We start from the raw sequence: 57,671 nt of genomic DNA, 5'->3' as shown, positions 1-57,671 counted from the left end.
CGGCGCCGCCGAGAATGCGGGCGCTGCCGCGGTGCTGGCTCTGCACGGCGCGCTGCTGGGAGGGGTGGAGGAAGGTGCGCCACTCGGCGAAGCTGCCCTCTTCCAAGATTTCTTTGAGATCCAGCTCGGAGGGGTCTATCCAGTAGCTGGAGCGCTGCAGCGAGTTGATGATGGTGTCATCACTGTCGGCGGTCTCGTCATCGGCGTCGATGCGCTCGAGTCCGAGGTCCTCAATCACCTCGGCGATGCTCATTCCCGCGAGCAACCCCACGATGGCGTCGTGCTCGAACTCGGGGCGCTCGGCGAGCAGCTCCTCCAAGACGGTGTCGTTCTCGGCGGCTTGGACTGCGGCGATGGTATCGCGGGATAGGCCCAGCTCGGTGCGGAGATCCTCGGTACTGATATTCGCGTCGCGCAGGATGTCGCGCGGCGGTTTCTGCGGCAGCTGGGCGGGGGTGCCCACGCTCGCGTCCGACTGGTCTTTTTGGGCGTCGGCGAGCTGCTGGGCGGCGATTTCCGCAGCGCGCTGCTTGGCCCGGGATTCGATTTCCGCATCCAGTTCCGGAGACGTGGAGGCGCTCGGTGTGCCGCTATTGTCGACGACCACCTCGCCAGTGGTGGAGTTGATCTTCACCGTCACCGTTTGCGCATAGGCGATGGCCTCATCGTGATTATCCACGTGCAGCAGCATGAACAGCCGCCCGTTCGAGCCATCGAGCTCCACCAGCACCGCGCGGTATTTGTCCGTCACTCGTCCGGTGCGCACCCGCGGATCGGCGGTGTTCTTCAGCGGCTTGATCCTTAGTGAAGGATGACTCGGGTCCTTTTGAATCTTCTCAATGAAGACCAGAATCTGTTTTTCCATCCCCGGAACGGAATGGAAATTCTTTCCTATCATCAGGGTGCTGCTCATTCACTTCACTCCATGTGCTGTCGCGATCGCTTATCGACGCCCACTCGCGTCGCAGTGGCGTATCCGTGTGAAGCACAGCTTAGTGAATGCGCCATCGCTGAGGGTTTCTTTCTTATAGCCAGCCCTGATCGCGGGCAACGCGGGCGGCCGCATAGCGAGTGTCGGTCTTATGCTTTCGCGCTGCTGCGGGTATCCGCCCCGCTGAGCGCCAGCGTGGCTACTTCACACCTCACGCGGGGTAAGCGAGTGCGTTTAGCGCGGCTGGGGGAGGACCGCGGCCACTGGCTGCGGCAGCGGCACATACTCCGGAACCACTGCCAGCACCGGATCGCTCACTGGTGGGGCGATATGGCCGAGCTGCTGATCCAGCACTTGGCGCGCTGGGTAGTTTATGAGCGAGAGACCGGCAGAGCCCACGGGGTTGGGCAGGCTCGGCGGGGCGGGAATGTGCTCGCTGGGGCCGAAAGCAGACTGCACATCGTGGGTGAGTTGCGCGGCGGAGCCATTGGTGGCGGCCGCCACGGAGAAGTCACGGCCATAGCTGGCGGAGGCGTGGAAAGAGCGGCGATCATCCGACCAGCCCCACTTGGTGCCGATCACCCCAGGCAGCGTGGAGGTGCCAAAGTTCTGGGCATAGCCATCGGCCGCCACGGGGGAGGCGGTAGCGAGGGCTACGAGTACCGGATCGGTGGGGTTCTCGCGCTTCTTCGCCTCAAGGTATTTCACGCTATCTGCCGTGGAGGTAGTGGAATTACCCCAGTGGGCCGCACCGTGGGTGTCATGCAGGCCATAGGTGCGGGCAGTGGCGTTGATGGACTGCGGATACTTCGCATAGAGCTGGGAGGCGATGCGATCATCCGAGGTGCGCAACATCTGGGTGGCCTGCGCTTTGTCTTCGGCGGTGCCGTGGCTAAAGACGTAGTCGGCGATGTACATCTTCACGATCGACAGCCCGGGGCGGGACTCATGCTCGTTCGCGGTGCCCGCATGGAATCCGGTGGGGGTGTGCTCAAAAGAGATCTGGGTGCGCGCCGGGGCGTCGATGGTGCCATCGGGGTGCGTGTGCGGCACCGGCGCCGCCGCAGCCGAGGTGGCCAGTAGCGGGGCGGCGGCCGAGGCGATCACCGCCGTGGATAGAGCCGACACAACGCGGCGGGATACGAGGGGAAAACGAGAGGGGGCGCGATGACATCCAGACATGGTGTTCAGTATATGCCTCGAGGCTAGGTGCTGGAAGGCAGTGTTATATGCGGCTACCGTGCACGGGCCTCCCCGCCCCAAGGTGGCTAGGGCGGCGCTTCCGCGCTCTCATAGTAGATACGTGCTGCTAGCGCGGGCCTCTGGCTGATGATCACACTCGTAGTCAGCGATCAACCAGGATCGCCTCCATGGGCGCCGGTGATGCCCACCCGTCACCACATTTCGGTGTGGCCTCTACGGAAGCTCAGGCGGTTCCGGCATCTCTCCTTCAAAAGACACGTGATCGCCATTCCAGTAGTAGACAACCTCCTTGGTGAAGGCGTACATGTTCGCTAGTGGTTCTCCTGAAGCTTGAAAGGCTTTGCTGTCCACAAAAGACACGCGAACGCCGTTGGGATCCGCTGTGGCGCCCGCGATTGCTAAGAGATTGTCACCTGCGAATTCCTGGAACGAACCCTTGTGGAAAAGTGCAACCTGTAGGTAAGCGCGCACATCATTATTGTCAAGCAGGATGTACGACATATCACTATCTGGGTCGTACTCCGAGCTATCAGAGACAACCCAACTGCCACTGCCGAACGTTGTTTCTGCCGCGGCTAATGCGAGTGCTTCGGCTTCCGATGTCGAGGCCCCGGCCGGGCTCTCAGGGCTACTACTCTCAGAGCTAGGAGACGGCGGCGTGCTGCTCTCGGTCGATTCATCTGGGGCGATGGTCGTTGTTGAGGTTTCGGTGACGGTGGTGGTCGTAGCCTCACTGCTAGATGGGGCTGCTGTGGTGTCATTGTCATTGCACGCTGTCAGTCCAGCGATGCACAGCCCCGCGGCGAGGGCTAGTGCCGATGCCTTCGTGGCTGTCGAGTAGGTGGTGCGGGTACTCAATGAATTCACCTTCACTAGATAGGCGTGAAAAAGAAGCGAGCTCTCCACCACGTCGGTGACGTGGATGGTCTGATGCGCCCTCCGGTGGTGCCGATGGCGCACTTGTGCACACGCTGCTCGGCCCCTCGGTGGGGCGTCATAGATCTCCAATTTTACTTACTCAACGTCCAGTAAAGGCGGTTTTCCGCCGCCAATATGTGGGTTGTTGGCTCGCTTGTGGAGCAGGGGGTTAGTGAGGGGCTCTGGTTGGCCGAGGACGCCACAGTGTCCACTCGCCACGGTGACGGTGATGGCACGGGAGCTACGTGGGAAAGAAGCTGCCTGGCCTGCAGGTTCCGTCGTTGAGCTGCAAACGTGCGGCGAACATCGACAATTTCTCTGGCATGCAGGCCTGGTGGTGCGAGGTTTTTAGCGCCCATCGCAGCAGCGCCCCAGCCGGCGGAGCTAGTGCGGTGCGGCGGGGGCGCTGAATCGGAGGCGACGAGGGGGTTAGTCGACCAGGCGCTCTCCCGTGGAGGGGGAGAAGAGGTGCTGCTTATCGGGAAGAATGCGCACGTAGATCGTGCCATCGCCCTTGGTCACAGTGCGCGGAGGCACACGCACGATGAGGGTGGAATCGACCGAACCCGACTTCGGTGCCTTCTCGGGGTCGGCGCCGGCCAAGGAGCCATAGACATAGGCGTCGGAGCCCAGCTCCTCCACGAGGTTCACGTGCAGCGGAATGGCGCCGGGGGTATCGGCGGACACCAGCTCGAGAGATTCGGGGCGGAAGCCCACGGTGAGAGTGCCCTGGTCCTCCTCCTTCAGGGCGCTGATGGCGTCGCGGGGCACGGGGATCTCCGCGTCGCCAAGCACCGCGCGCTCACCCTGAATGGTGAAGGTGCCGAAGTTCATCGAGGGCGAGCCAATGAAGCCAGCGACGAATTCATTGGCCGGCTTGTCATACATTTCCTCTGGGGTTCCGACCTGCTGGAGAATGCCGTCTTTGAGCACCGCAATGCGATCGCCCATGGTCAGCGCCTCAGTCTGATCGTGGGTGACGTACACGGTGGTGGTGGCCAAGCGACGCTGCAGATCCGCGATCTGGGTGCGGGTTTGGATGCGGAGCTTGGCGTCCAGGTTGGAGAGCGGCTCGTCCATCAAAAAGACTTGGGGCTGGCGCACAATGGCGCGGCCCATCGCCACGCGCTGGCGCTGGCCGCCGGAGAGGGCCTTGGGTTTGCGGTCGAGGAACTGGGTGAGATCAAGGATGTCCGCGGCCTCTTCCACTCGCCGGTTGATCTCTTCTTTGGCGGCCCCCGCGATCTTCAGGGCGAATCCCATATTGTCCCGCACGCTCATGTGCGGATAGAGGGCGTAGTTCTGGAACACCATCGCGATATCGCGGTTCTTCGGCTGCATCGCGGTCACATCTTTGCCGCCGATCAAGATCCGGCCGGCGTTCACATCCTCCAGGCCTGCGAGCATGCGCAGCGAGGTGGATTTACCGCAGCCGGAGGGGCCGACGAGAACGAGGAACTCGCCGTCCTCAATGTGCAGGTCGAGCGAGTCGACGGAGGGCTTTGTCGCGCCGGGATAGACGCGCGTCGCCTTATCAAATGTCACAGTTGCCATGATCTGGCACACCTTTCTTCACCGGCAGGTACGTGCCGGACGATCCGTTGTGAAGGGGGTATGAGCAGGCCGCGGAGCAGCCAGCTATTTCTGCCGAGCGATTCGTGCCACACGAAGCACTCCCCATCGATTGTGACACAGTTTTTTGGTCCTGAGACGCTGAACCCATAAGGAATCTCTTTGTGGCAGGATTTTTCCTAGTGATAGTTATCTCCCGAGGGGAAGGAGCACAGCAGCATGCATGCTTGGCAACGCCGCGGCATTGCCTACGGCGGCGACTACAACCCGGAGCAGTGGAGCCCCGAGACCGTTGATGAGGACATCGCCCGGATGAAGGACGCGGGAGTCACCATGGTGAGTCTCGGGGTCTTTGCCTGGGCGGCGCTCGAACCGGAGGAGGGACGCTACACCTTCGAGTGGTTCGACCGCGTGGTGGACAAGCTCGAGGCGGCGGGAATCGACATCGACTTGGCCACGGCCACCGCCTCGCCGCCGGTGTGGTTGGGCCAAACCTACCCCGAGACGCTGCCCATGACGCGCGAGGGCGTGGTGTGGGGCCATGGCTCACGGCAGGCATTTTCGCCCGCCTCCACGGTATTCCGCGAGAAGGCCTGCGCCCTCATCACTGAGCTGGCGCGACGCTATGCCCACCGCGAGCATGTGGTGATGTGGCACGTGGGCAATGAATACGCCTGCCACACCTGGGAGTGCTTCCGCCCCGAGAGCCAAGAGGCCTTCCGCACCTGGCTGAAGCAGAAGTATGGCTCTATCGAGGCGCTCAATCATGCCTGGGGCACCGCCTTTTGGTCGCAGACCTACACCGATTTCTCCCAGGTGGCGGCCCCGAATCCCACCCCCACCCTGCACAATCCGGGCCATGTGCTCGATTGGAAGCGCTTTAATGATTGGATCATCCGAGATCTCTATATCGCGGAGCGGGATGCGATCCTCGCCGTGGACCCGGATGCGATGGTGACCACCAACTTCATGGGACTGTTTCCGAAGCTGGATTATTTCGCGTGGGCAGAGGAGGTGGGGGTGGTATCCAATGACTGCTACCCCGACCCTGCCGATCCGCGCGGGATTGAAGAGTTCGCGCTCAACGCCGATCTCTCGCGCTCGTGGGCGAAGGGCAAGCCGTGGATCCTCATGGAGCAGACGGCCGCGATGGTGCAATGGCGGCCGCGTAACTCACCGAAGCGGCCGGGCCAGCTGGCCTTGTGGAGCATGCAGCAGATCGCGCGTGGCGCAGATGCCATCTTGTACTTCCAGTGGCGGGCGTCCACGGCCGGCAGCGAAACCTATCACTCCGGCATGCTGCCGCATGTGGGTCCGCAGAATCGCTCCTGGAAGGAAGTGGTCTCTTTAGGGTCGGATCTGAAAAAGCTCGCCCCCGTGGTGGGCACCCACACCGAGGCCACTGCCGCGGTGCTGCTGGACTGGGATGCGCTCTGGGCGCGGCAATCCTGTGTCGGCCCCACGGAGGATGATCCGCTCTTCGCGGTGCGGCAGTGGTATTCCACGCTCTTCAACCAGGGGCACGTGGTGGACTTCGTCCAGGGGGCAGATATTGCCGATAGCCCCCACTCCTTGATCGTGGTTCCCGCAGAATTTCAGATCACCGAGGAGACGGCAGAGAACCTCCTCGCTGCTTCTCGACGCGGCGCTCAGGTAGTACTAGCCGCACGGACAGGAACTCAAGCCGCCGATGGGCGCGCCGTTGCCGGCTATCTCTCTGGCTTCCAAGAGGCGCTCGGTGCCCGCGTGATGGACATTGCCCCGCTCACCGGCCCCAGTGCTCTGACCTTTGATCCCACCCACGAGCCCACCGGCCCCTTCGATCGTATTTCCGCCGCGGTCGGCACCCCTGGCGCCGCAGAGCAGCTGGATATTAGCCTCGGCGAGGAATTGGCCGAGCAGCTGGATGGGTGCGCTCGCGCCACCGGCGGAATGTGGGCCGAGGAGCTGGCCGTGGATGGCGCAGAGGTGCTGGCCACCTTCGCGGACGGCGATCTCGAGGGCTTCCCTGCGGTGATTCGCTCCGCTGTGGGCGATGGCGCCCTCTGGTACGTGGCGACGGATGCCGAGGGGGCCTTGCGCCACGCCATCCTGCGCGCTGCCGCTGCCGCCGCGAATGCCGCGCCGGCACTCCTCGGGGCGCCGGCGGGCGTGGAAGTGGTGCGACGGGAAGGATTCACCTTCCTGCTCAACCACTCCGATACTGAACAGGAGGTGGGTTCTGTGGAGCCCGGAACCGATCTGCTCAGCGATACACCCACCGGCGAGACCGTGCTGGTGGCGCCCCGCTCGGCGGCCGTGATCCGCCACTAGATACCAGCGGCCAACGTCGCTATGGCTGTCCACGCGCCCCGTACCTCCTCGGTACGGGGCGTTTTTCTGTGCAGTCGCCCCGAGGCACTGGGGCGGCAGACTGCCCCCGCAGCGCCCCCGATATAGGGTGTGTGGTCGCTCTGAGCTGTGGGTGTTTCCTAATTCACTATCGCGAGGTGAACGAAGATTTCCCCAGAAAAGTTGTGCTGAGCAGCGGGGTAAGGGAAGCGAGAATAAAGCTCGTGCCGGAAGTGCGCAGCTGAGAAGAAAGTATGGCGCACCCCCTGCCGGACGTCTGATGTGTTGGTTATCATTGAGGAAGTCAAGGTGTACTGCGCACCACAATGGGTGCGCCTCGCTCCGGTCCGCCCCCGCTTACCCCCAAGCCACATCCCGTGGGCCAGGGAGATCGCACCTTTTGTCCAAGGAAGGATCAGTTTCATGAGTGAACATTCCCGCGGCGCGCGTCGCATGTTTGTGAAGACAGCGTGCGTCCTCGCGTCCAGCAGCCTGGTGCTCACCGCCTGCTCCGGCGGAGATGACGGAAGCTCCACCTCCGCAGCAGAAGGAGGCTCCTCCGAGGGCGGAACCATCGAGTACTGGCACCGCCTGCCCGATAATGCCGGGGCTACGAAGGTCAATGACATCGTGGCCAAGTGGAACGATGAGCACCCCGATATGCAGGTGAAGGCCACCAAGTTCGAGGGCGATGCCGACGACTCCTATAACAAGATCGACGCCGCCATCAAGGCCGGCACGGCCCCCTGCCTGGCCCAGGTGTCCTACTCCGAAATGGCGCAGCAGCTCGTTGCCGGCCATGTGGAAGACATCGCCGAGTACGCCAAGCAGTACGAGGACAACTACCAGCCGGGCGCATGGGGCGGTGTGGTCCTAGGCGAGGGCATCTACGGCATCCCGCAGGACACCGGCCCGCTGGTGTACTTCTATGACAAGGCTGCCTTCGAGGAGCTCGGCATTGACGTGCCCGAGACCTGGGAGGACTTCACCGAGGCCGCCGAGAAGGCCAAGGAAGAAGGCAAGTACATCGGCGTCTTTGAGCCCGATGAGGCCGGTGCCATCATGGCTGGTCTGTCCGCCGCCAACGGCGCCGAGTGGTTCGCCACCGAAGATGATTCCTGGAAGATCGACATCGACGGCGATAAGACACAGCAGGTTGCCGAGCTGTGGCAGGGTCTGCTGGACGATGAGCTCGTGGCGAACTACGAGCGCTGGGGCGATGACTTCAAGGCTGCGTTGAACGGCGGAGAGATCATCGGCACCGTGGGTGCGGGCTGGGAAGTCTCCCTGCTACCCGAGGATCTTCCGGATGGCGCCCAGTGGGGTGTGGCGCAGCTGCCCGTCTTTGATGGTGCAGATCAGATGAGCGGCCCCGATGGCGGTTCGGCTATCTCCGTGCTCAAGGGATGCGAGAACCCCGAGGGTGCCACCGAGTTCGCCAACTGGTTCAACACCCAGATTCCGGAGCTGACCACCCAGGGCTTGCTGCCGGCAGCCAAGGGCGATGTGACTACCCCGGAGGATCTGCAGAAGGTCTATGGCGAGGACAACGTCTATGAGACGATCGCCGAGGCCAATGCGAACATGAACCCCAATTTCGCCTTCTCCCCGACCTGGCCGGTGGTGAAGCAGCAGATCAACACTGACGCCGGCAAGGTGGGCAGCGAGGGCATGACCCTCGACGAGGTGCTCACCAACGCCCAGAAGCAGGGAGTGAGCTCGCTGAAGGACGCAGGCGTCAGCGTCAAGGAGTAGGCACTACTCCTCCTAGCGAGAGCTAGATAGTTCCACGAACTCTCAGGCGAGGAGGGCACAATCTTCCCCGCCTGAGTGTGTTCGTGGCACCGGCTCTCCGCTCGTCCCCATCTCTCTGTGGCTGCCGCGACGCTGTGCACAGTGTGTATCGCCCGGCTGCGGCTCCCACGTGCTTTACGTTCATTGAAGGACATCCTGTGGCACACACTGACACACATGCTGTGGCCAAGCAGAATGCGTCGGTTATTAAGGCGCGGCGGCGACGCTCGGCGATGTATGGGTGGGCTTTTTTGGCCCCGTTCGCCATATTGTTTATCGCGATCTTCTTGGTCCCCATCTTCACCTCTATCTACAGCAGTTTCTTCCTCGAGAAATCCTCCGGCGGCCTCTATGGAACGAAGGAACTGTCCTTCGTCGGCTTCGAGAACTACTCCACTGTGCTGCATGACAGCCGTTTCTGGCACGGCATGGGCCGAGTGATTCTCTTTGGCGCCTTCCAGATCCCCATCATGATCTTCGGCGCCCTGGCGCTGGCGCTGCTCTTGGATTCGCTGGCCGCCCGCTATATCGGCTTCTACCGCCTGGCCTACTTCTTGCCCTATGCCATCCCTGGCGTGGTGGCGGCAATGGTGTGGACCTACCTCTATAACCCCACGCTGAGCCCCATCATGAAGGGGCTGTCGGCCATCGGCATCGATATCAATCTCTTCGACACCAATATCGTGCTCGTCTCTATGGCGAACATGACCACGTGGACCTTCACCGGCTACAACATGCTGATCTTCTTGGCCGCGCTGCAATCGATCCCGCACGATCTCTACGAGGCGGCGCGGATCGACGGCGCGAATGAGTGGACCATCGTGCGCCGTATCAAGATCCCGATGGTGAAGAACGCGGCCCTGCTCGCGGTGCTGCTCTCCATCATCGGCACGGTGCAGCTGTTCAATGAGCCGACCGTGTTGGCCACCGTGCAACCGTCGATGGGCGGCGATTACACCCCGATGATGCTGGCCTATAACACCGCAATGGGCACGCTCAGCCCCTCCGGTTCCGGCCCGGCCTCCGCGATCTCGATTGTGATGGCTTTGCTCTCCGGCATCATGGCCGCGGTATATGCCGTCGTGCAGAGGAAGTTGGATAAATAAATGTCTACTCACACCACGAATACGACGCCGGACTCCGCCACCGCGAAGGGCCCGAAGGACGTGAAGGGCCCGAAGGGCACCCTCCCCGATGGCCGCACCTATCGCAAGAGCAAGTCCAATGTGGCCTTGTCCATGCAGCCCACCGCGACTGCCAAGATGGCCACCCGCATCACACTGGTGATTGTGGCTATCTACTTCCTTTTCCCCGTCTACTGGCTGGTCGTGTCCTCCACCAAGGCCACCGGCGATCTCGTGACCACCAATGGGTTGCTGCCGGCCGAGCCGCATCTCGCCGAGAACTTCAATTCGCTCACGAACTACGGCACCGGCGATTTCTGGCGCTCGATCCTCAACTCCGTGCTCTACTCGGGCGGCTCCGCCATCATCGGCGTGCTCGTCTCGGTGGCGGCCGGGTATGCGATCGCGAAGTTCCGTTTCGCCGGGCGCAATGTGGCACTGGTGGTGATCATGGGCGGCTTGCTCATGCCCGTGGCGCTATTGACCGTGCCGCTCTATCTGCTCTTCAGCCAGATCGGGCTGGTGAATACCCCCTGGGCCATCATCCTGCCGGGTGCCGTGAGCCCCTTCGGTGTGTTCCTGGCACGCATTTATGCGGAGACGGTGCCCGATGAGCTGCTCGAAGCGGCCCGCATCGATGGTGCCGGCGAGTTCCGCATCTTCTTCACCATTGTGCTGCGGCTTTTGGCCCCGGCCATGGTGACCATCTTCCTCTTCATCTTCGTGGCGGCGTGGAATAACTTCCTGCTGCCGCTGATGATGGTGACCGATCCGCACCTCAAACCGGTGACGGTGGTGCTCTACGGAATGATGAGCTACTTCAACGCCGATAAGGGAGCGGTCTTGCTGGGCTCGCTCATGGGCGTGCTGCCGATGATCATTCTCTTCCTCGGCCTGCAGCGCTTCTGGCAGTCGGGCCTCTCCGCTGGAGCCGTCAAGGGCTAAGCCTTCGTCGCGGACCCACCCCATCCCCTCCCTCATCCCTCGCGGATAGGGGAGGGGATAGCTATGGGTACCACACCCTGCGCACGCTTATCGACGCCCACCTCCGGCGCATGCGCCTAATCGCGCAGGCGCTGGACTACCTCCGGCAGGTTCTCCGCATCGCTGAGCTCAGCGATGGTGATACTCAGCCACGGCGCGGCGAGCTCATTGTCGTCGAAGAGCAGCGCCAGTTTCTGCTCTGTGTCTTCGAGCTCCCACACCGCAATGGTGGAGACGCCGTTGATCTCATCGCCGATATTCTCTGGCGCGGCCACCCCGGCGCGTATGAGAACACGCAGCGCGGCCACCGCCTCCTCATCGTCCTCCCACTCCTCGAGTACCTCGGCCCATGCGTCGCTGATCTCGGAGGTGTGAGACGCAGCCGCGGTATCCGCCGCAGCCGGGCTCGCAGCAGCAGCTGCGGGCACTGCCGCCTCCACCGCCGAGAGCTCGCTGTCATCCCGCACATCAATAAGCACGCTGTTATTGCTGAGGAAGCCCAAGTTCGAGATGTGCAAGAAGCGGTTCCAGCTGTCTTTGTCCGAGCCTTCCTGGTCCGGAATGAAGCTGATGCGCACGCCCTTGTCCACGCGGCGCAGATCCACCGCCGGCCCCAGCAGCTGGGGGCCCTGTTCCTGGGCGGCCCAGGAGATGTGGAAGGCCGCAGCCTCGCCGAGCTTATCCCAGCGATGGGTGGGGTGATGCAGGATTTCCAGCAGCTGCGTCATGGGATCGCGCAGCAGCAGCTCGTGGAAGGAATCCTGGAGCCGCAGCTTCTCATTGAGCACCCCACGCAGCTGCCCCACATACCAGCGGGGCGTCTGGGTGGCGCCGGTGGTGGCCGTGGCGCGCCGGGCCTCGAGATCCTTGTAGGTAATGGACCACGGGTACATGCCGCGGCGGGCCAGCTGTGACCGCTTGGCGATATCCCCAGCCACCCGGTTGTGCAGCTGGCTGGCGTGATACTGATAGCCGTCGAGATAGGCGGCCACGGTGCTCACGGTGGCGTTATCGGTTTCAAAGTAGAAGTCGGGTTTGGTTTCTACCAGATCCTTCTGCTCGTGCATGGTCCACTGGTGGGGCGAGTTCGGGAAGCTGATGGTCCAGCGGGCGTAGTTGCCCACTGTTTGCTCCTGCACGCGCGCGCCCTTGGCCTTGAGATCGGCGCGCAGCTGCTCGAGGAACATCACCTCGAGTGCCGAGCGGCTATCCGGCTCCGGGGCTTCCTCGGTGATGTGGCCCTCCCAGAGGTTCTCCTCGCGCAGCGGATCGACGCTGTCACCCGGGTGGAGATCATCCACCAGGATTTTGGTGATCGCCGCCAGCGCTGATTCCCGCGAGGTCTTATCCACATCACTGCCGGCGCTAAAGGGCAGTAGGCACTCGGGGCAGGCTTGGCGCTGATCGTTCTGGCAGGGGCAGTGCTCCAGCTTTTCATAGGCCTTCAGCAACAGGCGGCGAATATCGGCCGAGGAGGTGAATTGCGAGAGATAGCCGGTGCCGCCCGGGATCGTGTCATGCAGCAGCAGCATGGGGCTCACCTTGCCGTGGGTGCTGGCACGGACCGGCGCCACATCGAGGTGATCGGGGTTGCCGCCGAGGGCCAGTTTGAAGCCCATGCGGATCGTGGCGATGAGGCTCGGGGTGGCGTTCTCATCGGCGGCGGCAATGCTGGGCGGCAAGTGCATGAGCACGCCTTGGGTGGTGAGGGTGCGTCCCAGGGCGAAGGCGATGGTGTCCTCCTCGGCGGCATTGCGCAGGGAGCACCAGGGCTTGTGGTCGCGCCAGTGATTCGACCCCGCCTCGGAATCCTTGTGGCCGCACTCGCGGCACACGCGAAACATGGGAGTTTCTACTTCGGCGCCGCACAGGGATTGGCGCATTCCGCCTTGGGCGCGGCCCAGATTCAGCCAGCGCATGTTCACCGAGGGCAAGTAGCGGATACCGAAACCGGTTTCGCGCAAGAACCATCCCTCGCCATAGCCGCCCTCGGGCACCACCATGGACAAAGCGCGCTCGAAGCGCACCGAGGTGCGATCGTCTTTGGCGTCGGTAATCGCGGAGCGCGAATAGTCCACGCTGGCGTAGACGCGCGTCATTTCCACCACGTTGATCACCTGCGCGGCGTCGGCAAAGCGAGCGTCGCCGCAGTGTGGGCAGGGCAGCGTATCAGAGTCGGGGGTTTCTACCCGCGAGTAGGAGCAGCTGGGGCAGAGCCGCCACTGTTGCACAGCGGCGTTATCCGGTCCGAGCTCCACCGAGTCCACCGTGGCGGCAATGCCTTGGGCATAGAAGGTGGCGTCGGGGGCGAGCTCGAAGAGCGCGGAGGAGATACCGCGCGAATAGTCGCGGGCATGCGTTTCGATCTCCCCGGTATCGGCGTCGGTGCGCGAGATCGAAAGGTGAAACTCCACGGTCTCATCCAAGAGCGTGAAGTTCGGCAAAAGGCCCGCGCGCTCCATCACGGCGATCCAATATTCCTCCTCGAACTCGGAGGTCAGCTGGCTGTTGATGAAATTCGCCGCCGCCCGGGTTTGGCGCAGCTGCAACTCAGTTTCCTCATCGGCGCTATTGCTCTCAGCGACGCGGTTGAGTTCATCGAGCGTGGCATGCACCGCCTTTTTGCGCTCGAGGAGCATTGCGCGGTGGGATTGCCAGGTGCTGCGGCTCTCGCGCAGCACGGCCACCGCCTGGGTGGTGGCCCACTCCCGCAGCTCCTCCTTCACGGCCGGGGGCGCAAACTCGCCTAGGCTGTCCAAGAATGCCTCGAGCTCAGCGTCGATCCCCGCCTCGATGCGATCGATCAGCGCGGCCACCACCGTGCCCTCGAAGTCCTGCAGGCCATAGCCGAAGACGGACTTGGCGCGCGTCGCCGACACATTCACCTCGGCGAAGTCCATGGTGTCGATCACATAGGCCAAGAACTGCCGGTGCAGAATCTCTCGCGCAGACAAAAAGGCCGCCGGCGGCTGCACCACACCATTGATGGTGCTCAGCGGCCGTTCCAGCCGGGCCAGCGCCTTCCCGCGCCCGCGGGTCACAGCAATCACCAGCGAGTTGCCGCTCAAACGCCCAGCACGGCCCACGCGCTGCACATAGGAGGCCACAGAATCCGGCAGGGAGGCCAGCATCACCGTGGAGAGATCCCCGATATCGATACCCATCTCGAGGGTAGGGGTAGCTACCAGCACATTCGGCGCATCCGGTTGTTGCTTATCGACGGCCGCCTTGAACTGTTCCTCGATCTCTAAGCGATCCGCGGTCGCGAGCAAGCTCGTGTGCTCGCGGCTGATGACCGTGCGGGAGTCCCGGGAGCTATACAGGCTGCGGTAGTAGTTGTGCGGATTAGCCACTACCTCGAATCGGCCCTCACAGCCGAGCGAGTGGCAGGGGGTGTGGGCCAAGAGTTCGCGGCCGTGGGCGTCCACGCCGAAACGACGGTGGCACACCGAGCATTCGAGGATGCCGGGATCGGGTTCGTGCACCACGCGAATGCGCGAGGACTCGAGATAATACATGGTGGCGCCGGTGTTGGACTCCAGGCTGCCCACGATGCCCTCTGCGGCCAAGAGGCGAAAGAGCGCGGTGACCGCCCAGGCGGCATGGCGGGTATCAATCCCTAAGTGGGTGGCGCTCCAGCGGGCACACCAGCCGCGCTCCTCCGAGAGCGGCAGCACCGAGTTCTTCGATTTCGCGCCAGCGAGTTTTCCGCCCGCACGGGGAAAGTGCGGGGCGCCGCCTTGGGGGAAGCGGGGCACGCCTTGGGCGGCGGCTTCGCGGCGGTAGAGCATGTACTCATTGCCATCGTCTTTAATGAAGGCGCGCAGCAGCTCGGTGTAGATACCGCCGCTGAGGCGGGTGTATTCCAGCAGGCCGCGGGCCCAGGCCAGCTCGCTGCCGGCACCATCGAGTGCGTCGCCGGTGGCGGGGTCATGGGAGATAAACGCCGCCATTTGCGTCTCGCCGAAGGCGCTGCGCAGAGCCTCTTTAGCGATGGGCTCCAGCACCGCATCGTCTACGTCCACGCCCACGGAGACGGTTCCGGTGGAGACCAAAGAGCGGGGCAGATCGGCGCGATCACCAAACTCGAGAGCCACATCCAGCTCCAGCACCTTGGTCAGGCGCTTGGTGGCCTCGCCGCGCTGCCCCGAGGAATAGCTGGGATCCCAGAAGGGCGCGAAGCGTTTATTCTCCGCCACCCAGGGCGGCAGGAGCTCAAAGCGGGAGCGCGCCGGGACCTCATCCGCATCGGCGGAGGCAATGAGCTGCTTGGGCAGGGTGTCCAGGGTGGTCGCTTCGTCGATGGCCGCATTGGTGCGGCCACGGAAGGCGAAGGTGCGGGCGCGGGATTGCATGAACCCGGCGCGGTGCGCGGCATCCTGCACGGAGTCGGTGAATACCAGGGATTTCTTCTCTGCGGCGTCCACATCGTCCATGCCGAAGAGATTGGACACGGCCACGGAGAGCAGCGTGGCCACGGAGGAGCCGAGGAAGCGGATGGAATCGCGCTCCCCGCAGGAGGGGCAGACGTTCTGGCGGGCAAGCTCGTCTACGTCCTCGCCGCCATAGGTGAGAACCCGTACCACGCCGCCGAAGTCCAGGTGTTCCTCATCGGGCTCGCTCACGCTCAGCTGCGCATTGGGCAGATCCAGCCAGGCCAGCATGGAGTGGTCCTCGGCCAGGCGATCGTGGCCCAAGCGCAGCTCACTGGAGGCGTCGATGAGCGGCCGCATCATGGTGCGTTTGCGCACGCTGTGCCCGCGGATGGTTTTGGGGTTGGTTTCGATGCGCTCATCGCCGGGTTGGACGCTGACCATCCACCCCGAGCGCCCGCAGTTACGGCAGTAGCAGGCCGGCAACCAATTGCCCTCGGTGGTGCCGTTATCGGACCAGCGAAACATTGCCGCCCCGGCGGCGTTGAGTTCCACGGCGCGGTCGATGCGCGATACCTCCCGCACCCATAGGTGGGTCTCTACCCCGGGGAATTTCTTGCCGTGCCAGCCATGCAGCGCCCCGAACTCGGCGCGCAGGTGCGCGATCAAGGTCAGGGTGTGGGCAATAAAGGTGGCCGCGTCCGCGCCGAGCTGACGTAGCGTTTCGGCATGGAAGAGCTGGGCATCCAGCGGAGTCTCGTCCTTTTCGAAGGATTCCGTTATCGCCACCGGCCGGCTCGTTGCCTGCAGCAGCTGAAGAACCCACTCATTGCGCGCGGCCATCGCAATCGTGTGCTCCACGGAGGTCTCCGCGTCCAGGCCGAGTAGTTTTTTGCCGAGCACCCGGCGCACGATGCGATCGTGCTCCACATGCTCCTCGGCCTCGGTGGCCTTTTCGATCGCGCGATTCATCTCCTGTATCGCCGCGGCTGTCGGCGCGGGCGTGGGCTCGGCCTCGATCCCGGTGAACTCGGCAATGCTGCGCTGCCACTGTTCGATGGTGAGCACGGTTTCGCGCACCACGGAACTCGGTGGCAGCTGTTCGCCGAAGATAGTGTGCGCGAACTCCAGCATTTCTGTGGGCTCGGAATTCTTATCGCCCAGTGTTGCGGAGGTAGCCACCGGCGTGATCAGCCCCAGCGGGCGGGCCTTGTCTTCCTCGCTTAACTCGTCCTCGGGCTGGAGGGCCTTGATCTTCAACCCCATGCGCCGCAGCAGCAGCGCCACATCGGTGCCTTGGGCGCCGTCGTAGGTGTGGAACTCATCGAGCACCACATACTGCAGGCTTGTGGCCGATTCCTTCCATAGCTGCTGGTCTTCATCGCGCAGCAGGAGCTGATCCAGCATCTTGTAGTTGGTCAGCAGGATCTCCGGCGGCGCCAGCCGCATCGTCTCCCGATCGGTGATCAGCCCTGCCTCGCTCACAGTCCGACGGTGCGAGTCAGCCGTTTCACCGGTATAGATACCGGCACGAATCCCACCCAACCGCGGATCGGTGGTGATCAGCTCCGCCAGACGCGCCGCTTGGTCATTAGCCAGCGCATTCATCGGATAAAGGATGAGCGCCTTAATTCCCCGCCGCCCCGTGGTGCGCAGGCAGTGATCCAGAATCGGATAGAGAAAGGACTCCGTCTTACCCGAGCCCGTTCCCGTGACTACCAGCGTGGGCTCTGGGCGCCGCTCCTCGCCATCGCGTGACGACGCCAACCTGCGGAACGCCTCCGCCTGGTGCCGGTAGGGAAGAAAATGCTCCGGCAGCCAGCCCAGAAGATTCGACCAGTCCGCCGCCGGGGCATAGGGCAAACGGGTGCGCACATAGGGTCCATGGAACATGCCCTCCTCGGAGTTGGTGAGAAACTCCTTCAGCCCCGCCGCCGTTGCCTGCTCCGCCAGGGAGAAGCTGGTGGCCAGGTACTCACTCAAGCCACCAATAATGTGGTTCGAGGCATGCGTGGGGATGATACTGGACATGGTGGGTTATAGCTCCTTGGAAAAAGCCTCATAGGCGGCCCGCAGATCGGCTTCACGATCGAGCGGGGCAAAGGGGTAGTCGAAGGTATAGGACACCTCAGACTGCGGGTGCGTCCAGGTTCGCTCCGCCGCGGACAGCTCCGCGCCGGGCTTCAGCTTCTCCTGAAGCTTCACAATCTCCTTCGGTACTTTACGGCCATGCGCATCATAAAGGTGCTGTTGATCGTAGCGACGCATCACGGGGAATTGGGTGCGATAAATCATGCACAGCTCATCAGCGCTGATACCCAAGGACAAGGCCACAATGGCATCAATCTCATTCTGTGCATGCCAGCGCTCCTTCGCGTTCCGCAGCGGCGTCTCCGGCGTCCACTCCTCACCCGTGATCTGCTCCCACAAGGGCGCATAGGCGCGAGTGAGGCAGTTCAACTCCAGATAGCGGCGAGCCGCGATGGGCCACAGCGCGTTCTCGGTGCCGAGGGGGAGCACTTCGAAAACAGTCGCCATAATATGCCCTGTTCCGGTCGACCGAAGATAGAAATCTACAAGGAACGAGCTGGCTGTGAACGCTGCGGCAAGTGTGCTCTCGTCCCTCATCGGCCCAGCAGAGGTAATGGTGTACAAGTGCGTGGATTCTGGGGGCAGTAGAGCAGGGTAGAGCGTCCGAAAACCGGTAGTCGCAGCCATGTTTCGCCATCCGACGCGGGAAAACGATGATGCGTACTCCTTTTTCCCGTCTACGGTCCACGTGCCAAACAAGCCATTTATTGCAGCTTGATCCAAGGAATCATCGAATGCATATGAGGTCGCAGGAATAAAGTCTTCGGCTACGGCCTCGAGGTCGATCTCGGACCAGTCCTTGTTGCTCTTCATCGTGGGATTGGGCTGCTTGATCATGGGCGTGGATACGCCCAGATGTGGGCCTTGCAGAATCGCCTCGGCCCAGGAATCTGGATGCTGCCACGAGGTGTCGAAGTACCCCTTCTTCTTGTCTGTGGTTTCATTCCAACCGATGGAGAACTGTAGCCCCAGCGAACCAATACGATCTGCGGCAGCGAGCTTTTCCAGAACGGCGGCAGCAGCGGTGTTCACGGTATAGACCATGCGCGTTTCCAGCAGCGGCGTGTCGGGATCCTCGAGAACGGACTTCCACAGCTCGAGGGTGTTCTTATCCACGGTGGCAATGCGATCACGGTGGGGCCGCAGATCCCAGTTATCGTTCTCGTCCCTGAAACCGGGGAGTATGCCGCTTCCATCGTGCTTAAAAGAATCGCTCACGCTCGTGGGGTGGTAGAGAGAGTTCGCAGAAAGGAATCTGGGGTCGTCTACGGCAATGGAATAAACATGAACGCCGTACGTGACGTGATTATCCACATCGAAGAGCTTGAGCTCGTTGATGAACTGCCAGTGGCGGCGCAGGCGCCGATAGGCCCCTATGCGCAGGGCCGCAGCCTTCTTCTCGGTGAAGTGTGATTCGGGGTGGATCAGGGAGATCACACCAGTATCGCTGGCATTGGCCCAGGTGCGCTCTATGAAGCCCCGGTAGAGATCAGGTCGCTGATCTTTGAGATGGGGGTAGCGGGTGATATCGCCAAGCACAGCGGCAACGACTACCGAATCGGAAATACCGCGCGACATCGTTGCAAGAACAGCGTCATTGTCCGCCAAGGATTCGCGCCGTGCTTGCTTTTCCTTTTGGGTCGGTTTGGCGGCAAGTTTGAACCATGGATCGTGCTCAGCGAGGAGCCCGTTCACGTCCACGTCGGGCCGCACCCACGGCGGGTTACCCACTTGGAAGTCGAAGCCGCCCTCGGCCATCACGGCGGCGAAGTCGAGATCCCAGTGGAAGAAGCTCTGCTCGGCACTGACACGCTCCACGATGGCTAGCCACGGGTGCGCCTCCAGCAGCTCCTCGTACTTCAGAGCGCCGGAGGCCTTGAACTCGAGATCCTCGATAAAGTCCAAGTCCTCCCAATCCATGGCGAAGCCGAATCCCTCGGCCTGCTTCTTTCCAGACTTCAGGGCGTCATTGGCCCGGCCCAAGGCGTGGTGAAGCATGCGCAGCCACTCCTCACGGCTGGGGAGCAGCTCCGTTTCCTTCAGCGGCCAGAACCACAGGGCGTTCCAAGCGTTCATGATCAGCCGCAGGCGCTGATAGGAACCATTGAGATTAGCGAAGAGCTCCTGCTCAATCTGTGCACGAGTGACCGCGCCGGCGCTGCGCTGCTCCGGCTGGCCCCATAGGTTAATGGTGCGCCGCGCCTGCTGTTCTGCGATGCGCAGGCGCACCAGAGCAAAGCGCCATAGCACCTCGACTCGCTCGGAGAGCTCCGCGAGCTCGCGGGCGTGTGTCTTGCTAAAGCCCTTCTGCACCGACTTTCGCCACGTCTTCATGGCTGCGATCTGCTCGGGCGCCATGGCTTTGAGGTCTTTGGATTCGCTGGCGGCACCCCAGCCAAGGGCGGGAACGAGGAAGTGATGCACCCGCGAGGAGACCGTCGGATCGGGTCTCTGCGTGATAATGGCTTCCGAGACCGTCTGCACGCTGTGGTGCCGCGGGCGCTCCGAGAGGTACTGCTTGGTGGTGAGAGCGTCTGTGCTCAGTGTGGAACGCGTCGCCCCGATAAGCGAGTTGCCGTGGCGCAGGTGCAGGCCGAACCACGGGGCCTTCAAATCGGCGGTCATGGTGTTTAGCCACAGCGAGATCTCGGCGAGCTCCACGGCGGTGCGGTTGAGGTCTACGCCATAGACCTGGTGCAGGGCGATGGAGGCCTTCACCTTTTGCAGTTCCTCGGTGAGGGACTCCGCCGGAATCTGCTCATCGAGCTCTTCTTGTTTCAGCGTGATGTAGAGCTCTGCCAGCTGGTTCACGGCCTCCACGGCGAAGGCGCCGGAGCCCATCGCCGGCTCGCAGATACTCAGGTTCAGCACATCATCGGCGCAGCTGATACGCCCCGAACTGCGCAGCTCCTCGATGGCCTGGCCCACGGTGAACTCGGTGATCACCGGCGGGGAATAGAAGGAGGCCGAGCGCTCTCGATCCCGGGAGGATTGGCGGTACACAAAGGAGCCGGCCTTGTGGCGACGATTGCGGGTGCGGGTGCCGGAGATGGCGTCGTCAATCCGCTCTTGGACGAAGCTGTCCGGGGGCAGAGTGGCGGCCAGCGACTCGGGCACAACCCATGATCCCTTGGAGGGATCGCCGTGGGGCGCGACCTCCAGCAGCTCTTGGGTGGCGATGAAGCCGGTATAGGACATCAGGCCCTCGTACACCTGGCCAAGCTGGGTGACACCGAGGGTGGCATAGGAGACGAAGCCGCGCTCACGGCCCGAGGTTTCGGGGGTGAGCAGCAGGTTTTGCAGCACTGTGTGGAGGGCGGCATTGGAGAGTTTGACGCGGGAGATATACGCGGTGGCATCCGGTTTGAAGAGATCCGCGGCGAGATTCCGGAAGCGGAGGCCATCGGCGCCGGCGTTGGCGTCGAAAAGCTCGGCGGTGGGGTCCAAGGGATCATGGCCCTGATCCACCAAGGAGAAGAGGAGATCGAGGCTGTCGTAGAGGTAGGTGCCGCGGGCGGCCCGCTCGCTGGGTGGTTCGATGAGGATCTGGTCGCGCAAGTTCGACAGACCATAGCCCTCGTCATATTCGGGCACTCCGGTGGGCAGGATCTGCAGCTCCGGAGAGGCCTCGGCGAAGAGTAGGAAGAGGATGCGATAGAGATAGCGCAGCGATTGTTTGGCCAGCTCATTGCCGTCGAGATCAATCGGCAGGCGCTGCTCGCGGTGGCGATCCAGCACATCATTGCCGATGATTTCGATGGATTCCTTAATGGCCTGGCGGAGGCTTTCACTCACCTTCACGGCGTGCTCGCGGGACTCGGCGAGCGTCTCGAGCCACCAGGTGCTGCCATCGGGGGCGCAGGTGATGTTCTCCCACGCCAGGGCGGCGCACACCTGCTGTAGCTCGCCGCGATTCTTGGTGTTATTGCGCTCGGCGGCAAGGGCCACATCCACGCCGAAATACCGACCGAGGGGCCAGGAATCGCGTTCGGCGAGAATCACCCAGGAGCCGGCGATCAGCACGATGAAGGCCGGCTGTTCCTCGCTGAGGAATAGTTCCGTCACCAGCTTGGTGGCCGACCACTCCAGCTCGGCGCCATCCAGGCTCGGCAGGGTCAGCGGGGTGGCCTCCACCAGCTCTTCAATATTGGTGATGGGAGAAACACGAAGGGTAGCGGTCTTGTGCTGCAGCGAACCGGTGAAGGCGAGGGTGCCGGCGCTGCTCTGCACCTCCTGCGCTGCCGGGTGCGGATAGCCACAGGCGGATTCGATGGCCGCGGCGGCGGCCTCCACCGAGGAAGGAGTGGCGGGGTCAATGGTGGATAGCGCCGTCTGCAGCTCATTGCGCTGGGCAGTGAGCCGACCCCACGGGGAGGTGGAGGACGCGGAATCCTTATCGTCGGCCTTCCACACCTTCACTGCGTCCTCGGCGCGCTTGCCAAAGGACGCGCCCTTGGTGTTCTCATCGTTGGTCAGGTAGTAATCGCTGATCCACTCGTCAACGTTGGCGATGGAATCGAAAGAAGCCATGGGGGAGATCCTTGTTATGCGCTGGGGGTGGTGGCGGGAATGATGACGGCGAGGGGACGGATAAGGGAACGCTGCGGGCGGGTGGCCACGAGCATCTCACGCTGCTTGTCCACCACGGCACGAGAGCGGGGCGCCCGGCCGGAGCTGTGGCCGATGGCGCTTTCCCATTCGGCGGCGCGCTCCGACCACGCCGCGGCGCGGCTTTCGGCCTCGGCGATGCCGGCGCTCTGGATGGCGTCGACATGCGTCTCCGCGACATCAAGCGCCGCGCGGATCAGCCGGTTCGTCTCCGGCGGAACCCTGAGCGAGCCAGTGGAAATAGCCTGCTCATTCAAACCGATCTCACGCAGCATGGCGACGGGATCGGTGACGGTATCCACCGTGGCCGCAGGAATCCCCTCGGGCACATCTAGGCCGAACTGGCCTGGGGTGGCCAGCAGGAAGGAACGGGTGACCACTTGGCCGCGGGAGCTGGTGAGCGTGGCCATGAGCAGCACCGTGAGCTCCTCCACAGCGCCGGTGAATGCGGGAATCTCGGACTTAGCCATCGAGGACAGGGCGCGATCGGCGGCCCAATCCGATACCGGGTGCAGCGGGCCCAGATAGTGCGCCTTCGGCCAGGTCTTGGAATCGTTATCGCGGGCCGCCTGCAGCTGCGACTCGCCGCGGGCGGTGGAGGTGGCCAGCATTAGGCGCTTCTTGACCTGGCGATAGTCCACGTAGTCCTGGGGCAGCAGATCGAAACGGCGCTGCAGATCCGATGGGGGAGTCAGCTCCATCGTGTCATTATCGTGCAGCTCCATCGACACCCCGCCGCGCGCCGGGGACTCCGAGGCCACATCATGAAACGCCTCCGCGAGGGCCTGCACGAGATAGTCCTGCTCGCTGGAGAACAGGCTATGAGTAGCCGAGGAGGTAAGTGGCTGCTCCGGTTCCTCGTCGAGGATCAGGGTGCCGCTGTTGAGCATGGCCCAGAGATCATCCACGGCGCGTTCATCCGCGCTGCTCTCGGCCGAGGGGGCATCCGCGTCCGGAGCGTCCGCGTCGGTGGCGTGGTCTTCGGCGTGGCGGGCGGCGCGGTCGCGGGCGTCACGCACCACCTCTTCTGCGGTGCGGATAGTGGATTCGAGATCACGGCGGCCCCGAAGAATATCGCGGACGCTATCTTCCTCGCTGCGGATGGAATGCTTGCCCATGAGCAAGGAGGCATCGCCGAGGAATTGGTGGGCGGCGTGCTCACGCTCGACGAGCTTTTCTAATACGTGGGTCTCGCCGATGCCCTCCTCGGGATCGAGCAGCAGCGTCGCGATCTGCGGCGGGTTGGTTTGGCCATAGCGATCAATACGGCCATTGCGCTGCTGGATACGGATAAGCGACCACGGGATGTCATAGTGCACCAGGTGGTGGCATTGGCTGTGCAGGTTCACGCCCTCGCTGGCCACATCGCCGGTAATGAGCACCCGGAGCTTGGAATCGGCGCGCTTGAACTCGTCGATCAGCTCCATTTGCTCCACATCGGACATGCCGCCGTGCATGACCTTCACCGCGCCCTTGCCCAGCTTGAGGTCCTTGCTCAGGTTGGTCTCGAGGAAGTGCAAGGTGGCGACACGCTCAGAGAAGATCACCACTCGCTGCGAGGAGCGCTTCTTAATGCCCACCTCATTGCGCAGATAGTCCACGAGCTGGAAGTACTTATTGGAATTATCGGGGGTGATACGCTCGGCCAGCTCGCGCAGCCGGTGCAGGGCCTGCACTTGGGCGGCGCTGCTGGTGGAGGCGGAATCTGCGGCCAGAGTGCGCAGGCGGTTATCGATGGTCTCCAGCAGGGCGGCAGGGGAGGAAAGATAGGCCTTGACCAGGGTCCACGGGAAAAGATCGCCGGCCAGTTTCGTGCTCACCCACGTCTCGCTGAGCTCGCGGGCCACGGCATTTTCCTCCGCCGAGGCCTCGATGAGGATATTGGTGGGCTCCGCGCGAATCGCCCACTTATCGCCCACCACCGAGGCGACCTCCTTGGAGTTGCGGTGGCGGCGGATAATGAGGTCCTTGGCGGCGGCCTCATCAATCACCCCACTCGGGCTCACGGCCAGAGGATCGAGCAGGCGCAGGATCTCCTTAAACGAGTCCGGGTCGCCATTGTGCGGGGTGGCCGAGGCGAGGATCAGCGCATCGGTGCGCGGCGCGAGCGTGCGCACCAAGCGGTTATTGTGCGTGCCGGCATTGGTGGCGTTGTGGATCTCATCCACAATCACGATGTCCCAGTTCACCTTCTCCAGCTGGGCGAGGTACTTAGGGGACTTCAAGGTATCCATGGACACGATTACGCGCGGGAAGTATGTGAAGGGGTTTTTGCTGGCCGGCAGCTTCTGGCGCACCTTTTGAATGCCGATCGAATCGAGACGTACCAGTGGAATGGAAAAGCGCGTCCACAGTTCCTGCTGGAACTGCTCCAGCACATGCTTCGGGGTGACCACCAGAATGCGCTCGCCGCGGCCACGCCGAATCAACTCGGCGGCGATCATGCCGATTTCGAGGGTCTTGCCCAGGCCGACGGCGTCGGCAAGCAACACGCGGGGCTGTACCCGCTCGGGGTCGAGAGCCATGCGCACGGCCGCGAGCTGATAATCGAGCGGGTCCGCGAGCATACGGGTGGCCACGTCGAGCTTCTGTTGTCGCAGCGGCACCGGGGTTTGGCGCATCGTGGACTCCAGCCACAGCTTCGAGTGGCGATAGCGCGGGGAATTATCCGGTACGGGAGTGACCGCGGCGGGGTCGAAGATGCGGACATCGTCCAGGGCGGTGAAGAAAGTGGCGGTGGTATCGCGCACATAATCGCTGAGGCCGCGGACCTTGATGCGGAAGCCATCGGTGGAGCGGGTTACGTGGGTGACCAGCCACGACTCATTGCGCACCTCCACGGTGACGCCGGGCGCGAGCTGATCGAAGTAGCTGGGGTCGCGGGGGCTGGCGGTAGCAGATGAGGCCGCTGCGGAGGGCTGAGTCATAGTTTCATAAGTTTAATTACTCAGCGCTCATGGTGGGCCAATATAGCTACGCCGTGTTGGGGTGGGTGCGGGGCGGGTGATCGCAGGCGATTCGCCCCGCCCAGCGGCCCTATAAACGCAGGCTGCACTGCGTGAGCAGCTTCACCCTACGGAACCGTAGCTTAAGGGGCGGGGAGGACTACACTGGAGTTCATGAGTAAATATGGCAAGAAAAACGTTGGTGAAGAAGACCGCAAGGTTCGTTATGGGGTCGCTGGCGCCCTGGCTCTCGCCGGCCTCGCTGTAAAGGGAAAGGGGGCCAAGGCGGGCCTGCTCGGTGCCGCAGCTGGCATCGGCGCCACGGCCTATGTGGGTAGCTGCCCGCTCTACAGTTTCCTCGGCGTCAACTCCGCCGCCTAGCCCGCGGTAGTGTCGCCGCACACCCTGCGCGGCCCCACCTGCTCTGGACGGGATCCCTACAGATCCATGAGGGAGCGAATCTCCTCGGGGAGTTCTTCCTGGGAGGTGATGGTGGGGCCGTCGTAGTCGCGCAGAATCTCATACACCCGTCCCCGCGCCGCGCTATCGAGCAGCGGCAGCTCCTCGGCCATGAGACGAGTCATGAACCCATCCAGCGGCAGCTGCGTATGCTCCGCCGCGATATAGGTTTCCTTCTTCGGGTCGACGGGCTTCTTCTTTTTAAACAGATCAAATAGCGCCATGCCCCCATCGTAGAGGCTGGCGCCAAACGACCAGCACCGGACGTTAGTCGGCGTCCTCGGTGTCCTCGTCGTCGTCCTTATCTGCTGCGCTTCGTTCCTGCGTGGCTCTGAGTGCCTGCAGCGCCTTGTTGACGGCATCGGTGTCTATCTCGCCATCTTCCACTTTGAATAGCCCAATGAGTTCACGTGCCATGTCAGTGCCTCCTTGTCCCTGAACACGGGGATATCTCCGTAGTGTATGTTCTGGCCTGCGCCCCGACAAGGGTTCATACCCGCGTGCGTGGGTGGCGACTAAGCTAAACGGCTATGACATCTCCCCAACCCCACGACACCCCCGTGCTCACCTACACCCTCGACGACACCCTCGTGGGTCGCCTCGCCCCGGCCGTAGCCACCGCCGTGTCCGTGGCTCTGCCGGAGTATGTGCCCTGTCGCCTCGCCCGCGGTGTGCTCACGACCGCGCTGTTCACCAGCGCTTTCGGGGTGAGCGTCTGGGCCACCACCCAGGACGATAACCCCGATAATGACCCCGAGGTAGCCCTCGCCAAGATCCGCGCCACCCTCGACGCCGACGATCAACGCCCCGTCGACAGCCCCCGCGGTTTTTGGACCAAGGCCGCGCTCGCTGGCGCCGGCCTCTGGGCGGGATTCAAGGCCCAGAGCGCGCTTATCGACGCCTCCTCCGCGGCCCTGCGCGCCGCTGGCGTCTCCAAACCCCGCACCTATATTGGCCTCGGCCTCGGTGCTGCCGTCTACGCCCTCGGCGAGGCCACGCAGCGCGCCGAGCTCGCCGCCAAGGAAGGAAAGTAGGCGCCATGCTTGCAGTGACCGACCGCCCCGATGAGCAGCACCACGTGATCTGGCACGTGGACGATGACTTCGATACCGCCACCGGCGTGACCGCGGGCGCCTGGATTCTCGGCGGCGACTATCCCGTGGGCCGCGAGCGCGAAAAAGACCTGCTGCAGGTGGATGCCGTGCTGGATTCCCGCGAGGCGATTAGCGCCCTCGTCGAGCGCATGCGCACCGCCGCCGAGGAGCTCAAAGCCTCCACCAAGAACCTGCGCCTGCCGGCGATCACGGATCCCGACTGGGAATCCTATGAGGACGCCTTCAGTGGCGAGCCCATCGCCCGCGAGTGTTGGGTGCGGGTGCGCGCCGTGGTGGATCTCATCGAGGTCTGGCACGGCATGGAGCGGGCGAGGTTGCGTCGTAAAGCATTAAAGGACGCCGACCCCAACTACCGCCCGCTGCCTGCAGGCTAGGCGCTCGCCCTGCGAGGCGGCCATGCGTGGTTTAGATTAGCCCGTGTGAACCAGTCCCATCCCAGCTTCGAGGTCGACGATTACGACTACGCGCTGCTCTACCACGTGGAAGAACCCGCCTCTGGGGCGTGGCGGCGCATCCGTGTTCCCGCCAGCATCCCCATGGACCGCTTCGCCCGCATCATGCGCGTAGTACTGGACCAGCAAGAAGCCGGCGACTACTGCTTTTTCACCCCCACCGCCACCATCAAACCGGGCGCGAAAACCAGCACTGAACTCGATCAATGGGCGGCCGAGGCCATCACCCTGGGCTCCCTCGGCGAGGAGAACTTCCGCTTCCGCTTCAACGATCACCTATCGGTGAATCTGCGGCTGATCACCACCCTCAGCGGCATCGGCGGCTCCGATACGCACTGCATCGACGGCGAAGGACGGCTAGACGAGCCGGAGTTTTCCGTGGACGTGATCAACCGTGAACTGGACTCCGAACGCTGGGTGGAGGCCACGCTCAGCCGGGCGAAAAGCTCGCTGAAGGACGTGATCAACCGCGCCGGGCTCTGGGAGGCCACCCAGCTGGTGGCGCTCGGCATGGACACCCGGCAGCGCGCCACCACAGCGGAGCGGCACAGCCTGCTCGAACCGCTGGTGCACTATATCCACGAGCGGCACGACACCGTCCCCGGCGATCCCTTGCTGCGGGCGCTGGGTCTAGTTGATGGCGAGGGCGGGCTCACCGCCGTGGGCCGGCACGCACTCAGCGACCCCGCGGCCCTGTGGGTGCAGCTGAGTCGCACCCTGCCCGTCGAACGGGAAGTGGTGAGCAATGACGCCGCCTGGCTGCTGCTGCTCAGCTATATTGCCGGGATGCCGCGCGGCACCACCGAGGCCTTCGTGATGCAAGGCATGGTGTGGGCCGGCCATCGCGGGACCGGCTCCACCGTATTAGTCACCGATGACATCCGCTCCCTGGCCTCGCGCACGCTCTCGGTACTGGAGATGCTCGGGATCATCGCCAACGATCTGCTCGTGGTGGGCGGGCCGCTGCACAATGCGCGCATCGACCTGCTGCGCGCCATCATCACCGACTAAAGCGCTCGTGGGCCAGAATGTAGGCCCAGGGGTGCTAGTATCCCCCACGTGGATGCGAACTCGACCAAGCCCGAATACACCGGACCGCTGCCCTCCGTAGAGGGCCTCGACGCCGGCGCGATGGCGTCCAAGGATAAGTCGCTGCACGTGCAGGCCTTCAAGTTCATCGTCTCCGGTGGCCTCTCGGCTGTGGTGGACCTCGGCCTGACCTATCTGCTGCACATCGTCTTTGGCGTGGACAAAAACCTCGGGCGCCTCGTGGGATTCATCTTTGGCACGCTCACCGCCTACATGATCAACCGCCGCTGGACCTTCCAAGCCGAGCCCTCGGCCAAGCGCTTTAGCGCCGTGGCGGTTCTCTACACCATCACCGCAGTGGTGAACCTCGGCTTCTTCGCCGTGGGCTACAACATCTTCTACGGCTGGGGCTGGGGCGAGCGGCTGTCTACCGTGGCGGCCTTCGTGATCGCCCAAGGCACCGCCACCGTGATCAACTTCATCGTCCAGCGGTTGTGGATCTTCAAAGTGCGCTAGGGGCTGGTTAGGGGCGTTCGAAGCGCTCTCGGCGGCCCTGCTGGTGCAGCTTGAACCACTCGAGGAAACCCCGCAGATCCTTGCGCTGCACCAAAAAGAACCAGCCGAAACGGGCATACTCCTGCGGTAGCAGCTTGCGCATGCCGGGCTGATTCATCAGATAGCCGCGATTGCGGTAAGTGAAAAAGCGCTTGCCCTCATTATCCGGGTATTGGGTGTGCATCCGCCCGCCCAAGATCGGCTTAAACTCCTCCGAACCATCGGGGTGCAGATAAGCCGTCTGCAAACAGGTGCCGAAGCGCAGGCCCGAGCGCGCCAGGCGGCGATGATATTCCACCTCGTCGCCGCGGATGAATAGCCGCAGATCCGGCACGCCAATGCGTTCGGTCGCGGTTCGCGAAAACAGCGCCCCATTAAACAGCGAGGCGATGTTTTCGAGCAGCTCCTCCTCGCCCAGCTCCGAGCGGTAGCGCCGCCACTCCACCCCGCGGCGCAGCGGGAAGGCGAGCTTATCGGGCTGCTGCAGATTGCACACCACAGGGGAGACCTCGTCCAGCCCGTGGGCCTCGGCGCAGCGCACCAAGGTGGCGAGCACCTCGGTATCCTCTGGGCGGCCATCATCATCCGCGCACCAGATAGCATCCGCGCCGAGCGCCAGAGCCGTGAGGAAGCCATAGGCAAACCCCCCCGCACCGCCTAGATTGGTGCGGCTCGGCAGATAGACGCCACGCTCCCCGGCAACCTCCTCTACCAGCTGCCGCACCGCGTCTTCGGCGCCATTATCCACCACGATGATGTGCTCGACGGGGTGGGTCTGGGTGGCCACGATCTCGAGCGAGTGGCGCAGCAACTCGGCGCGGTGGTGGGTGACGATAACAGCGGCAATGGAATCCGTAGTGTGCAGCGGCATAGCTTTTATCTTCTCATACCGCAGCAAGGGCGGCGGCTGCGCTCGAGGCGGGCGCGACTGCTAGTTCTGCTCCGCAGGATCATCGATATGGGCCAGCAGGCGGCGCACATGATCGGCCGCGCCCTTGCCCTCATAGGCCTCCACCACATCCGGCACCGTGCCGGCCTGCTTGATCGTGCCATGATCAATCCACAGCGCCGTATCGCAGAGCTGGGCCAAAAAGTCATTCGAGTGCGAGGCAAATACCAGGATGCCGGAGCGCTGCACCAACTCCTGGAGGCGCTTGCGCGCCTTCGCCATAAACTCCGCATCCACCGCGCCGATGCCCTCATCCAGCAGCAGAATCTCCGGCTCGATAGAGGTGACCACACCCAGTGCGAGGCGGATGCGCATACCGGTGGAGTAGGTGCGCAGCGGCATGGCCAAATAATCGCCAAGATCGGTGAAATCGGCGATCTCATCCATCTTCTTCTTCATCTGTTGGCGCGTCTGGCCCAGGAACAAGCCGCGAATGATGATGTTCTCGTAGCCGGAGATCTCCGGGTCCATGCCCACGCCAAGATCAAAGACGGGCGCCACCCGGCCGCGCACATGCGCCGAGCCGCGGGTGGGCTCATAGATCCCCGAGAGCAGCCGCAGCAGCGTGGACTTACCCGCGCCATTATGGCCTACCAGGCCGACGCGGTCGCCCTCCTGCAGATGCAGATTGATATCGCGCAGCGCCTCCACGACCACCACATTGGAGTCATTCTTGCCAATGATGCCGCCGGCAGCGCCCAGCGCCGCCTTCTTCAGCGAGCGGGTTTTGGCGTCGAAGATCGGGAAATCAACGCAAGCATTGTAGGTATCGATAGAGACCATGGGATCGTTGTGCACCTTTATGTGGAAGTGAAAGTGGAGGGAGGCGTCGATAAGCGAAAAAGCACTACACCCAATAGCTGACGCGATAGCGCCAGGTGCGCATCGCCAGCAGCGCCAGAATCAAACCGGCGGCGGTGAAGCCCAGCACCACCCACCAGTGATAAACCGGCAGCGGCGCGCCGATCAAGGGGGCGCGGATAACCTCCATGTAGTGATACAGCGGATTCAACTCCGCGAGCCGGGCACGGCCCTCAACCTGGCCGCCCTGATCCTTCAGAGTTTGGGTGGTCCACACAATCGGAGTCACATAAAACAGCAGCTGGGTCAGCGCCTCCAGCAGCGGGGAAATATCGCGGAAACGGGTGGAGACAATGCCAAAGAACATAGCCACCCACACGCCATTGAGCAGCAACAGCACCATCGCGGGGATGGCCAGCAGCAGCTCCCAGCCCAAACTGCGCGGGAAAACCAGCATCAGGATCACCCAAATAACCAAGTTATGGGCCAAAAACAGCGTCTGCTTCCATACCAGGCGATACACATGCACCGATAGCGCCGAGGGCAGCTGCTTAATCAAACCCTCATTGGCGATGAACACCTCCGAGCCCTCGCGGATACAGCCCGAGATGAAGTTCCACATGATCAACCCCACCGTCACATGCGGCAGGAACTCCGCCAAAGGAATGCGGAAAAGAACCGAATAGAGCAGACCCAAAGCGAGGGCCATCACGCCCGTAGCGATCGTGATCCACAGCGGGCCCAGCACCGAGCGGCGATAGCGCTGCTTAATGTCCTGCCAGCCGAGCTGCAGCCACAGCTCATTCTGCTGTGCGCCCCGCACCAAATCCGACCACGCGGCCGCGAACGTCTGGGAACGCGAAGGCGGCGCCGTGGTCTCATCCGTGCGGGTAATCCGCTCGATCGTGGCCTCTAAGTTGCGTGATTGGCTGTCTGACACAGTAAATAACCCTATAGGTTCAGCCGCTAAAAGTGGACTAGATTGGCGGCGGGGTGGCGCGCCTGGGGCGTTGCGTGGGGTGTGCGAGTGGCGCTGTGTGGGATGTACGCGGGGTGCTGCGTGGGCTGCGTGAGGCGGGGGTGTGGGGCGTGGGGCACGCGGTGGAGCACGGCGACTACGGCGGCTGCGGCGGGTGTCTCAGGTGTGGCGCACGTGGCCCCTGCGACGCAGGAGACACCCGAAGGGAGGCACGGCGGCGGGGTTAGAGTGAACATTCTGTGAGCTAGATGCTTGCCTTGCAGGAAACCTTAGGGCGGTGGGTAAGCTGTGTACTACCGTTGGTAAGGCTGTACGCAGCGACACCAGCGGCCGGCGTGCCGTGCAATCCGGCGGGGTACCACGAGAAGTAAAGGAGCGTTCAACACAGGATGGTCTTCGATGCCCCACGTGTACGTGGACTCTACGTCTCGTTGAGTGATGGTTGGATCTATCTCAACGCCCCGCAGACCCAAATTCCGGAAAAGGTTTACGCCGGCCTCTCCAATGCTTTCCGCACCAGTCGCAGCATGATGCGCCCCGAGCCCACCACTGGGCACCATTCACGTAGCTATAGCGTGGGGCGCACGGGGGCGCAGGATACCGAGGACGCGGCCCGTCGCGCTATTGCTGACCTTTTGGGCACCCGCGCCGACTGCGTGGTCCTAGGCCCGAATCGCCAAGACCTGCTCATCGCGCTGGCGCGCTCTATTTCCTCGCGGCTGCGTCGCTCCGATGTGGTGCTCAGCCCGGACCCGATCTTCGAGCCCTTTGCTCGCGAGGCCAAGAACACCATCTACGCCCAATACGATCTCACCCTCGGCTCCATTCCCGCCGAACAGTTCAGTGAGCTCGTCACGGGAGCCACCCGCCTGGTGGCGCTGCCCGCGGCCGATGGCCTGCTGGGCGTGGTGCACGATATCACCAGCATCGCCGAGGCCACCCACAGTCGCGCCCGCGCCTGGGTGCTGGCCGATCTCAGCGACGTGGTGCCCTATCGCTTGAGCTCGATGGATGAGCTCGGCATCGACATCGCGGTGCTGGATGTCTCCGGCATGGGTGGCCCCGATGTCTCCGCCCTCGTGTTCCGCTCCGCAAGCATGCTGGGCCGGTTGCAGCGGCCGCTGGAATTTCCCGCCGTCTCCCCAGGGCTGCTCGGCGGTGTGCCGCCGATCATCGACCACTACGCAGACCTCAACGAAAACGCCAGCGGTAACCGCCGACGTCGCCTTGAGATGGCCTTCGAGGACATGTCCAGCCATTTGAGCAAGGTGTATCATCACCTGCTCGAATCACTCACCCTGCACGGGGTGCACATCGTGGGCGTCTCCGGTGATGCCACCGATCTCGGGGCCTTGGACTTAGATCGTATTCCGCGGATCTCCGTGGTGCTGCCGGATGTTCCCGCCGCCACCGTGCAGGAGCGGCTCGCTTCCAATGGCATTGCCACCGTGCTCCCGCCCGCCTCGCCGCTGCTGGACGAGATGGGTGTCACCGATGCCGGTGGTGCGGTGACTATCGGGTTGGCGCCCTATAACTCCGAATACGATATCGACCAGCTCGCCCGGGTGCTGGCCTCGCTGGCATAACCGCCGCTGTTGTCACCAGCCTCGCTGGCGTCATAGAAGAAGCCTTCAGAGCAGAACTCACCGCCGCGCAGCCGAGTATCGTTTCCTCGCTGCGCGGCGGTGTTGTGTATATGCGGCGGCAGCCGTGCCCGCTGCGGCGCGCTCAGGATAGGGCCTTGGCTGTGCCGGCGGGTCAGTGGTGTGCTTAGGAGATCTCGAGGATGATCTTGCCGGTCATTTCGCCCTTGGCCATGATCCGGTGCGCCTCCGCGGCCTCAGTAATCGGCAGCACCGTGGAGATCTGTTGGCTGATCTCGCCGGATTCCAGCAGCGGCCACACACCCTGCTGGGTCTGGCGCACGATCTCTGCCTTGTCCTCGGTGGAACGATTACGCAGGGTGGTGGCAGCGAGAGTGCCGCGCTTCGAGAGCAGCCGGCCCACGTTCAGCTCGCCCTTGGGGCCGCCGATCAAACCAATGATGGTCACCGTGCCGTCCATGGCCAGTGCCTTCACATTGGAATCCAGGTAGGAGCCGCCGACCACATCCAGGATCACATTGCACTTATTGCGCATGACCTCGGCGAAATCCTGCTCCTTATAGTTAATAGCCACATCGGCGCCCAGCTGGGTCATCAGCTCCACCTTCTCGGCGGAACCGGCCGTGCCCGCCACCGTGCAGCCCAAGGCCTTGCCGAGCTGAATAGCGAAGGTGCCGATACCGCCGCCACCGCCGTGCACCAGCAGCGTTTGGCCCTTCTCCAGATGGGCGGTCATCACAATATTCGACCACACCGTGGTGGCCACCTCCACGATGGACGCGGCCTCGGTGAAGCTCCAGCCTTCGGGGACTGGGAGCAGCTGGCCCGCGGGCACCGCGGCGTATTCGGCATAGCCGCCGCCCGCGAGCAGGGCGCACACCTTATCGCCCACTGCGTAGTCGCTATCGCCCGGATCGGCCACCACGCCCGCAATCTCTAGGCCGAGGATCTCGGAGGCACCCTCCGGCGGCGGATAGGCGCCAGCGCGCTGCGCCAGATCGGCGCGATTGACGCCCGCGGCCTTGACCTCCACCAACACCTCGCCCGCGGCGAGGCTGGGACGCTCTACCTCATCCCACACCAGATCCGGGCGCTTGGGATTATCGGATTCAACGAGAGTGATAGCTTTCATTGTGTCGTGCTTTGTGTGTTCAGTCATAGCCTCCACAGTAGGTGAACGCGGGGCGAATCGGCTAGGATGACTGGAGTCTGTGGCCCACCCGCCCCTGCGAGTGCGGTCCACGCAGGCAGGGAGGCGTGGCAGAGCGGCCGAATGCACTCGCCTTGAAAGCGAGCGACCCGTGAAACGGTCCGGGGGTTCAAATCCCTCCGCCTCCGCATATAGATGTAGCGCGACACTGGTTATTTTCAGTGCCGCGCTACATTTTTTTTGCAGGTACAGGCTGCGGCATGGGGGCTGGCGCAGCAGCCTAAGAGGTCTAAGATACCTAAGAGGTTAAAGCCCCAGCTCCCGCCACACGCTCAGCAGACGATCCATCTCCGCAGCGTTGGTCACGGTCACGCGCAGCCCCTCTGGGAAGGCGCGCACCAGCACATCCTTGTCCGCTAGTGCCGACGCCACCTCGAGCGCATCCTCGCGCGGAATCCACACAAAGTTCGCCTCGGAGGGCACCGCCTGCAGCTCCTGGCACACCCGCTGCCGCTGCTCCACCACCTCATCGGTGCGCTGCAGCAGCTGCGCGGACTCTGCCAACGAGGCGCTCGCGGCGGCCTGGGCCACGGCATTCACGCCGAAGGGGATGGCCACCTTGTTCAGCGCCTCGATGATCTCGGGGGCGCCGAAGGCATAACCAATGCGCATGGCGGCCAAGCCATAGGCCTTCGAGAAGGTGCGCAGGGCGACGAGGTTCGGGTACTCGTGGATCGCCGTGTGCCCGATGGGGGTGTCGGTGGCGCGCATGTACTCGAAGTAGGCCTCATCGAGGGCCACGATCACATCCCGCGGCACGGCCTGCATGAACTCAGCAAACTCGGCGGCGGTGATAGTGGTGCCGGTGGGGTTATTCGGATTGCACACGAATACCAGACGGGTGGCGTCGGTGATGGCCGCAGCCATGGCGGGCAGGTCGAGGCGATGATCCGCAGTCAGCGGCACCGGCACGCCGGTGGCGTTGGCCACCTGGGCGAAGATGGGATAGGCCTCGAAGGAGCGCCACGGGAACACCACCTCTTCGCCGCGGTCGCAGGCGATCTGCACCAATTGCTGACACAGCGCGGAGGAGCCGCAGCCCACGGCCACCTGCTCGACCTTTAGGCCGAGGTGCGCGGCGAGCTGTTCCCGGATATCCAGTGCTGCCATGTCTGGATAGCGGTTCGCCTGGGAGGTGGCCTGCTCCATGGCGGTGAGCACGGCCGGCAGCGGGCCACTCGCCACTTCATTACTGGATAGCTTGAGGGCACGCGGATTGCGCTTGCCCGGAACATAGGCCGGCAAAGAAGCAAGATCAGGGCGAATCATGGTGCCTAACACTAGCACTCGTCGCCTGATACCCACGGTTTTTGCGCCCCCACAAATGATTGCTATTATGGCCTGAGCGCATTGCGTATGCGCGTGGAGACGTGCCAGAGCGGCCGAATGGGGCTCACTGCTAATGAGTTGCCCTCTTAACGGAGGGCCGGAGGTTCAAATCCTCTCGTCTCCGCTCTCACCTCTCTTCGGAGAGCGTGAGAATGCGCCCGTAGCTCAACGGATAGAGCATCTGACTACGGATCAGAAGGTTAGGGGTTCGAATCCCTTCGGGCGCACCACAGATAACCCCAGTTCATCGCCATGATGAGCTGGGGTTGTCGCATGTGTGGGCTCTGTCCCACTGTCATGGATCCCGCGCCCCACAGCGGGCGATGTCCATGGAACACCTGCCCGTTGTGCTCACCGCCGTCGGGGCTGAGTGTCCTGCGGCTGAGCGTCGATAAGCTCCTCGAACCCGCCCCACAGCAGCCGAATATGTAATACAGTTCACAATCATGAAGGATAAGCAGTGGCTTCGGGTTGCGCTTCCTGTGTTCGGGGTGGCGTGGGGAGGAAATGGCTTCACGCCGATGCTGGTGTACTACCGCGGGCAGGGGGCGCTGGCCGCGGTGGTCGTGGACCTCATGCTGGTGTATTACGCCATCGGCGTGGCGATCGGGCTATTGGCCACCGGCCCACTCTCGGATCGCTATGGCCGGCGGGCGCTCATGCTGCCCGCCCCCATCGTGGCGCTACTGGGTTCTGTGCTCATTGCCAGCGGCGAGCAGACCGCCTGGCTCATGGGGCTCGGGCGTTTCTGCGCTGGTACTGCCGTGGGCATGGCCATGACCGCGGGCGGCAGCTGGATCAAAGAGCTCTCCTCTCCGCGCTTCGATCCCAGCGCCGCGCCCTCCTCGGGGGCGATGCGCGTGGCGATGTCGCTCAGCGCCGGCTTCGGCCTGGGCGCGGGCGCCTCTGGGCTGATCGGGCAGTGGGCGCCGCTGCCGGGTCAGCTGCCCTTCGTCTTTCATATCCTGCTCACCCTCGCCTTCCAGCCGCTGCTCTTCGGGGTGCAGGAAACCCGCCAATCCCCGCGCCGTGGGCCCGGCCATTATGGCCGCAGCGGCATATTTCCCCTGCGCGCCATGTTCAGCTTCCGCTTCATCTTCCTCGCCGCCGCCGTGGCGCCCTGGGTATTCGGCACCGCCTTCGTGGGCAACGCCATCCTGCCGCAGCGCTTCCAACCCGAGATGGAGCATCCCATTGCTCTCACCGGCATGTTCATCACCATCGTGCTCATCACTGGCTTCGTGGTGCAGCGCGGCATGCCGCTGGTGCCGGCACGCCTGCGCCCCGCGCTCAGCTTGGGTGCCGTGGTGCTAGCGATGAGCACCGCGGTGTACGTGGTGGAGCACCTGAGCTTGGTGCGGGTCGCCTTGGCCTGCGTGCTGCTGGGGATTTCCTATGGCTCCTGCATGTACACCGGCCTATCTGAGACGATCGAGGTCGCCGCACCCAATGAGCTGGGAAGTCTCTCCGGGGTGTACTACTCGCTCACCTATACCGGCATGATTTTCCCCGCGGTGCTCACAGCGCTCTCGGGCCGTTTCGGGTATCCGCAGATGCTTGGCTTCGGCGCCGCGGTGGCGGTGGTGCTGCTCCTGCTCGCCGTGGGGGCCTCGCGCCGGGTCTATGGCGCGGGGCGGGGGTAGCGAGCGTGGGTACGCAATCGTAGGTTAGCGCGCGAAGGGGAACATCTCCGCCTTAGAGTGGGCGGTGAGTGCGGGGTAGTGCTGCGCTTATCGACGCCTCCCTCCAGCCACGTCCCGCCCGATCGTGAGTGAACAACCTCTAAGGAGATGAGATGACACTGCGCCAGAATCTCTGTGTGCTTGCTGCCGGGTCGCTATTACTTGCCGGATGCTCCTCCGGTTCCTCGGACCGCTCCGGCTCCGAATCCACCGCCGATACCACCCCTGCCGAGACCGCCACGGTGGATGCCGCCGGCCTCGATGTGCAGGCGCATCGCGGCGGTAGGGGAGAGCACACCGAGGAATCCCTCACGGCGTTTTCCCACGCCCTTGATCTCGGGGTGGACACCCTCGAGCTGGACATCGTGATGAGCGCCGATGGGGTGCCCATGGTGTGGCACGATCCCCGCATCGAGGACACGAAATGCGCAGATACCGAGCCCGCTACCGAGGGCGATGAGCAGTACCCCTATGTGGGCGCGCTCGTCCACGAGCTCAGCTATGCCCAGCTGGAGACGCTGCGCTGCGATAAGACGCTGGAGGATTTCCCGGACGCCACCCCGGCCACGGACAATAGGATCGCCCAGCTCTCCGAGGTATTCGCGCTAGCCAAGGAGAAGAACCCCGAGGTCAGCTACAATATCGAGACCAAGATCGAGGCCGAGAACCCCGCCGAGTCCGCCCCGCCGCGGGAGTTCGTGGACGCCATTCTCGCCGCCGCCGATGAGGCGGGGCTGCGGGAGAAGATCACCATTCAAAGTTTCGACTGGTCCAGCCTCGAGATCGTGCAGGACATCGCCCCCGAGGTGCCCACAGTGGCGCTCTACGATGAGACCACCTGGACCGAGAACTCCCCCTGGCTGGGATCGGTGAACTACGAGGACACGGACGGCGATGTGCTGGCCGCGGTGCAGCAGCTCGGCGCCGATGTGGTGAGCCCGGGCTATGCGGTGCCCTATGGGACCACGGCGGGGGAGGGGGACTATCACCCCGTGGCCACCGCCGAGTATGTGGATCGCGCCCATGACCTGGGGCTGAAGGTGATCCCGTGGACGGTCAATGATGAGCCCACGATGCGCGATCAGATCGAGGCCGGGGTAGATGGGATCATCACCGACTATCCCACGCTATTGGTGCAGGTGGCTCAAGGTTATGGCTGGAAGCCGCAGCGAGGCTAAGAGCCCTGCATCTTTTCCCTACACCCCTGTTGCCGCTGGTGCGCAGGGGTTTTCTCATTGCTACCCCCACATGTGCGGATGCTCCGTTGTGTCTTTGTCCACATTCCGTACTCATCTGACGTTATAACCAGATACACTTTGGGGTGTATCACAGCCCTCGGGTGTCACTGATTCGATCAGGCATCACCGCGCACTGGATACTCCCATAGTGACGATCCCCGCCGACCAGCCACTGCTGCTGGATCGGTGAGATTCACGACGTGGGAGTTGATCCCCTTGACACACCGGAGGTGAGCAGGCATGACAGAGCTTCGTATAGCTCGTGTGCTGAGCAATAACGCCGTGGTGGTGCGCGATTCCGAGGGCCCAGCCCCCCAGTCCAAAGTGATTGTGGGCAAAGGACTTGGCTTCGGCGCATCCATCGGAGACATCATGTCTCGCGCTGAGGTCACTGCCGCAGAAAATCGGCAAGAATATGTGGAACTCACCGCGGAGCAGGAAGAAATCCTCACCAGCCTCGGCCGTATCAACGCCGCCCAGCTGGCCGTAATTAGCGCCGCCATAGACTTAGCCGTGGATGTGCTGGGGGAATTGCATCCCTCAATCTATGTGATTCTCACCGAGCATCTCTCGGCAGCAGTTGAGCGCGTCGATCGCGGCGAGCTCATCGAAAACACCCTCGTCAACGAGATCAAAGCGGTATTCCCCGAGGCCTTTTCCGCCGCGGAAGTGGTGGTGCACTACCTCAACGCCAACCTCGACACCCGCGATCTGCCGCTTGATGAGGCCGCGTTTATCACCCTCCACCTCACCGCCGCCCGCACAGGCGACACCGTGAAAAAGCCCTTGGCCACGGCCAATGCTATTTCCCGGGCGGAGCAGCTCATTCACCGGCGGCTCCGCATTACCGCTCCGGGCATGGGCGATGAGGTGAGCGTCGATAAGCGCGACGCAGCAGATGATTCCTTGCCTATTCGGCTCCGTTATCTCCTCACGCGGCTGCGGGAGCAGAACTATCGCAGCAATGCCCTCGCCAGCACTATTTCCCGGCAATTGCCGGAGGAATGGGAGTTGGCCGAGGACGTGATACGCGACCTTGCGGGCACGGACACCTTAGATAAAAAACTTCGCGGAGAGACCGCTTTTCTCGCGGTGTATCTGCACGGATACGCACAATAAAACACATCTATTTCCATACAAGAAGGGGTGAGTGCAGGTCATGAATAAAGTAATGACTTCACTACAGCGTCTGGGCAAGGCCCTCATGGGCGCTGTGGCCGTCCTGCCAGTGGCGGCAATTCTCATGGGTATCGGTTATTGGATCGATCCCACCGGATGGGGCGCTGATAACGCCTTCGCCTCCATCCTCATCTCCTCCGGTAGTGCCATTCTGGACAACCTGGGCCTGATCTTCGCCATCGCCATTGCTTTTGGCTTGACCAAGGACTCCAATGGTGCTGCGGCGCTCTCCGGTTTCATCGGCTTCGCCACGCTTACGAAGCTGCTGGGTGAAAGCGCCGTGGCCGGCTACCGTGGCATCGGCGATCCCGAGGAACTCACCGGCCAGGCCGCCCGCGACTGGGCTGCTGAGGGCTGGTCCGCCGTGGGCAACAATAACGTGCTCTTCGGCATCGTCATCGGTGTGCTCGCCGCCTGGGTGTACAACCGATTCAGCGGGGTCAAGCTGCCCGACTTCCTGGCCTTCTTCTCTGGCCGTCGCCTGGTGCCGATCCTCACCTCCTTCTTCTCGATCATTCTCTCCGGCATCTTCTACTTCGTGTGGCCGGTGATCTACGGAGTGCTCTTCAACTTCGGTACCTGGATTCAGGGCCTCGGCGCCGGCGGCGCGGGTGTGTACGGCTTCTTCAACCGTCTGCTCATCCCCACCGGTCTGCACCACGCACTGAACTCCATCTTCTGGTTCGATGTGATCGGCATTAATGACATCGGCAAGTTCCAGGGTGGCGCATCCACCATCGCGGACGCTTCTGCAGCCACCGACGCCGCCACCTGCCCCGGTATCTGGGACGGCAGCACCTGTGAGGTCGTGGGCGTGATCGGTCAATACCAGGCCGGCTTCTTCCCGATCATGATGTTCGGTCTGCCCGGTGCCGCACTGGCCATCTACCTGCGCGCCGAGAGCAAGCGCCGCAAGGTTGTCGGCTCGCTGATGCTGGCCGGCGCTCTGGCCGCCTTCTTCACCGGTGTGACCGAGCCGCTCGAGTTCTCCTTCATGTTCGTCGCCCCGGTGCTCTACGTGGTGCACGCCCTGCTCACCGGTATCTCCCTGGCGATTGCCGCTACCTTCCACTGGACCGCAGGCTTCGGCTTCTCCGCCGGTTTCGTGGACATGGTGCTCTCTGCCCGCAACCCGCTGGCCAACCAGTGGTGGATGCTGCTGCTACTCGGCGTGGTCTACTTCGCCCTGTACTTCGTGATCTTCTACTTCCTCATCGGCGCCTTCAACATGTCCACCCCGGGCCGCGGTAAGGACGCCGAGGTAGACAACGACGACGATGAGGACGCCGGCGATGATGACACCCGCGCCACCGCCGCGAAGATCATCACCGCCCTCGGCGGCGCCGAGAACATCGACTCCCTCGATTACTGCGCCACCCGCCTGCGCGTGGTGGTCAAGGACGGCAGCAAGTTCGATGAGCCCAAGCTGCCGCAGAACAAGGTGCTCGGTGTGATCAAGCCCTCCAAGAACTCGGTGCAGATCATCATCGGCCCCCAGGTGCAATTCGTCTACGACGAAGTGGTGCGCCAAACCCCGAGCAGCGTCAGCGCCACCGGGGAAGCTGAGGAATAACCTATCCATGCCACCTGCCCAGCAGGTCATGGAATGAGTGAGGCCGCGGTGTGTGCCGCGGCCTCACCACGGGATTAGACTCGCTCGTGGCGTGCGGGGCCTCGTTCCCGCACAAGACGAGTAGAAGATTATAAGGAGAAACAATGTTCGGATTCGGCAAGAAAACCAAGGTCCACGCTCCCTGCGAGGGTGAGGTATGCGCCATGTCCGAGGTCGATGACCCCGTATTCGCTGATGGCATGATGGGCCAAGGTTTCGCGCTCAAGCCTGCCGGCGGCGTGCTCGAGGTGACCGCGCCTATCGACGGCACCCTCGTGACGGTCTTTCCCACCGGCCACGCCTTCGCCCTCAAAAGCGATAAGGGCCTCGAAGTGCTCGTGCACGTGGGCATTGACACCGTGAGTATGAAAGGCCGTGGCTTCGAGCGCCTCGTGGAAAAGGGGCAGAGCGTAAGCCAAGGAACCCCGATCGTGCGGGTGGACTTCAGCGAGATCGAGAAGGAAGGCTTCTCCACGATCATTCCCGTGGTGTTCACCAATAAGAAGCAAGTCAAGGACGCAGAGATTCACACGGCACAGGCCGTCACCCCGGCCGATGTGGCCTGCGAGGTGTCCATGAACTAGGGCATGGTCCCCGCGCACTTGCGCCACCTCCAGTGGAGGATGGGGCCGGACGTCGCCTGCGCACTGCAGCAGCGGCGCCCGGCCCCTTTTCTTTAATGAACCGTCTGACATTGACAGCGCGGCGACATACGGACAGCCCCATCCATTTAGGGGTAATCCTCTCAGGTTCTGTGGGCAATTCGGGCGAAATGGCTCATAACAACCGTCTTGAGAACTACTCTAAGTAGGGTAAGCATTTCCTTTCGCAGAAAATGCTTCACGGAAGCTGCCTTGCGTCGCCCCCGACCCCATTGACATGGGGAAATGCGGGGTCGGACATCACCGCACAGAGCCCATGAGGTGTTGGCGAGCGGCTTCACACCCGTTTTTCTTCACTCACACATGGAAAGCTGGTACCGCTGTGTCTACCCCAGTTACTCACGAGTCGAGCGCCCACGCACCGGCAGCCGACGCTGAGGCTCCCCCCGCCTCAGCATGGCGCCGCCAGGCCTTCGGCCTCATTTTGGGCGTCGTGCTTGCGCTGATCGTTTATTATCTCTTCCCGGAATCCGCGGCCGACACCGTGAACAAGGCCTATCCGGATGCCGAGCAGCCCTATACCTACCAAGCGCTGCGCACCACCGCCGCTGGTGCCGTACTCATGGGCGCATGGTGGATGACGGAAGCCATCCCGCTGGCCGCCACCGCCTTGGTTCCTCTCGCGCTATTCCCCTTGGCGCAGCTGGTGGACTTTGGTGATGTCTCCGGCCAGTACGGCAACCCCACCATCTTCCTGTTTATGGGTGGATTTATCCTGGCGCTCGGCATGCAGCGCTGGAACCTGCACCGGCGTCTGGCACTCAGCGTCGTGCTTATGGTGGGCACCAAGCCCAAGCAGCTCATCGCCGGCTTCATGATCGCCACCGGCTTCCTCTCCATGTGGGTGTCCAATACCGCCACCGCCGTGGTGATGTTGCCCATCGGCGTGTCCGTGCTGGCGCTCACCGCTGACCAAGTCGGCGGCCAAGACAAGCAGAAGAAGTTCGCCACGGCGCTGATGCTCGCCATCGCCTACTCGGCCTCGATTGGTTCCTTGGGCACCATCATCGGCACCCCGCCGAATGCCCTGCTGGTCGGCTACATGTCCGATAACCACGACGTGCACATCGGCTTCGGGCAGTGGATGATGGTCGGCGTGCCGCTGGCCGCCGTGTTCCTGGCCATCGCCTGGTTCGTGCTCATCAGCGTGTTCAAGCCGGAGATTAAGGAGATCCCCGGCGGGCGTGAGCTGATCCGTAATGAGATCAAAGCCATGGGCCCGATGTGCCGCGGCGAAAAGTATGTGGGCCTGATCTTCCTCATCACCGCCCTGTCCTGGATCTTCATCCCCATCATCATCCGTATCAGCGGCTCCGCGCTTAATATTGCCGACGCCGCCATCGGCATGACCGCAGCGCTTCTGCTGTTCATCGTTCCCGCCAATGCCAAAACCGGCGTGCGCCTCATCGACTGGGAGACCGCCAAGGAACTCCCCTGGGATGTGCTGCTGCTCTTCGGTGGTGGCCTCGCGCTGTCCAAGATGTTCTCCGTCTCCGGACTCTCGCTGTGGATTGGTGAGCTCGCCCGCGGCCTTGATGTGCTGCCCACCGTCCTGTTCATCTTCGTCATTGCCGCTGTGGTGCTCGTCCTCACCGAGTTCACCTCGAACACCGCTACCGCTGCGGCCTTCCTGCCCATCCTGGGCGGTGTGGCCGTGGGTATCGGCCTCACCAGCCTCGGCGGCGAAGAGAACGTCCTGCTGCTCACCATCCCGGTGGCACTGGCCGCCACCTGTGCCTTCATGCTGCCGGTGGCGACCCCACCGAACGCTATCGCCTTCGGTTCCGGCTATGTGCGCATCGGCGAGATGGTCAAGGGCGGTATCGGGCTGAACATTATTGGTCTCTTCCTCATCACCGCCACCGTGTATCTCCTCGCGGTGCCCGTGTTCAACCTTGTGCTGCCCTAGCTAGCTGCTTCGGGCAACGCGCCTAGCAGCCAGAAAGAAACCGGCAAAAAGCCTCATGAGCAGGCAACTTGCCGGTTTCTTTGCTGGGGGTGTAATGTATTTTCTCGTTGCACAGCACCGAGAGAAATCTCAGTGACGTGGACTGCGCCCGTAGCTCAACGGATAGAGCATCTGACTACGGATCAGAAGGTTAGGGGTTCGAATCCCTTCGGGCGCACCAACGGAAACCCAGTTCATCCACCTGATGGACTGGGTTTTCTGGCGTTTCAGGGCGAGGGGCGTGCGGGCCCACAGCGCGCTGCGGGCCCGCCGTGGCCGCTAATCCTCGCTCGGCAGTGGTGCGGGGGCCTCGAGCAGCTCGATGCGGGCACCGAGGTTTTCGGCATGAATGAGCTGCTGCACCCAGGCGGCGCTACCCGGCTGGACGCGCAGCACCGGGCGGGAACTAATCTGCGTGGAGTTATTCGGGGTGGAATTACTCCGCGCCTCAAAGCGGACGCGGGAGCGATACCCGAAATCCACCAGCTCGCCAATATTCGGCGCGGAGGTTGTGAGATGCGTGCGGGCGTCGTTAAGCAACTCCAGCGCCTCATCCAAGGCGGTGAGTACTGCCTTGTGGTTGGTCTCGCACATGGCGCGCACTAGCGAGGGCGCCGAGCTGGCCACACGGGTGCCATCGCGGAAGGAACCAGCGGCCAACGATAGGGCGAGCGGGCCGCCATTATCGCCGACCACGGCGAGGGCCTCGGCGAGCAGGTGGGGCACATGCGAGATGCGTGCCACCGCGGAATCGTGGTGATCGCTGCGGGCCGGGATGACCTCCGCCCCCACCTTGCTGGCCATGCGCACGCAATCCACCCACAGCCGCAGCCAATCCTCATCCACAGCCTCGGGATGCTCTGCTGCGTAGTCGAAGGTAATCACCCACGCTGCCCCCTTGAAGAGGTCATCGAGGGCGGCCGACCAGCCGGAATCGGCGGTCCCAGCCATGGGGTGCCCGCCCACATAGCGGCCCTCCATGCCGCGGGCGCGCACCTCGGCGAGCACCGCCGATTTCACACTCACCACATCGGTGATGCCGCAGGACGGGGCGTAGCTAGCGATGGCATCGAGCATGGTGCCGATCGCCGGCATCGGCACTGCCAACACAATCAAGGCGCCTTCCTGTTCCGCGCGCTCAAGAGTGGGCTCGAGCTGCGAGGAGACGTCATAACCCTCATCTTGGGCCGTAGACACGGCGGAGGGAGAGCGGTTAAAGCCAAAGCAGGCGTGGCCGGCGCGGTGCAGATCGCGCAGCAAGGAGCCGCCGATCAGCCCGAGCCCGAGGATACAGACGGGGCGAGAAATGTTATGGGGGATCATCCGACAAGTGTGGCACAAAACGACTACGGTTACGTGGTATGAGTGCCGATCGCGTCGACTTTTCTGTGGTGGTTACCCTCAACAACGGCCAATGGCAGGTGCAGCGCTACAAAGATGACTTTGAAAGCCTAGACACCTCCATCGCCGCCGTGCGCAGCCTCCGCGCGGAAGGCCCAGCCTTCGCCCTGCTGTGCAGCGAGGACGATTATTTCATTATCGTCCGGCCCACTCCTTCGCGAGTATTCGCCCTGCTCTCCGATGCCACCTACGCCCTCGACGATGACCTCGCCGAGGATGTGCTCAATGAGCTCGGCATCGACCTGCCGGATCTGGATGAGGACGAGCTCGATGACGTCGACCCGTGGGCTGAAGGCGATTTCACCATTTTGGAGGATGTCGGCCTGTCCGAGCAGGTGATGGACGTGATCCTCGACGATGATGAGCTCTGGCCCTCCGAGGCAGTGATGAAGATCGCCGAAGAGCTCGGTTTCGAGGAACAACTCGCCGATGCCACCGGCCTCGAGCTCTCCTAAGGGCGCGCTGCCCGAGCCGCAGTACCTTGAGCAGGCTCGCGCGCTCATGCGCCGCGCTCTTGAGGTGGCAGCGGATACACCTGCCGGGGATGTCCCCGTGGGTGCGGTGATTGTGGACCCGCTGGGCCGCGAGGTGGCGCGGGCAACGAATCGTCGAGAAGCCGATGCCGATCCCACCGCCCACGCCGAGGTGCTCGCTATCCGCGCCGCCGTCCAGCAGCTCGGCGATGGCTGGCGGCTCGAGGACTGCACCCTCGTCGTCACTCTCGAGCCCTGCGCCATGTGCGCCGGCGCGGCCATCGGCGCCAGGGTGGGGCGCATTATCTTCGGGGCCTATGAACCCAAAACCGGGGCCTGCGGATCCGTCTATGACATCCCTTTAGATCCGCTCACCGTGCACCATCCGGAGCTTATTGGCGGCGTCTTGCGAGAAGAATGCGAGGGGCTTATGCAGGGATTTTTCCGTAACCTACGCAATGGTGGGTAACAATTGGGTCTCAAAAGCAACCCGACGTGGCGCGAGAGGGATTTCACACCTATTGTCGGTGATTGATAAACGTTCACCAACGGAAGGAGACTCTATGTCTGATTTTGAAAACGCAAAGGACGACCTCGTAGGAAAGGCCAAGGAAGGCTTCGGCGAGGCTACCGGTAACGACGACGTCAAGAACGAGGGCAAGGCCGATCAGGTCAAGTCCGAGGTCAAGGACAAGGTTGAGGAAGCCGGCGAGGCCATCAAGGACAAGGCCAACGAGGTTTTCGGTAAGTTCAAGAACTAAAAAGATCGCACCGGCGCCACTGTTTCAGTAGCGCCATGATGATCAGCTAGATCCGCTGCGCGCGGCCACTGCACAACGGTGCTGCGCCAGCGGATTTGGTGTATCTACGCACCCGCCCGTAACCTATTACGCGGTGGCGTGTCCGAGCGGCCGAAGGTGCTCGCCTCGAAAGCGAGTGTAGGGTAATCCCCTACCGAGGGTTCAAATCCCTCCGCCACCGCGCGATGAAGCTCCCGAGAGATCCTGTGCAGGATAGCTCGGGAGCTTTTCTCTATCTCCACCCATTCTCTGGCAGTGGGCTCAGATCGGGGTGGAGAGTGGGGTTATGCCAGCTCATATGGGGTAGGGCCGCTCGGCTGCTGGAGGTGATCGGCGGCAGCTGGGAGGGCAGCGTGGATCGCTACATGCCCGTGTGTGGGTGATATTGGCCCCACCCGGCTCTAACTGGTTATAAACACTATCCCCACGGGCTATATCCAGGTAGGCTAAAAGGTGACATTAAGCCACGTGATTGGGAAGGCGATACACGATGAGCAAAGAGCAAATTATTGTTGCTGCCGTAGATGGCTCGGAGGCCTCCAAGACCGCCGTGCGCTGGGCTGCTAACACCGCTATGAAGCGCGGCGAGCCTCTTCGTTTGGCCGCAAGCTATGCCATGCCCCAGTTCCTCTATGCAGAGGGCATGGTGCCGCCGCAGGAGCTTTTCGACGACCTGCAAAAGGAAACCCTCGAAAAGATTGAAGAAGCCCGCGCGATCGCGCACGAGGTAGCACCCGATATCAAGATCGGGCACACCATCGCTGAGGGATCGCCCATTGACATGCTGCTGGAGATGTCCAAGGACGTCACCATGATCGTCATGGGTTCCCGCGGCCTGGGTGGGCTGTCCGGCATGGTCATGGGTTCGGTCTCTGCCGCAGTGGTCAGTCACTCCTATAACCCAGTCGTGGTGGTCCGCGAGGACAGCCAGGTGCTGGATTCCACCAAGTACGGCCCCGTGGTCGTCGGTGTGGATGGCTCGGGAGTCTCGGAAAAGGCCACCGCCTACGCTTTCGCCGAGGCGGATGCCCGCGGCGCTGAGCTGAACGCAGTGCACACCTGGATGGATATGCAGGTGCAAACCTCCCTCGCTGGACTCGCCGCTGCCCAGCAGCAGTGGGCGAGCGTGGAGCGGGAGCAGGCAGAAATGCTGGATGAGCGTCTGGCTCCCTTCATTGAGCGCTACCCGAACGTGAAGGTGAACAAGATCGTCACCCGCGATCGTCCGGTACGCGCCCTGGTGGATGCCGCCGAAGGCGCCCAGCTGCTCGTGGTGGGCTCTCACGGTCGCGGTGGCTTCAAGGGCATGCTGCTCGGCTCCACCTCGCGGGCCCTGCTGCAGTCCGCCCCGTGCCCGATGATGGTGGTCCGCCCAGACTCCGATCCTGATTAAAGCCAAACCTAATATTAAGGTTTGGACACGATTTGAGTGCGGAATGTCCTGTGGCTAGCTTTTAGAGTTTTTGCTCTGTAAAACAGGTAGGAGCACCATACAGCTAATGTATGACTAAAAGTTATTGATGCCCGCACACGGCGGGCATCACAAAGAAAGGACATAACATGCTCGGACTTGGATTCTTTGGTTGGATCATTATCGGCGGCCTCGCAGGCTGGATTGCCTCTAAGATCATGGGCACCGATGCTCAGATGGGCATTGGCATGAACATCCTCGTCGGCGTGGCCGGCGGCCTCATCGGTGGCCTGATCCTCGGCCTCGCCCTGGACGTTGAGTCCGGCGGCTGGTGGTTCAGCTTCTTCACCTGCTTGCTGGGCGCTGTGCTCCTCCTGTGGGTTGTGGGCAAGATCAAGAAGAACTAGTTGATCCCGCTCACAGCCTCCCTCCAGAGGATGTGACAGCGAGATCATACTCAAAGCCGTCGGGGCGAACTCGGCGGCTTTTCTCATGCGCCAAGCGCTGAAGATACACCCCAGCACATGTGCCCATAGCTGGGCAGATTCGCGCTCTCGTCGATTCGCTACCACGGCCCGCCGCAAACACGATATGCTGCTAGGAGAGACATAAAACAGACCGGTGCGTCTATATCGCGCAGGGGTGGCGCTCAGCGCACTAGAACCTCTCGTGTGGCACACAGTAAGGAAGGGTGAGCGGAAAAAGCGATGGCAGCAGCAAAGGGTGCAGGAACCAAGAAGCCTGGTCGGGCGCGGCGCAAGAATCGCCCGAGCCCACGGGAGCGGCTCCTCGCCAGCGCCACCGCGCTGTTCACTACCGAGGGTATCCGCGTCATCGGTATTGATCGCGTGCTCCGCGAAGCCGATGTGGCCAAGGCAAGTCTTTATTCCCTATTCGGCTCTAAAGACGCCCTCGTGATCGCTTATCTCGAGGCCCTGGACCAGGACTGGCGGAATGATTGGGAAGAGCGCGTCGCCGATTACGAGGACCCCGAGAAGAAAATCCTCGCCTTCTTCACCAAAGCCATCGAGGATGAGCCAGAAAAAGACTTCCGCGGCTCCCACTTTCAAAATGCCGCCAGCGAGTATCCCCGCCCCGAAAACGAATCCGAGCAGGGCATCATCAACGCCGCTTTAACCCATCGGGCATGGATGCATGAAACCATGACTGCGCTATTGACCGAGAAAAACGGCTACCCCAGCGAGTCCTTGGCTAATCAATTGCTCATCTTCCTCGACGGCGGCCTCGCCGGGGCGAAGCTCACCCACGATATTGCGCCGCTGCTCACCGCCCGCGACCTAGCGAAGCAATTGCTCGGCGCACCGCCCGCCGACTACGCCATTTAGCGCTTATCGACGCCTAGCTCTGCCGCGGTCGCCGCGGCTTATTCACATCAGCCATACGGTGCCGTCCGTGATGGGGCTTCAGGTGCCGCATCACGCGCTGCTTGGGGCCGGTGGCCGTATCCTTCCGTCGTAGCACATGCGAGGAGGGCTCTGTGCGCCGCGTGGGGCGCTGCGCCGGCTGCGGCGCCGGGGTGCTGGTGTTCCGCTTCTGCTGCGCCTGCTGCTGTTCCTGCGGCAGCGACTGCCGTGGTGGCTGCGCCGGCCGCGCCGGCTGCGGTGCTGCGGACTCTGTAGACGTGCCCGCTGCGCGGGTGATCTCCGCCATGGCGGGTACCGTGCGCGGGGCGTGCCGGCGCGTGCTGGCAGTGGGCGCGCCCATTGTCTCCTCGTCGAGCCGCAGCGTGATCATCCGGGGCTTCGGCTTCTGGGTGTCCGCCGGCTTCTGCTCCTGCTGCTCCTGCTTCTGCTGTTCGGCATCTGGGGCGGGTGCCGGCTGCGGTAGCGGCTCGCCGCGCTTGAGGGCCCGCTTATGTTCTTTTTTCGCGGTGCGCAGCGCCTTGGAGGCCTGCTTGGCTTGGGCCTTGGCTTTGGCTACCGCCTCGTCATAGGCTTTGCCCCGCTCTTCGATCATGGCGATCTCTTTGCGCAGCTGCTCCCGCTTGGATTGGCCGGCGGTGATGCACTGCAGGCGGCGTCGTCGCACGCCCCATTTCCGCTGCCGGAAAAAGGCTTTCTTCTTGCGATAGTTCTCGCGCCCCTGGTCGCGGTGGGCGATGAACTCCTCGCTCAGCGGGTAGCGGTAGTGCATGATCGCCATGGTGGTCATGGACTGGGTGAGCGTCCACAGGTTGTTGCCAAACCAGTAGATGGCGATGGCCACGGGGAAGGGGCCGAGCAGGCCGAAGTAGATGGGGAAGATGGCCGCCATAAACATGAAGGGCAGCATGAACTTCTGCATCTTCACCGCGCTCGGGGAGTTGAAGTCCAAGGTGAAGTAGTTGCGGATCGAGGCGGTGACCATGTTGATCGTGGTGAACACGGAGGCGCAGATCACCAGCGGCAGCACGAAGCGAAACACCTGGTCGTGGCTGGTGTTGAGCAGGTCAAACTGCTCATCAGACATAGCTACGTAGGAGGCGATGGGCACATCGCGGATGCGCACCTGCAAAAAGCTCGCCATCTCCTCGGAGCTGAGCATGCCGATAGGCGGGTGGTGGGCGGATTCGATGCCATCGGAGGGCCGTGCCATGCGCAGCATGAGCCGGTAGAGGCCAATGAATACGGGGATCTGGATGAGCGCCGGCACGCAACCGGCCGTAGCCGAGTACTGATTCTCCTTGTAGAGCTGCTTGCGTTTGCGCTTCTGCTCTTTGAGTTTGACGGGATCGGTCACCAGCCCGTATTCCTTGCGCAGCGCCGCGAGCTGGGGGCGCAGCTTATAGGACATGCGGCTGTTCTTCTGCTGTTTCCAGAAGAAGGGGAAGATGGAGAGTCGGACGGTGATAATCAGGCCGAAGATGGTGAATAGCCAGGCGCGGGATTCGTTCAACCCGAGCCCATCATGAAGCAGGATATGCCAGAGCTTCATTACCCCAGAGACGGGGAATACGAGAGCATCAACCATCGAATTCTCCTACTGATAATAAGTATAAAATCTCCCTCATAACTCTATAGGTTTCGTGGCCTGTTCCCACCCCTGGGCTGCAGCTGCGGCCGGTGAGTTGTCTGAAAACACATCCCATGTCTGCTGCTCAGCCGGCCTCGAGCGGGCAGGGCGCGCGGTGTGAATAGTGCTCTCCTTGACACACTGTCTTAAAATGTTCATCTATGAGCGCCCCTGTCCCTGAATCTGGAAGGCCGGTGCAGGCTCCCCGCCGGCCCCGCCCTGGTTGTCACCGTGCCCCGAGGTCTCATGGCCCCGGTGTCGTACAGATCCTTGGTGAGCTGCTACTGACCATCGGTGTCCTCATCCTGCTCTTCGCCTACTACGAGGCCTATTGGACGAATCTCGAGGCGGGCAAGAAGCAGGCTGCCGCTAATGAAGAGCTGGATCACCAGTGGTCGAATCCGCGGCAGAAGAAAGTGCCCGAGCTGGGCGATGCCTTCGCACGCATGTATGTGCCGAGTTTCGGCTCGGACTATCACTTCGCCATTCTGGAGGGCACCGACGATCACACGCTGCTCTCGGGGCCTGGCCGCTATACCGAGACCGAGATGCCCGGTGAGGCCGGTAACTTCGCCATCGCGGGCCACCGCGTGGGCAAGGGCGCGCCCTTTAATGATCTCGGCAAGCTCAATACCTGTGATGCCGTGGTGGTGGAGACCCAGGACACCTGGGAGGTCTATCGGGTGCTGCCGATGGGTGACGGTGATCAGCGCACCGACTGTTTCACCCCGGAGCAGCGCCAGCGCATCGTCTCGGGCGACTATCACTCGGTCTATGGCCGCACTATCACCACCCCGACGAACGTCTCCGTTCTGGAGACCATCCCCGGGGTGACGGATGATGATCCGGACGCCCTCAACGCCGAGGCGCTGATGACCATGACCACCTGCCACCCGCAATTTTCTAATGCGGAGCGCATGATTATTCACGCCATGCAGGTGGCCCACTACGATAAACAGGGCGGATTCACCCCGCCGGAGCTGGAGGAACGCTAAATGTATGGATGGATCTGGCGCTTGCTACCCGGCCCATGGCCGGTGAAGCTCATTTTGCTCATCGCGCTTCTCGTCGGCGTGTTCTTCCTTTTGATGGACCTGGTGTTCCCGATGATCTCGCCGCTGCTGCCCTATAACGACGTAGCCGTCTAGGCCCTAGAGCCCGAGGTTGGAGATAACACTCTCCGCGATCGACTCGGGCTTGATGGTTTGTTCCTGATCGCTGAACACCACCACGCTGGTCGTGCCCTTCGCTACCGCGTACACCGAGTAGCCCTCTATCCCCGACGCGCCGAGGCTGCCGCGCCCGCCCTGAAAACCGGCGGGCTGCTCGGCTGGCTCGGTGACATCCACTGGCGCCGCCCAATCCACCACCTGGCGCGCGATGGCCTCATTTTCGTTATGGCGCACACTCACTAGCACCTGCGGCTTATCCCCATAGGACCAAAAAACGCAGGCAGGGGGATCAAAACGAGTATCCACGCCCTGATCAAGCACGCGCTGGCCATTGGTATTGGCCACAAATTGCGTATCCAGATAGGGGCATTGCTCACCTGTGCCCCGAGCCACCTCGGGGAGGGTGTCCACTGCTAGCGCGGGCTGCACATCGCTTGTCGACGCCTCCTCGCTGCTGGCTTCCGCCCCGTCGCTTGCTGGGTCTGGGGAGGGGGAGGAATCGGTACATCCTGCCAGACCAAGGGCCACAACGGTGCCGAAAATAAAGGGGAGCTGGCGGAGGTGGCGAATAGTCACGAGGTCCATCCTTCGACTAGGGAGTGCGAATAAAAAAACTCAGCCCTCCACATTACTGGGATCAGTACGGTGAGGGGGCTGAGTTGGGCTCAGAGAGGGCGATCTACCTAAAACTCTACTTGGCGTGGGCCTCATAGTAGGCGTCGTAGACCTCTTGGGGGATTTTTCCACGAGCGGCGACCTTATAACCATTGTCTTGTGCCCACTTGCGGATCTCGCGGGACTGGTTATTCCGCCCTGTCGCAGCGGCGGCCTTGCGGCGGCCACGACCTGCGGTGCTCACGGCGCGGCCGGCAGTCATGTACGGCTGCAGGTCCTGGCGGAACTTGGCGGCGTTTTCTGCCGACAAATCCAGCACATACTCGCGACCCTCGACGGCGAAGTGGACGATATGGACGGCGTCCTCTTCCAGCGGGGTCTGATCGAGATCATCAAAATACTGGGTGACTTCTCTACGGGCCATGATGTTTCTACCTCTCCTCAAACGATTCTTCGTTTGCTGTGTTTGTTGTAGCTGTGTGCGGCGAGCTATGTATAGGGCATATCTGACGCCGCGTGCTACCTATTGACAATAATACAAGAAGAATTATCTTTTGCAATTAATTTTAGACTAGAAAGCACTTCACGTATATATTTTATATGAGAACGCTATCCATAATTACTGAGCGAAACCTAAAGGCCCTAGAATTGTCCTAGCGAAAAAAATCGCCCACGCTGGCAAATCCCCAGTAAGAGGGGCCCAGCGTGGGCTATGTACGGTGGCGGCGAGTGCCGCGAGACGGGCTTAAGACTTCAGCTTGGAATTGACCTCGTGCATGATCTGGTCGAGATCGCGATTAATGGAGGCATGGGAGCGACGGCGCTGCTCGACGGTCATAAATTCCGCGTTATCCACGGCGGCGTCCAGCTCCTTCAGGCGATCCTCGACATCCATCACAAAACCATGGGGCAACGAGGACTTCTCCACGTTGGCGCTGATTCCTGCGATACGGGCCTTAACGGCTGCGCCGTGGCCATTGAATTGGGCCAGCTGCTCCGGCGCGACTCCGAGCTTGCGGGAGCGCTGCTGAATACGCTGCTCCTTCGCCCAAGTGATACCGCGATAGACGAGCGGCAAGAGAAGCGGCGCCAAGGTGCGGGCGAAACCGGCATAACGCTGCGCGTTCTTTTTATTGAACTTGCCGGCCTTGAGCTTATCCAGCTCCTGCTGGGCGCGCTTACGCTCGTGCTTGCGCTTGTTCTTCATGCCCTTACGATCCGCCTTGAGCAGGTTCTTTTCCTGCTTAGCGAGGAGCTTATCGCGCTTGTACTCCAGCTTCGCGGCCTCCTTGGCTTCCTTCTTGGCGCGCGCCTTAGCAGCCTTGATTTCGGCCTTGGACTTTAAGCGTGCCTTTCGGATTGTGCGGAACAAACCCATGCTGCACTCCTTGTTGCATTGAGCCCCACAGGTGTGGGGCGTTGTCTTCTGCCGGTTGAGAATACCGTGTCTCTTTATTCTGCGCCCAAGTCTACAGTGTGGTTTCTCAGATTCCTCGAACGGTGCGGGCGGCAGGTGGGCGCGGATACACCCTCCGCTACGGATCGCTGACAATACTGCGACTCTAGGCGCCACGCTCTGCGTCGATGAACTGGCGATTCACAAAAGTAGGGGTTCCGGCCTTGGGGAAGCGGGCCTCTATACAACCACCGTGGGCGGCTAGGAGCCCACGCGCTTGGCCCCGCTACTGCCTGCGGCGCTACAGCGCATAACGTTCTGCCTCCACTCTGAGCTCGGTGGTGTCCATGCTGGATGCCGGTGTGGGTGTTGCGGCAGCGGTGAGCGCGAAGAGGCCGCACAAGAGCGCCAGCACGGCGATTCCCGCCGTGATCTGGTGTACCGGGGTGTGGGTGCGTGGGGCGGGGCCCTCGCGGGTGCCGGCCAGCACGGCCCGTTGGGCGCGCCGGGAGCTCAACAGCAGCGGCAAAAAGGCCGCGAGCGAGCCGGTGGCCACGATCGAAACCGCCAGCTTCAACCAGCTAGAGCCCAGCGGCAGCAGCCAGATCAGCAGGCCGCCATTGAGCAGGGTCCAGCGCAAGAGCCCTGCGGTCTGGAGGCGATATAGACCAGCGCGGACCGCGCCCGGGCCGCCGCCCAGCATGCTGGGGAGCAGGAAGGAAAGGGTGCCGATCAGCAACTGGGCGGCGAAGCCCACGAGGAGCGCTAGGACGGGCAGCTCGGGGGCCTGGCCGCGCAGCAAGGTGGCGCTGAGAAGAGCAGTGGAGCCGATGAGCCAGAGGGGAGCGGTGGCCAATGCCAGAGAGGAGAAGGTGATGCGATCGCGCGGGGTGGCAAGCACTGCGCGCATCACGGGAATCCAGCTGAGCCAGCGCCCCAGCCAGCCGAGGGTGTAGAGGGCTAGGCCGACGCCGACGAGCGGCAGTAGCTGCAGGCGCAGCCCGCAGAGGGCAACGAGGATGCCACCGCCGAGAACACCAGCGATAGGTCCATCGAAACGAAAAGAGCCCTGGGCGCGCCAGATGGTGGGGAAAAGCAGCGCGGCCGCGCCGGCCGCGGTCAGCCCGACGAAGCCAAAGATATTGGTGATCACGTGCCCGAGGATCGCGGTGGAGTCCGTTTTGGCGCTGAGCGTGCTGAACTGCGCGAGCGCGGTATCGAGCACGTCATAGGCAAAGACGCCCTGGGCCGCCACAAAGAGCCAGAGGGAAGGGCCAAAGCGCTGCGGGCGGCGGGTGCTGCGGCGCAGCAGGATGAGGTGGAGGGCATTAGCCAGCACGCTGAGGGCGACGATCAGGGCCCCAAGGCTTAAGACGGGGGCGTCCCAGTCCAGCGCTGGGGTGAGCAGCTGGCCGAGTAGCACGCCCACGATGCCGAGGTTCAGGCCGCCGATAATCCACAACCGAGTACGGAAGGTGGCCGGTGTGGGGCGCAGGTGCAGCAGCTGGTCGCTGAGCTGGCAGGACCAGATGAGAATGGAGTTGCTCAGCACCCCCAGGGTGAAGGTGTGGGTGAGCACCCACTGGTGATGCGGGATGATGGGGTGCGCCACGGAGATCAAGACAAGCGCGATCAGCCACACCGTGGCGGGCAGTGCCCGCTGCCGGCCGCGGCGGCTGCGGGTATCGGCGCGGGTCGACGGAGTGGGCAGGGGGAGCGCACCAGCATTCATAGCCACGAGTGTATCCGTGGAAAATGGGGCCTCCAATTGGGGAGGGGCGGCTGGCTAGGAGCGTCGTGAAGCGACAAAGAGCGCCGCGCCAATGCCGAGGGTGAGTGTGCTCATCGCGGCCAAGCCGAGGATCAGCCCGGTCCAGTTGGTGGCGTCGAAAAGCAACCCTGATAGCCAGCCGAACACGGAGGATCCCAAGTAGTAGCAGGCCACGTAGGTGCTCGAGGCCTCCGCGCGGTTCTCGACGGCGGTGTGGCCTACCCACGCCGAGGCCGTGGAGTGGACGACGAAGAAGGCGGCGGTAAATACCAGGATCGCCGCGATGAGCACGCCCAATTGCGGGGCGAGGCAGACGAGCAGCGCGATCAGAGACGCGCCAGCACCGCACACCAGGGTGATGCCGGAGCCATATTTACTGCTCCACACCCCGGCGCGGGCCGAGGACCAGGTGCCCGCCAAGTAGAGGAGGAAGACCACGCCGACCAGTGCCTCGCTGAGGCCGAAATCGTTGATGAGGACGAAGCCCACATAGTTATAGAGCGAGACAAATACGCCCATGGCCAGCCCGGCGATGAGAAAGAGCCCGGCAAGCCGCGGGTTTTTCCAATGTCCGACCATGGCCTGCAGCTCGCCGCGGAAGCGCAGCTTCTTTGGTTGGAAACGCCGCTGCGGCGGCAGGGCGATGATCGCAATAATCGCGCAGATACCGGCGAAGAGCAGATTGGCCCCGAGCGCCCAGCGCCACGTGGACAGTTCCAGGACTCCGGCGGGAATGAGGCGGCCCGAGAGTCCGCCGAGAGAGGTGCCGGCGATATAGACGCCAATCGCCTTCGCGAGCGCGTCGGGGGCGAGTTCCTCCGAGAGCAGCGCCATGGCCACTGCGGGCACGCCGGCGATCATCGCCCCTTGGATGCCGCGGCCGATAATCAGCCAGGTGGCCGTCGGGGAGAAGGGGAGGAGCAGTCCGATGAGGATGCTGGCGATCAGCGAGATCGTCATGATCCGCCCGCGCCCAAAGCGCTCCGAGAGGATCGAGGCTGGGACGACGCATAGCGCCAGCGCGCCGGTGGTCGCGGAGACGGTGAGCGCGCTGATCGTCGGAGTGATCTCGAAGGCGGTGGTCAGTCGCGGCAGCATCGCCTGTGTGCAGTAGAGCGTGTTGAAGGCCGCGAGACCCGCCGCGAGGGTCGCGCCCAAGACGCGGCGATAGTCGGGGTCGGTGCGCTCGAGGCCAGGCGGCAGCGTGGCGGCGGGGCGGCTCGGGGGTGTGACGGACATGCACACCATGGTGCGCTCACAGCGATGATTAGTAAAATGTAGAAAAAAGAGAAGTTCCATGCATTTTCGGTATATAGCCGCGGGGAGGGCATATGAGCTCTGTGAGCATCGAGGACTTGCGGGTATTTGTGGCTATCGCCCGCAATCAACACATCACCGCCACCGCCGATGAACTCGGCATGGCCCAGCCCACCGTGACGCGCGTGCTCCAGCGCGTCGAACGCGAGGTGGGCGCCGAACTCTTCGAGCGCCGCGGCCGCACCCTCGTGATCAATACCCGCGGCGAGACGCTGCGCCGCGCCGCAGAGAGCATCATTGCCCGCTTCGACGCCACCCAGCTGGATATTTCACGGCTGCTCGATCCCGAACATGGCACCATCCGCCTCGACTTCATGCATTCGCTGGGTACGTGGATGGTGCCGGATCTCATCCGCGATTATCGCCGCGCCCACCCAGGGGTGCACTTCGCCCTGCACCAGGGGCCCGCCTCGGGGCTGATCGAGCGGGTGCACGCAGATGAGGCCGATCTGGCCTTGGTGGGGCCGCAGCCCCGCGGTGTCGCCGCCGACGCCCTGCACTGGCGTCAGCTCTACCGGCAGCCCCTAGCGGTGGCCTGCCCCATCGGCCATCGCTTGGCCGCGCCTGGTTCGGCGCCGATCAGCATGGAGGAAGTGGACGGTCAGCCCTTTATCGCCACCAAGGTG

General features: G+C 62.8%; 46 protein-coding genes and 5 tRNA genes (2 of these 51 cut by a window edge). 30 read left to right on the top strand and 21 right to left on the bottom strand.

What is annotated here, in order from left to right:
• From KR227_RS07560 to KR227_RS07545, 4 genes are all read right to left on the bottom strand, one after another.
• Positions 1-913: the start of a 3'-5' exonuclease gene (locus KR227_RS07560; protein WP_218364752.1), read on the bottom strand. 1,403 nt of this gene lie to the left of the window's left edge; the window shows 913 of its 2,316 coding nt (coding positions 1-913); it begins with the start codon at positions 911-913; its stop codon lies off the left edge, out of view.
• 252 nt (positions 914-1,165) lie between these two features.
• Entirely contained in the window at positions 1,166-2,113 is a 948-nt protein-coding gene (locus tag KR227_RS07555) for a hypothetical protein (RefSeq protein ID WP_218364751.1), read from the bottom strand.
• Positions 2,114-2,347: 234 nt separating this feature from the next.
• Positions 2,348-2,992, bottom strand: coding sequence for a hypothetical protein (locus KR227_RS07550; protein ID WP_218364750.1), 645 nt, complete (start codon positions 2,990-2,992; stop codon positions 2,348-2,350).
• Positions 2,993-3,481: 489 nt separating this feature from the next.
• Complete coding sequence (locus KR227_RS07545) at positions 3,482-4,606, bottom strand: ABC transporter ATP-binding protein (RefSeq protein WP_218364749.1); 1,125 nt, start codon at positions 4,604-4,606, stop codon at positions 3,482-3,484.
• A 237-nt stretch (positions 4,607-4,843) separates the two neighbouring features.
• Here KR227_RS07545 and KR227_RS07540 point away from each other — a divergent pair, with 237 nt between their 5' ends.
• The 4 genes from KR227_RS07540 to KR227_RS07525 all read left to right on the top strand — a co-directional run bounded on the left by KR227_RS07540 (position 4,844) and on the right by KR227_RS07525 (position 10,818).
• Entirely contained in the window at positions 4,844-6,937 is a 2,094-nt protein-coding gene (locus KR227_RS07540; RefSeq protein WP_218364747.1) for a beta-galactosidase, read from the top strand.
• A 441-nt stretch (positions 6,938-7,378) separates the two neighbouring features.
• Entirely contained in the window at positions 7,379-8,710 is a 1,332-nt protein-coding gene (locus tag KR227_RS07535) for an ABC transporter substrate-binding protein (protein WP_218364745.1), read from the top strand.
• 197 nt (positions 8,711-8,907) lie between these two features.
• Complete coding sequence (locus KR227_RS07530; RefSeq protein ID WP_370625202.1) at positions 8,908-9,855, top strand: carbohydrate ABC transporter permease; 948 nt, start codon at positions 8,908-8,910, stop codon at positions 9,853-9,855.
• Positions 9,856-10,818, top strand: coding sequence for a carbohydrate ABC transporter permease (locus KR227_RS07525; RefSeq protein WP_218364743.1), 963 nt, complete (start codon positions 9,856-9,858; stop codon positions 10,816-10,818).
• 116 nt (positions 10,819-10,934) lie between these two features.
• On the opposite strand, the gene KR227_RS07520 is transcribed toward KR227_RS07525, so the two are convergent.
• From KR227_RS07520 to KR227_RS07510, 3 genes are read right to left on the bottom strand one after another with little or no spacing between them, the layout of a single operon-like run.
• A complete protein-coding gene (locus KR227_RS07520) occupies positions 10,935-17,261 on the bottom strand; it encodes a DEAD/DEAH box helicase (RefSeq protein ID WP_218364741.1) in 6,327 nt (2,108 codons plus the stop codon).
• Between the two features lie 6 nt (positions 17,262-17,267).
• Positions 17,268-21,851, bottom strand: a complete 4,584-nt coding sequence (locus KR227_RS07515; protein WP_218364740.1) for a DNA methyltransferase — start codon at positions 21,849-21,851, stop codon at positions 17,268-17,270.
• 14 nt (positions 21,852-21,865) lie between these two features.
• Positions 21,866-24,856, bottom strand: coding sequence for a DEAD/DEAH box helicase (locus KR227_RS07510; protein ID WP_218364737.1), 2,991 nt, complete (start codon positions 24,854-24,856; stop codon positions 21,866-21,868).
• 192 nt (positions 24,857-25,048) lie between these two features.
• On the opposite strand from KR227_RS07510, the gene KR227_RS07505 reads away from it, so the two are divergent.
• Positions 25,049-25,255: a YgaP-like transmembrane domain gene (locus KR227_RS07505; protein ID WP_151550333.1), complete on the top strand. Its 207-nt coding sequence runs from the start codon at positions 25,049-25,051 to the stop codon at positions 25,253-25,255.
• Between the two features lie 56 nt (positions 25,256-25,311).
• Here the strand turns inward: KR227_RS07505 and KR227_RS07500 are convergent, their stop codons facing one another.
• Both KR227_RS07500 and KR227_RS07495 read right to left on the bottom strand, forming a co-directional pair.
• Positions 25,312-25,557: a hypothetical protein gene (locus KR227_RS07500; RefSeq protein ID WP_218364736.1), complete on the bottom strand. Its 246-nt coding sequence runs from the start codon at positions 25,555-25,557 to the stop codon at positions 25,312-25,314.
• A 43-nt stretch (positions 25,558-25,600) separates the two neighbouring features.
• Complete coding sequence (locus KR227_RS07495; RefSeq protein WP_218364735.1) at positions 25,601-25,750, bottom strand: hypothetical protein; 150 nt, start codon at positions 25,748-25,750, stop codon at positions 25,601-25,603.
• Between the two features lie 113 nt (positions 25,751-25,863).
• Between KR227_RS07495 and KR227_RS07490 the strand changes: the two genes are divergently transcribed.
• The 4 genes from KR227_RS07490 (at position 25,864) to KR227_RS07475 (ending at position 28,445) form a co-directional block, all read left to right on the top strand.
• A complete protein-coding gene (locus KR227_RS07490) occupies positions 25,864-26,367 on the top strand; it encodes a hypothetical protein (protein ID WP_218364734.1) in 504 nt (167 codons plus the stop codon).
• 5 nt (positions 26,368-26,372) lie between these two features.
• A complete protein-coding gene (locus KR227_RS07485; protein WP_151530383.1) occupies positions 26,373-26,822 on the top strand; it encodes a hypothetical protein in 450 nt (149 codons plus the stop codon).
• A gap of 45 nt (positions 26,823-26,867) precedes the next feature.
• The gene (locus KR227_RS07480) at positions 26,868-27,911 is read left to right on the top strand and encodes a plasmid pRiA4b ORF-3 family protein (protein WP_218364733.1); all 1,044 of its coding nucleotides are present in this window, start codon (positions 26,868-26,870) and stop codon (positions 27,909-27,911) included.
• A gap of 120 nt (positions 27,912-28,031) precedes the next feature.
• Positions 28,032-28,445, top strand: a complete 414-nt coding sequence (locus KR227_RS07475; protein WP_218364890.1) for a GtrA family protein — start codon at positions 28,032-28,034, stop codon at positions 28,443-28,445.
• Between the two features lie 7 nt (positions 28,446-28,452).
• Here KR227_RS07475 and KR227_RS07470 read toward each other — a convergent pair whose 3' ends face one another.
• The 3 genes from KR227_RS07470 to KR227_RS07460 form a co-directional block, all read right to left on the bottom strand.
• Complete coding sequence (locus KR227_RS07470; RefSeq protein ID WP_218364732.1) at positions 28,453-29,355, bottom strand: glycosyltransferase; 903 nt, start codon at positions 29,353-29,355, stop codon at positions 28,453-28,455.
• A 60-nt stretch (positions 29,356-29,415) separates the two neighbouring features.
• Positions 29,416-30,216 carry an ABC transporter ATP-binding protein gene (locus KR227_RS07465; protein WP_218364731.1) on the bottom strand — a complete coding sequence of 267 codons (801 nt, stop codon included), beginning with the start codon at positions 30,214-30,216 and terminating at the stop codon, positions 29,416-29,418.
• Positions 30,217-30,280: 64 nt separating this feature from the next.
• The gene (locus tag KR227_RS07460; protein WP_218364729.1) at positions 30,281-31,174 is read right to left on the bottom strand and encodes an ABC transporter permease; all 894 of its coding nucleotides are present in this window, start codon (positions 31,172-31,174) and stop codon (positions 30,281-30,283) included.
• A gap of 470 nt (positions 31,175-31,644) precedes the next feature.
• Here KR227_RS07460 and KR227_RS07455 point away from each other — a divergent pair, with 470 nt between their 5' ends.
• Positions 31,645-32,799, top strand: coding sequence for an aminotransferase class V-fold PLP-dependent enzyme (locus KR227_RS07455; RefSeq protein ID WP_218364727.1), 1,155 nt, complete (start codon positions 31,645-31,647; stop codon positions 32,797-32,799).
• A 184-nt stretch (positions 32,800-32,983) separates the two neighbouring features.
• Here KR227_RS07455 and KR227_RS07450 read toward each other — a convergent pair whose 3' ends face one another.
• Positions 32,984-33,949 carry an NAD(P)H-quinone oxidoreductase gene (locus tag KR227_RS07450; protein ID WP_218364889.1) on the bottom strand — a complete coding sequence of 322 codons (966 nt, stop codon included), beginning with the start codon at positions 33,947-33,949 and terminating at the stop codon, positions 32,984-32,986.
• A 119-nt stretch (positions 33,950-34,068) separates the two neighbouring features.
• Here KR227_RS07450 and KR227_RS07445 point away from each other — a divergent pair.
• Positions 34,069-34,155: transfer RNA gene (locus KR227_RS07445), tRNA-Ser, on the top strand.
• 118 nt (positions 34,156-34,273) lie between these two features.
• On the opposite strand, the gene hisC is transcribed toward KR227_RS07445, so the two are convergent.
• The gene (gene hisC, locus KR227_RS07440) at positions 34,274-35,296 is read right to left on the bottom strand and encodes a histidinol-phosphate transaminase (RefSeq protein WP_218364726.1); all 1,023 of its coding nucleotides are present in this window, start codon (positions 35,294-35,296) and stop codon (positions 34,274-34,276) included.
• 95 nt (positions 35,297-35,391) lie between these two features.
• On the opposite strand from hisC, the gene KR227_RS07435 reads away from it, so the two are divergent.
• The 9 genes from KR227_RS07435 to KR227_RS07395 all read left to right on the top strand — a co-directional run bounded on the left by KR227_RS07435 (position 35,392) and on the right by KR227_RS07395 (position 43,858).
• Positions 35,392-35,480 (top strand) — tRNA-Ser (locus tag KR227_RS07435).
• Positions 35,481-35,510: 30 nt separating this feature from the next.
• Positions 35,511-35,586: transfer RNA gene (locus KR227_RS07430), tRNA-Arg, on the top strand.
• Between the two features lie 216 nt (positions 35,587-35,802).
• Positions 35,803-36,999, top strand: a complete 1,197-nt coding sequence (locus KR227_RS07425) for an MFS transporter (protein ID WP_218364725.1) — start codon at positions 35,803-35,805, stop codon at positions 36,997-36,999.
• Positions 37,000-37,151: 152 nt separating this feature from the next.
• On the top strand, positions 37,152-38,216 hold the full coding sequence (locus KR227_RS07420; RefSeq protein ID WP_218364724.1) for a glycerophosphodiester phosphodiesterase family protein: 1,065 nt from the start codon (positions 37,152-37,154) through the stop codon (positions 38,214-38,216).
• A 300-nt stretch (positions 38,217-38,516) separates the two neighbouring features.
• Positions 38,517-39,395, top strand: a complete 879-nt coding sequence (locus KR227_RS07415) for a PRD domain-containing protein (RefSeq protein ID WP_218364723.1) — start codon at positions 38,517-38,519, stop codon at positions 39,393-39,395.
• A 40-nt stretch (positions 39,396-39,435) separates the two neighbouring features.
• Positions 39,436-41,028, top strand: a complete 1,593-nt coding sequence (nagE, locus tag KR227_RS07410) for an N-acetylglucosamine-specific PTS transporter subunit IIBC (protein WP_218364722.1) — start codon at positions 39,436-39,438, stop codon at positions 41,026-41,028.
• Positions 41,029-41,171: 143 nt separating this feature from the next.
• Positions 41,172-41,651, top strand: coding sequence for a PTS glucose transporter subunit IIA (locus tag KR227_RS07405; protein ID WP_218364721.1), 480 nt, complete (start codon positions 41,172-41,174; stop codon positions 41,649-41,651).
• Positions 41,652-42,051: 400 nt separating this feature from the next.
• The gene (locus KR227_RS07400; RefSeq protein ID WP_218364720.1) at positions 42,052-43,638 is read left to right on the top strand and encodes a DASS family sodium-coupled anion symporter; all 1,587 of its coding nucleotides are present in this window, start codon (positions 42,052-42,054) and stop codon (positions 43,636-43,638) included.
• Between the two features lie 144 nt (positions 43,639-43,782).
• Positions 43,783-43,858 (top strand) — tRNA-Arg (locus KR227_RS07395).
• 98 nt (positions 43,859-43,956) lie between these two features.
• On the opposite strand, the gene KR227_RS07390 is transcribed toward KR227_RS07395, so the two are convergent.
• On the bottom strand, positions 43,957-45,000 hold the full coding sequence (locus tag KR227_RS07390) for a prephenate dehydrogenase (RefSeq protein WP_218364718.1): 1,044 nt from the start codon (positions 44,998-45,000) through the stop codon (positions 43,957-43,959).
• Between the two features lie 38 nt (positions 45,001-45,038).
• On the opposite strand from KR227_RS07390, the gene KR227_RS07385 reads away from it, so the two are divergent.
• From KR227_RS07385 to KR227_RS07355, 7 genes are all read left to right on the top strand, one after another.
• The gene (locus tag KR227_RS07385; protein ID WP_151530396.1) at positions 45,039-45,533 is read left to right on the top strand and encodes a tRNA adenosine deaminase-associated protein; all 495 of its coding nucleotides are present in this window, start codon (positions 45,039-45,041) and stop codon (positions 45,531-45,533) included.
• Positions 45,508-46,020 carry a nucleoside deaminase gene (locus KR227_RS07380; protein ID WP_218364717.1) on the top strand — a complete coding sequence of 171 codons (513 nt, stop codon included), beginning with the start codon at positions 45,508-45,510 and terminating at the stop codon, positions 46,018-46,020. Before KR227_RS07385 ends, KR227_RS07380 begins: the two co-directional genes overlap by 26 nt.
• A gap of 94 nt (positions 46,021-46,114) precedes the next feature.
• Positions 46,115-46,312: a CsbD family protein gene (locus KR227_RS07375; RefSeq protein WP_151530398.1), complete on the top strand. Its 198-nt coding sequence runs from the start codon at positions 46,115-46,117 to the stop codon at positions 46,310-46,312.
• Positions 46,313-46,444: 132 nt separating this feature from the next.
• Positions 46,445-46,532: transfer RNA gene (locus KR227_RS07370), tRNA-Ser, on the top strand.
• Between the two features lie 309 nt (positions 46,533-46,841).
• Positions 46,842-47,744: a universal stress protein gene (locus tag KR227_RS07365; RefSeq protein ID WP_151550317.1), complete on the top strand. Its 903-nt coding sequence runs from the start codon at positions 46,842-46,844 to the stop codon at positions 47,742-47,744.
• 167 nt (positions 47,745-47,911) lie between these two features.
• Entirely contained in the window at positions 47,912-48,169 is a 258-nt protein-coding gene (locus KR227_RS07360; protein ID WP_151550316.1) for a GlsB/YeaQ/YmgE family stress response membrane protein, read from the top strand.
• A gap of 300 nt (positions 48,170-48,469) precedes the next feature.
• The gene (locus KR227_RS07355) at positions 48,470-49,108 is read left to right on the top strand and encodes a TetR/AcrR family transcriptional regulator (RefSeq protein WP_151530402.1); all 639 of its coding nucleotides are present in this window, start codon (positions 48,470-48,472) and stop codon (positions 49,106-49,108) included.
• A 13-nt stretch (positions 49,109-49,121) separates the two neighbouring features.
• Here KR227_RS07355 and yidC read toward each other — a convergent pair whose 3' ends face one another.
• A complete protein-coding gene (gene yidC / locus KR227_RS07350; RefSeq protein WP_218364715.1) occupies positions 49,122-50,732 on the bottom strand; it encodes a membrane protein insertase YidC in 1,611 nt (536 codons plus the stop codon).
• A 203-nt stretch (positions 50,733-50,935) separates the two neighbouring features.
• On the opposite strand from yidC, the gene KR227_RS07345 reads away from it, so the two are divergent.
• Both KR227_RS07345 and KR227_RS07340 read left to right on the top strand, forming a co-directional pair.
• Positions 50,936-51,769: a class E sortase gene (locus KR227_RS07345; RefSeq protein WP_218364713.1), complete on the top strand. Its 834-nt coding sequence runs from the start codon at positions 50,936-50,938 to the stop codon at positions 51,767-51,769.
• Positions 51,770-51,922, top strand: a complete 153-nt coding sequence (locus tag KR227_RS07340) for a hypothetical protein (protein WP_218364711.1) — start codon at positions 51,770-51,772, stop codon at positions 51,920-51,922.
• A gap of 3 nt (positions 51,923-51,925) precedes the next feature.
• Here the strand turns inward: KR227_RS07340 and KR227_RS07335 are convergent, their stop codons facing one another.
• From KR227_RS07335 to KR227_RS07315, 5 genes are all read right to left on the bottom strand, one after another.
• Entirely contained in the window at positions 51,926-52,522 is a 597-nt protein-coding gene (locus KR227_RS07335; RefSeq protein ID WP_370625201.1) for a DUF2020 domain-containing protein, read from the bottom strand.
• A 115-nt stretch (positions 52,523-52,637) separates the two neighbouring features.
• On the bottom strand, positions 52,638-52,985 hold the full coding sequence (locus KR227_RS07330; RefSeq protein ID WP_218364707.1) for an Lsr2 family protein: 348 nt from the start codon (positions 52,983-52,985) through the stop codon (positions 52,638-52,640).
• A 321-nt stretch (positions 52,986-53,306) separates the two neighbouring features.
• The gene (locus KR227_RS07325) at positions 53,307-53,939 is read right to left on the bottom strand and encodes a DUF6474 family protein (protein WP_218364705.1); all 633 of its coding nucleotides are present in this window, start codon (positions 53,937-53,939) and stop codon (positions 53,307-53,309) included.
• Positions 53,940-54,258: 319 nt separating this feature from the next.
• A complete protein-coding gene (locus KR227_RS07320; protein ID WP_218364703.1) occupies positions 54,259-55,689 on the bottom strand; it encodes a hypothetical protein in 1,431 nt (476 codons plus the stop codon).
• Between the two features lie 54 nt (positions 55,690-55,743).
• Positions 55,744-56,967 (bottom strand): MFS transporter, encoded by a 1,224-nt coding sequence (locus tag KR227_RS07315; protein ID WP_255549190.1) that lies wholly within the window; start codon positions 56,965-56,967, stop codon positions 55,744-55,746.
• A 92-nt stretch (positions 56,968-57,059) separates the two neighbouring features.
• On the opposite strand from KR227_RS07315, the gene KR227_RS07310 reads away from it, so the two are divergent.
• Positions 57,060-57,671: the 5' portion of a LysR family transcriptional regulator gene (locus tag KR227_RS07310; RefSeq protein WP_218364699.1), read on the top strand. It continues 357 nt past the right edge of the window; the window shows 612 of its 969 coding nt (coding positions 1-612); the start codon lies at positions 57,060-57,062; its stop codon lies beyond the right edge, outside the window.

Origin of the sequence: Corynebacterium sp. TAE3-ERU30, assembly GCF_019209925.1 — a bacterium.
GTDB classification, from domain to species: Bacteria; Actinomycetota; Actinomycetes; order Mycobacteriales; family Mycobacteriaceae; genus Corynebacterium; species Corynebacterium megadyptis.
This window is presented reverse-complemented; position numbering and strand designations above follow the sequence as displayed.

Excerpts from the sequence above, each read along its gene's own strand:
- KR227_RS07390 (WP_218364718.1), bottom strand. The coding sequence starts at position 45,000 with ATGATCCCCCATAACATTTCTCGCCCCGTCTGTATCCTCGGGCTCGGG.
- hisC (WP_218364726.1), bottom strand. The coding sequence starts at position 35,296 with ATGATTCGCCCTGATCTTGCTTCTTTGCCGGCCTATGTTCCGGGCAAG.
- KR227_RS07325 (WP_218364705.1), bottom strand. The coding sequence starts at position 53,939 with ATGGGTTTGTTCCGCACAATCCGAAAGGCACGCTTAAAGTCCAAGGCC.
- KR227_RS07415 (WP_218364723.1), top strand. The coding sequence starts at position 38,517 with ATGACAGAGCTTCGTATAGCTCGTGTGCTGAGCAATAACGCCGTGGTG.
- KR227_RS07315 (WP_255549190.1), bottom strand. The coding sequence starts at position 56,967 with ATGTCCGTCACACCCCCGAGCCGCCCCGCCGCCACGCTGCCGCCTGGC.
- KR227_RS07375 (WP_151530398.1), top strand. The coding sequence starts at position 46,115 with ATGTCTGATTTTGAAAACGCAAAGGACGACCTCGTAGGAAAGGCCAAG.
- KR227_RS07465 (WP_218364731.1), bottom strand. The coding sequence starts at position 30,216 with ATGGTCTCTATCGATACCTACAATGCTTGCGTTGATTTCCCGATCTTC.
- KR227_RS07505 (WP_151550333.1), top strand. The coding sequence starts at position 25,049 with ATGAGTAAATATGGCAAGAAAAACGTTGGTGAAGAAGACCGCAAGGTT.
- KR227_RS07420 (WP_218364724.1), top strand. The coding sequence starts at position 37,152 with ATGACACTGCGCCAGAATCTCTGTGTGCTTGCTGCCGGGTCGCTATTA.
- KR227_RS07515 (WP_218364740.1), bottom strand. The coding sequence starts at position 21,851 with ATGGCTTCTTTCGATTCCATCGCCAACGTTGACGAGTGGATCAGCGAT.
- KR227_RS07540 (WP_218364747.1), top strand. The coding sequence starts at position 4,844 with ATGCATGCTTGGCAACGCCGCGGCATTGCCTACGGCGGCGACTACAAC.
- KR227_RS07555 (WP_218364751.1), bottom strand. The coding sequence starts at position 2,113 with ATGTCTGGATGTCATCGCGCCCCCTCTCGTTTTCCCCTCGTATCCCGC.
- KR227_RS07500 (WP_218364736.1), bottom strand. The coding sequence starts at position 25,557 with ATGGCGCTATTTGATCTGTTTAAAAAGAAGAAGCCCGTCGACCCGAAG.
- KR227_RS07385 (WP_151530396.1), top strand. The coding sequence starts at position 45,039 with ATGAGTGCCGATCGCGTCGACTTTTCTGTGGTGGTTACCCTCAACAAC.
- KR227_RS07425 (WP_218364725.1), top strand. The coding sequence starts at position 35,803 with ATGAAGGATAAGCAGTGGCTTCGGGTTGCGCTTCCTGTGTTCGGGGTG.
- KR227_RS07405 (WP_218364721.1), top strand. The coding sequence starts at position 41,172 with ATGTTCGGATTCGGCAAGAAAACCAAGGTCCACGCTCCCTGCGAGGGT.
- KR227_RS07545 (WP_218364749.1), bottom strand. The coding sequence starts at position 4,606 with ATGGCAACTGTGACATTTGATAAGGCGACGCGCGTCTATCCCGGCGCG.
- KR227_RS07355 (WP_151530402.1), top strand. The coding sequence starts at position 48,470 with ATGGCAGCAGCAAAGGGTGCAGGAACCAAGAAGCCTGGTCGGGCGCGG.
- KR227_RS07495 (WP_218364735.1), bottom strand. The coding sequence starts at position 25,750 with ATGGCACGTGAACTCATTGGGCTATTCAAAGTGGAAGATGGCGAGATA.
- KR227_RS07345 (WP_218364713.1), top strand. The coding sequence starts at position 50,936 with ATGAGCGCCCCTGTCCCTGAATCTGGAAGGCCGGTGCAGGCTCCCCGC.
- nagE (WP_218364722.1), top strand. The coding sequence starts at position 39,436 with ATGAATAAAGTAATGACTTCACTACAGCGTCTGGGCAAGGCCCTCATG.
- KR227_RS07365 (WP_151550317.1), top strand. The coding sequence starts at position 46,842 with ATGAGCAAAGAGCAAATTATTGTTGCTGCCGTAGATGGCTCGGAGGCC.
- KR227_RS07360 (WP_151550316.1), top strand. The coding sequence starts at position 47,912 with ATGCTCGGACTTGGATTCTTTGGTTGGATCATTATCGGCGGCCTCGCA.
- KR227_RS07320 (WP_218364703.1), bottom strand. The coding sequence starts at position 55,689 with ATGAATGCTGGTGCGCTCCCCCTGCCCACTCCGTCGACCCGCGCCGAT.
- KR227_RS07520 (WP_218364741.1), bottom strand. The coding sequence starts at position 17,261 with ATGTCCAGTATCATCCCCACGCATGCCTCGAACCACATTATTGGTGGC.
- KR227_RS07535 (WP_218364745.1), top strand. The coding sequence starts at position 7,379 with ATGAGTGAACATTCCCGCGGCGCGCGTCGCATGTTTGTGAAGACAGCG.
- KR227_RS07330 (WP_218364707.1), bottom strand. The coding sequence starts at position 52,985 with ATGGCCCGTAGAGAAGTCACCCAGTATTTTGATGATCTCGATCAGACC.
- KR227_RS07510 (WP_218364737.1), bottom strand. The coding sequence starts at position 24,856 with ATGACTCAGCCCTCCGCAGCGGCCTCATCTGCTACCGCCAGCCCCCGC.
- KR227_RS07340 (WP_218364711.1), top strand. The coding sequence starts at position 51,770 with ATGTATGGATGGATCTGGCGCTTGCTACCCGGCCCATGGCCGGTGAAG.
- yidC (WP_218364715.1), bottom strand. The coding sequence starts at position 50,732 with ATGGTTGATGCTCTCGTATTCCCCGTCTCTGGGGTAATGAAGCTCTGG.
- KR227_RS07450 (WP_218364889.1), bottom strand. The coding sequence starts at position 33,949 with ATGAAAGCTATCACTCTCGTTGAATCCGATAATCCCAAGCGCCCGGAT.
- KR227_RS07485 (WP_151530383.1), top strand. The coding sequence starts at position 26,373 with ATGCTTGCAGTGACCGACCGCCCCGATGAGCAGCACCACGTGATCTGG.
- KR227_RS07470 (WP_218364732.1), bottom strand. The coding sequence starts at position 29,355 with ATGCCGCTGCACACTACGGATTCCATTGCCGCTGTTATCGTCACCCAC.
- KR227_RS07475 (WP_218364890.1), top strand. The coding sequence starts at position 28,032 with ATGGCGTCCAAGGATAAGTCGCTGCACGTGCAGGCCTTCAAGTTCATC.
- KR227_RS07490 (WP_218364734.1), top strand. The coding sequence starts at position 25,864 with ATGACATCTCCCCAACCCCACGACACCCCCGTGCTCACCTACACCCTC.
- KR227_RS07380 (WP_218364717.1), top strand. The coding sequence starts at position 45,508 with ATGCCACCGGCCTCGAGCTCTCCTAAGGGCGCGCTGCCCGAGCCGCAG.
- KR227_RS07525 (WP_218364743.1), top strand. The coding sequence starts at position 9,856 with ATGTCTACTCACACCACGAATACGACGCCGGACTCCGCCACCGCGAAG.